Genomic DNA, 55,133 nt, shown 5'->3' with positions numbered 1-55,133 from the left:
GTTCGAGTAGCCGGCGAAATCGAAGTAGATCTGCAGCGTGTAGGAGGCGAGACCCAGCCATGCCTCCGGAAGGTCGAGATCGGGGCCGAAGGAGAAGGCCATGTCGGCGGAGATGCCGACCTCGTTGGCGATGAGGACCTTCTGCGCCAGCCCGATCGCGAAGATGCGTGCCCCGGTGGCCGCGCGCCAGAGGGTCGTGCGTCGCTGCGACATCTGTGCGGCGACGGTCCGGTATCGCACGATCGGGCCCGCGACGAGTTGCGGGAACATGGAAATGTAGAGCGCGACCTTCGCCAGGCTGGGCTCGGCGCGGGCGTCGCGGCGGTAGACGTCGACGAGATAGGACATCGCCTGGAAGGTGAAGAAGGAGACACCGAGCGGAAGCGGAATGCCGATCGGAGCGACGCCGGAGGCAGGAAACAGGGTCCCGAGCGTCAGCATCGCCATGTCGGCATACTTCGCGGCACCCAGCATGACCAGATTGGCAGCGATGCCCAGCGACAGCCATCGCCGCCGAGCAGCGCCTGCAGACCCGGAGATCGCCAGCCCCAGACGCCAGTTCACGACGATGGAAGCCAGGAGCACGAACACGAAGACCGGCTCGCCCCAGGCATAGAACAAGAGGCTCGCGCCGATCAGCACCGCGTTTCGCCACGCGAGCGACCCCGCGGCGAAATAGATGACCAGAAAGACCGGCAGGAAGACGTAGAGGAAGGTGGGCGAACTGAAGACCATCGGGATTCCGCGACCGCTCGCCCTTCCCTATGCGAACCCCGCACCTGACGGAAGATGGTCGTGCCGCTGCGCACCAGGAAAGGCGCCAACCCGGTGATCGACGGATTGGAGGATGTCCTTCAAAGGCTCCCCTCCAGGTCAATCGTCTGCGGTCGCGCCGAGTGTTACCACAGGTAGTTTGAATAGCTTCTCATTATTCTAGATTGTTGTCCGGGGGTATGTATACTGGACCGCGTTGACGCAACGACACTATTGGGGGGACGTTCAATGATCGGGCAGCGAACCGGAACTCTTGCCGCCATACTCGGGTTCGCACTCGTGCTTCTGCCGCCGACGCTGGCTTCGGCGGCCAACCTTTCGGGCCAGGAAGGGGACGTTCGCCGCAAGGTGATGTACATGCGCGACATGACTGGAGGATGCTCCGGTCTCCACAAGAAATACATCGCCGCGTCGGGCCACTCCGCCTTCGCGGCCACAACGATCCATTACTGGGCCGGACCCGGCCACGTCTGCGGGATATCCATCAACGCAGGCAGCCAGAAGGCAGCAGAGCAGAAGGCGATGGCGAGTTGTCAGGCGGCGCTGAAGAAATACAAGGGCGCGGGAGAACAGCAGATCGTGGGGCCGTGCTACGTCCACATGTCGAAGTGACGGCGGCGCCCTCCCCTATTGCGCCCCTAGCCTGACCAGCACTTCGCGCGGGATGCAATATTCGCGGATCACGTCGTCGTGGCGTCGCAATCCGCACAGTTCCCGCTGGATAAAATAGGCGTGCACTGCCTGGGTAGCCGTTCGCAGAACGGCCGCCCGGTCGGCCGGCGAGCCTTCGTGGGCCTGCAGGGCGGCAAGCGACCGTTCCACCTTCTCGCCCGCGCGGCCGAGCGAAGCCGCCTTCTCGCCCATGATCTCGGCGGCAAGAGGGTCGAAGATCGAATCGGACTGCCGCAGTGCGGGGAGTCGGACGGCCATAGCGAGACCTATTCCGCCGCCAGCCGGTCTGCCAGGAAGCCGCCGGACTGGCGCTTCCAGAGCTGCGCGTAGAGCCCGTCGCGGGCGAGGAGCTCGCCATGGCTTCCTTCCTCGACGATTCTCCCACCATCCAGGATCACGAGCCGGTCAAGTGCGGCGATCGTGGACAGCCGGTGGGCGACCGCGATGACGGTGCGGTTCTCCATCATGCGGTAGAGATTGTCCTGGATCGCTGCCTCGATCTCCGAATCCAGGGCCGAGGTCGCCTCGTCGAGGATCAGCACCGGCGCGTTCTTCAGCATCATGCGCGCAATCGCGATGCGCTGGCGCTGACCGCCCGAAAGCTTCACGCCGCGCTCGCCGACATAAGCGCTTAGACCCTTGCGCCCCTTCGGATCCAAGACGTCCTTGATGAAGTCATAGGCCGCCGCCCGCCTCGCCGCCTCAACGATTTCCGCGTCGGCCGCGCCCGGGCGGCCATAGGCGATGTTGTCGCGGATGGAGCGGTGCATGAGCATCGGCTCCTGGCTGACGACGCCGAACTGGTCGCGCAGCGAGGCTTGGGTCAGGCCGCGGATATCCTGCCCGTCGAGCAGGATACGCCCGCCCTCCACGTCGAAGAGCCGCAGGAGCAGGTTGACGATCGTGGTCTTGCCGGCGCCCGACGGCCCGACCAGCGCAACCCTCTCGCCCGACCGGATGTGCAGGTTCAGATTTTCGATGACGCCGCCGCCCTTGCCATAATGGAAGGTGACGTTCTCGAACCGGATGTCGCCCGTTGTGCGCGGCGCCGCGACCGCGCCCGGCACGTCGCGGATGGCCGGTTCGACGGAGATCGTCCCGGTGGCGTCCTGCACCGTGGCATAGGAGCGGATGAGGCCGTTGATGTTGAACATCATCCAGCTCGACATGTTGTTGAGCCTGAACACCAGTCCCAGCGCGGCGGCGATGGCGCCCGTCGATATCTCGCCCCGGGTCCAACTCGTCACCGCGATCGCCGCGATCGATGCCATCATCAGGCCGTTGAGGATGGCGACGCAGGAACGCACGGTGGTGATGTTGCGGGTCAGCCGCGTGACCGCCCGATAGAAGTTTTCCAGCCCTTCGCGCACGAAGGCGTGCTCGCGCCGGCCGCTGTCGAACAGTTTCACCGCGACGATGTTGGTGAAGGAATCGACCAGCCGGCCGCTGAAGATGGAGCGCTGGTCGGCGGTGGCGCGGCCGGCCTTCCGGAGTTCCGGCAGGAGGTAGCGGATGATCAGCGCATAGCCGCCGCACCAGACCGCCAGCACCACGCCCATCAGTGGATTGAGGGCCGCGAGCAGCGTCGTCGCCAGGAACAGGAAGGTCAGGAAGGACCAGACCGACTGAAGCACGGAGACGATGAAATCGCCGACCGCCTCGCCGCCCTGCATGATCTTCTGCGCGATGCGGCCGGCAAAGTCGTTCTGGTAGAACTCGTAAGGTTGCTCGATGACGCGCCGGAAGGCCTGCCATCGCACCAGGGCGAAAAAGCCGGGGACGATGATCTGCTGCTCGACGACCGCCGACCCGATCATCACGGCCGCGCGCACCACCAGCACGAGCACGAGCAGTCCGGCGAGTTCGGGCCAGTGGTCGGCAAAGAGTGTTGCCGGATCAGACTGGTCGAGCAGGTCGATCAGCCAGCCGATTGCCCAGTATAGCCCCGCATCGACCGTGCCCACCAGGCCGCCCATGATGAGGAGAAGGATGAACGGTCCCTTCGCCTGACGGGCGAAATAGAGGATGAACCGCCAGGCGTCCTCGGGGAGCACGTCCCGGTCAGTGTCGTGAAAGGGATCGACGACGCCCTCCACCCGGCTCCAGAGCCGGTCGCGCAGGCGGCGATTTTCCGTGTCGTCGTCGTTGGTGATTGCCATTGTCCGTTGCCAGCCCAACCGGTGGCCGCCCCCCGCAGTCCGGGCAGCCACCCCTTTTCTATTCCGCCGCTTCTGCCGTCTCGAGATCGAGGAAACCCCCCGACTGCCGCTCCCACAACTGGGCGTAAAGCCCGTTGTGCGCGATCAGTTCCTCGTGCGTGCCCTCTTCGATCACCTCGCCCTTGTCCATGACGATGAGCCGGTCCATCGCAGCGATGGTGGACAGCCGGTGCGCGATGGCGATGACCGTCTTGCCCTCCATCAGCCGGTAGAGGTTTTCCTGGATGGCCGCCTCGACCTCGGAATCGAGCGCCGACGTGGCCTCGTCGAGGATGAGGATCGGCGCGTCCTTCAGCATCACGCGCGCTATGGCGATTCTTTGGCGCTGTCCGCCCGAAAGTTTCACCCCGCGCTCGCCGACATGGGCGTCGAAGCCCTTTCGGCCCTTGGGATCGGTGAGCGTCGCGACGAAGTCTAGCGTCTCGGCCTTGCGCGCGGCCTCCAGCATCATCTCCTCGGTCGCGTCCGGCCGGCCATAGAGGATGTTCTCGCGCACCGAGCGGTGCAGCAGCGAGGTGTCCTGCGTAACCATGCCGATGTTAGCCCTGAGGCTGTCCTGCGTAACCTCCGAGATATCCTGTCCATCAATCAGGACGCGGCCGCTCTCGATGTCGTAGAAACGCAGGAGCAGGTTCACCAGCGTGGACTTGCCGGCGCCCGAGCGGCCGACTACGCCGACCTTCTCGCCCGGCCGAATGGTCAGCGAGAGTTCCTCAATGACGCCCTTCTTCTTGCCGTAGTGGAAGCGGACCCCGTCGAAGACGATCTCGCCGCGCTTGACGACAAGTTCCTTCGCCTGGTGCCGGTCTTCCACCAGTCGCGGCAGCGAGATCGAGTTGATGCCGTCCTGCACGGTGCCGATGTTCTCGAACAGCGCCGAAAGCTCCCACATGATCCATTGCGACATGCCCCAGAGGCGAAGCACGAGCGCCAGCGACACCGCCACCGCGCCGATCGACACCGCCTCCTGAAGCCAGAGCCAGATGCCCAGCGTCCCCACAAGGAACAGGCAGAGCGAGTTCAGGAGGTAGAGCATTCCGTAGAGGCCGGTCACCAGCCGCATCTGGCCGTAGACGGTGTCGAGGAAGCCCTTCATGCCCTCCCGCGCATACCCGGCCTCGCGGCGGGCATGCGAGAACAGCTTCACCGTCTGGATGTTGGTGTAGCTGTCCACGACGCGGCCGGTCATGAGGGAACGGGCGTCGGCCTGCCTTTCGGCCACTTCGCCCAGGCGCGGAACGAAATAGCGCATCAGGAGGACGTAGCCGATAAGCCATCCCAGGATGGGCGCGGCAAGCCTCAGGTCGGCCGAACCGACGATGATGAGCACACCGGTGAAGTAGACGATGACGTAATTCATCACGTCGATCAGCTTGATCACGCATTCGCGCACGGCGAGCGCCGTCTGCATCAGCTTCGTGGCGATACGACCGGCGAACTCGTCCTGATAGAAGGTCATCGACTGCTTGAGCAGGTAGCGGTGCACCTGCCAGCGGATGCGCATGGGATAGTTGCCCATGAGCACCTGCTGGTTCAGCAGAGAGTGGAACCAGACCATCAGCGGCAGCGCGACGAGCACGATCAGCGCCATGCCGGCGAGCTTCATCCCTTCCTGTTCGAGGAAGGTTGCGCGATCCCGTTCCGACAGCCAGTCGACGATGTTGCCGACGAACGAGAACATCCAGACTTCGGTAATGGCGATCAGTGCCATGAGGATCGCCGAGGGCGCCAGCCACTGCCACGATCCCTTCGTGTAGTGCAGGCAGAACGCGACCAGCGTCTTCGGCGGCTCCAGCGGTTCCTCCGGGGGAAACGGGTCGAGACGGCTTTCGAACCAGCGGAACATCGTCTTTTCTCTCGTCTTTCTCACTTGTGGCCTATCCGCGGTCCGGTTCGGACCGGACCGGTGGCCGCTGGTCTGGAAGTCGCGCGCGAGTCCTTCGCCACTGCGGCGCCGGGCTTCGTGGGGCCGCCCTTCCCGTTAGCAAGATGGTTTGGATGACCAGCCCCGCCAAGAGCGGCCCTGAAGGCTGCTGACAGCCCGGCGGCAAGAGCTGGCGTCAGATCTTTCGCGAAGGGGGCGTGAGCGACGCTACCCGCCGGAGCGGTGGCAATCGGTTCGGAAGGGGCTTTGTGCCCCAAGGGAGGTTTTTTCGTCATCGCTGGACTCTCTCGCGTTCGGAAGCTGTGTTCCGGCAGGGATTCGGGCGATGAAAAAACCGTCTATGGGAAGGTTCGTCGTTCCGAAGCCGCCGTCAGAGCGGGCGCCTGTCGCGCAGGCAGAAAGAAGATGCAAACAACATGATGTCCATTCCTGCCTCCATGGTTCGGGGTTGACGATGGATGAGCCCATAGACCAATTCGTGCGGCTTGGCTACCGCTGCAATTCTACGGGCGGCGGGCACCCCAAAAGTGTTGCCCTTCCGCAACGGAATGGATCGTGGACGTGAAAGACGGCATCCGTATCGCGCTCTATCAGCCCGACATCGCGGGCAACACCGGCGCGATCCTCCGCCTTGGCGCCTGCCTCGGCATCGCCATCGACGTGATCGGACCGGCCGGCTTCGACATGTCGGACCGGACGTTGAAGCGCGCAGGCATGGACTATCTTGAGATGGCGGCGCTGATCCGCCACGACGACTGGGAAGCCTTCGAGGCGTGGCGAGGCGCGGAAGGGCGGCGGTTGCTGCTGTTTTCGACCAAGGCCGCCTTGCCCTATACGCGCTTCGACTACCGGCCAGGCGACATCCTGCTCTTCGGCCGGGAGTCGGCCGGCGTTTCCGACCACGTGCATGCGGCTGCCGACGAACGCCTTCTCATCCCGATGCCCGGCGGCGGCAGAAGCCTCAATCTGGCGATGTCAGTCGCGATGGCAGCGGGGGAAGCGGTGAGGCAGGTCAATCCGCCGTCGGCAGCCTTCTCATCGTGAACTCGATGACGTCCTCGGGGCGCTCGCACCAGCTTTCGATGGCCGTCCAGTAGGCCTGCTTGGGCCAGCGGTCGAACCATTCGCGCGCCTTTTCGCGCGCGTCGGTGCGCGGCAGGGCGTAGGTCTCGCGGATGAAGCCGTCCCGCGGCAGGCGGGCGCCTTCCCTGCGGTGACGGTCGAGCCGCTTCTTGAGCCCGTCGAGCGGCGGTCTTGGCGGTGTACGCACAGAACCTCTCCTCGCTTCCAGATGGAAATCTATGGCCGGCTCGGCGAAATTGCGAGTCGATTCTGTGGCTTGGCCGATTCGCGCGCCACGGGTTGCGAGGACGGTGCCTCCGGGACTATGTCCGCGCCGACGCGAGATGCTGCAACCGGAGACGCGAATGGAACGCCCCGAGATCCCGGCCGACATGCCGCCGGACCTGGAAGCCAAGAAGGTGGCCGCGAGGGCCTGGTTCGAGGAACTGCGCGACCGCATCTGCGGCCTGTTCGAACGGCTGGAGGACGAGGTCGCAGGCCCACTTTCCGACCGGACGCCGGGACGCTTCGAACGCACGCCCTGGCTGCGCGAGGAGGGCGAGGGCGGCGGCGGGACCATGTCGATGCTGCACGGCCGCGTCTTCGAGAAGGCCGGCGTGCACACTTCGCTGGTCCACGGCGAGTTTTCGCCCGAATTCCGCAAGCAGATGCCCGGCGGTGAGGAGAACCCGACGTTCTGGGCCTCGGGCATCTCGCTGATCGCGCACCCTTGGAACCCGCACGTGCCGGCCGTTCACATGAACACCCGCATGGTGGTGACGGCACGCCAGTGGTTCGGCGGCGGCGCGGATCTGACCCCGGTGCTCGACCGCCGCCGCACGCAGGAGGATCGCGACACGGTGGACTTTCACGCGGCGATGAAGGCGGCCTGCGATCGAAACCCTCGCGTCGCCGACTACGACAAATACAAGCGCTGGTGCGACGACTACTTCTTCCTGCCGCACCGCAACGAGGCGCGCGGCATCGGCGGCATCTTCTACGACTGGCTCCACTCTCCCGCCGAAAAGGGCGGCTGGAATGCCGATTTTGCCTTCACGCAGGACGTGGGCACGAGTTTCGCCGAGATCTATCCCGAACTCGTGCGGCGCAACTTCGACAAGGAATGGACAGAGGCCGAACGCGACGAGCAACTGGTACGGCGCGGCCGCTACGTCGAGTACAACCTGCTATACGACCGGGGCACGACCTTCGGGCTCAAGACGGGCGGCAACGTGAACTCGATCCTGTCCTCCATGCCGCCGATGGTGAAGTGGCCGTAGACGGACCGCGACCGGGTGAAATCGTGATCGGCCCCGGGCAACAAAACCGCCGACCTCATGTTATGGTGGTGCCGCCCATAAGAAACTCGAGAAACCGAGGAGGAAAGTCATGAAACAATATTACTGCGGCACCCTCGTTCCGGGGTGCGACTGGCACACCCGCCACGAGGAAGAGGCCGAGGTCATGCGCCGTGCGGTCGAGCACATGCGCCAGGACCACGGCGAGAACACCATCCGCGAATCCATGATCGATGCCATCCGGTCCCGCATCGAAAAGGTTCGCGACGCCGCCTGAACACCCGCCCCAGACGCTTCACCGGCGGCCGGCGTGATGCCGGCCGTCCTGCGTCGGCGCGACGGATTCGGCTTGTCCTACAGGTAGTTGCCCTTGAGGGTCTCTGCCTGAGCGAGCAGGCCATCCCGATCCGGCGTGAAGCCGGCGTCCACCCAGCCTTCCTCCAGGTCCCGCAGCAGATTCCCCATTTTAGGTCCTGCCGGAACGCCGAGTGCGATCAGGTCAGCTCCCGCGACGGGAAATTTCGGCACGTCCCAGCCGTCGAGGAATTTCTTCAGCCGATACCAGCCTCCGGCCTCGCGCAGTGCGCCGTCGTCCTCGACCGCGCGGGCTCGTGCGGCGGCCAGCGCGAGCGTCAGCCGGTCGGAAAGCCCCTCGCGGCCGGTGCGATAGGCCAGCTTCGCCAACTGGCTTTCCGACATGTCCGGCTTCATGCCGGGCGCCGCCGCCCATGCGACGAGCCGGTCGCGGTCGGCATTGGAAAGCCGCAGCCGCTGCGCCATCGCGGTGACGCGAACGGGGTCGGGGGGAATGATTGCCGCGAGCCGCAGCGCGGGGTCCGGTGGCCATCCGAGATCGCGCTCGGCTGTGACCAGGCCGTGGATGAAGTCGATCCCCCATTTCTCGCTTTCGGGAAGGATCCGCGTCAGGACGCCCGACTGCCGCATCCACAACAGCGCGCGCGAGGGATCGGGCGCCGAAAGCAGCTTCTTCAGTTCCGCCCAGACGCGCTCGGCCGAGAGTCCGTCGATGCCCTCTTTCAGCCTGGCGCATGCCTTCAGCCCCTCGGCATCCGGCCGTCCCGAGCCATAGCGGGCGAAGAAGCGGAAGAAGCGCAGGATGCGCAGGTAGTCCTCGCGGATCCGCGCTTCGGCATCGCCAATGAAGCGGATCGTGCGGCTCTCGAGGTCGGCCAGTCCGCCGACGAGATCGACGACCCTGCCATCGGCGTCCGCATAAAGTGCGTTCATGGTGAAGTCGCGCCGTTCCGCGTCCTGGCGCCAGTCGCGACCGAAGCGGACCCTGGCCTTGCGTCCGAACGTCTCGACGTCGGCGCGCAGTGTCGTGACCTCGTGCGGCACGCCGCCCGCGATCACCGTCACCGTCCCGTGCTCGTAGCCGGTCGGTACCGCCTTGAAGCCGGCGCGCGTCGCGCGAGCGATCGTCTCGTCGGGAAGCGTAGTAGTGGCGATGTCGATGTCGCCGGCCGGTTCGCCGAGCAGCGTATTGCGCACGGCTCCGCCGGCAATGCGCGCTTCCTCGCCACCCTCATTCAGGAGCGCGAGCAGCGTCTGCAGCGCGGGATCGGCGAGCCATTCCGCGCGGCCGGCAATGGATAGCTCGCTCACGCGTAGAGTCTCTCGTAGAGGGTTCGCAGAATGCCCGCCGTCACGCCCCATATGTACCGCTCGCCGTGCGGCATGGTGTAGAAGAAGCGCTCCCGCTCCTGCCACATGCGGCTTTCACGTCGGTGGTTCGCCGGGTCCATCAGGAAGCGAAGCGGTACTTCGAAGGCGTCGTCCACCTCGTCCTCATTGATCGTCAGCAGGAACCCGGGACGCACGGTCGCAAGCACCGGTGCGATGCGATAGCCGCTTCCGGTCAGGTAATCGGGCATGCGGCCGATGACCTCGATGAACGTGGCGTCGAGCCCGATCTCTTCCTCCGCCTCCCTCAGTGCCGCATGCTCCGGCGTCGCGTCCTCGGGATCGATACGACCGCCCGGAAAGGCGATCTGTCCGGAATGGCTGCGCAGCTTTTCAGTGCGCTTGGTGAGGAGCACCGTCGCCTCCTCACCCCGGTCGACCACCGGTACGAGCACCGCCGCGTCGCGCAGGCGGTCCCGCGCGATAAGGTCCTCGAACGACGGGTTAAAGAGATGGTCCCCGAGCTCGAGGGAGTGCGGCGCCTGTTCGCGCAGCGCGCGCTGCCTGAAGTCCGCGGCGGAATAGGCCGTCATTGACGCAGCGTCCATCGTCAGCGGCTCCGTCTTTCCAGTTCCGCCGCCGGCATGATCGGAAAAACCTCGCCCTTCGACCGGATTGCGAACATGGCGCGCCCGTCGATCTCGATTTCCTCGCCGTGGTCGACGAGTTCGTACATCACCGGCCGGGCGACCAGCGCCTCGAGCCGGCCCCGCACCAGAAGGTAGGGCTTCAGTCCGCCCGTCTCCTTCTCGTCGACGAAGCGGATGGGATGCTCCGGCCCCGCCTCGACCACGTCGCCGACATTGGTGCGGAAGGTCATGACCTGTCCCTCGCCTTCTCCGGAGACGTCGACCTCGACGGCGACGAACGGCGCGTCCTCGACCCGGATGCCGACCCGCTCCACCGGCGTGACCAGATAGGTCCTGCCGTCCTCGTCCTTGCGCATCACGGTGGAGAAGAGCTGCACCAGCGGCAGGCGGCCGATCGGCGTGCCCATGTAGAACCACGTCCCGTCGGCCTTGATCTCCATGTCCAGATCGCCGCAGAATTCCGGATTCCAACTCTCGACCGGGGGCAGACCCTTGCCAGCGCGGGAGGCGCGCGAGACCAGCGCCGCCAGGCCAGCGGCGTCACCGGCGCCACCGAGACCGCCGCCCTTGTGAATATCTTCCGTCATGGTCACGAAATAGTCACTCTCGTTGCGCTTGTCAGCCGCAGGGGCCGATTTAAGTTCAGCCTAGAGATACCGCAAAGGTGCGAATCGGAGGAACATGCTTCGGGCAACAGGTTCATAGGCCAGCAGAGGAATTGAGCGGCATGAGCGTGATGACGAATGAGCGGGCGGTCTCGGACAAGGAGATGATCGCCGATGCGGAAGCCGCGCTTGCCGATCTGTCCCGGGTCCGTGCCGGGGTTGGAAAGGTCATTTTCGGCCAGGAAAGCGTCGTCGAGCGTACCATGGTGGCGATCCTCGCCGGCGGACACGCGCTTCTGGTCGGTGTCCCGGGTCTCGCAAAGACCAAGCTGGTAGAGACGCTCGGTACGGTGCTCGGGCTCGATTCCCGCCGCATCCAGTTCACGCCCGACCTGATGCCGTCCGACATCCTGGGCTCCGAGGTGATGGAACAGGACGAGGCCGGCAAGCGCTTCTTCCGGTTCATTCCCGGGCCGATCTTCGCCCAGCTCCTGATGGCCGACGAGATTAACCGTGCGAGCCCGCGCACGCAGTCGGCGCTCCTGCAGTCGATGCAGGAATATCACGTGACGATCGCCGGTGCACGACACGACCTGCCCGCGCCGTTCCACGTTCTGGCCACGCAGAACCCCCTGGAGCAGGAGGGCACTTATCCCCTGCCCGAGGCGCAGCTCGACCGCTTCCTGATGCAGGTCGATATCCTCTATCCCGAAATCGAGGCCGAGCGGCGCATCCTCCTGGAGACGACGGGCGTACAGGACGGCCGGGCCGAGAACGTGCTTACGGCCGAACGCCTGCGGGCCATCCAGACGCTCATACGGCGCATGCCAGTGTCCGAGAGCGTCGTGGAAGCCATCCTGAATCTCGTGCGGTCCGCGCGCCCCGGCAACGGCAATTCCGATACCGACAAGCACGTCTCGTGGGGACCCGGTCCGCGCGCCAGCCAGGCGCTGACGCTCTGCGCCCGCGCACGTGCCCTCTATGACGGCCGCCTCGCGCCTTCGGTGGACGACGTCCACGCGCTCGCCGAGCCCGTGCTCCAGCACCGGATGGCCCTGACATTCGCCGCGCGCGCCGAAGGGATGAACGTTCGCGACGTGATAGCACGGCTGGTGAAAGCGGCCGGCTGATGGCACGCATCGGCGAGGCGGCGGCACCCGTAACGGCGCGTGACGCGCTGGCGCGTGGACGGCTGCGGGCTTCGCTCATTCCCGATCTTCTCGTCGAGGCGCGCCGCATCGCCAACACCGTGATCTCCGGCTGGCACGGCCGCCGCAAGAAGGGCGTCGGCGAGAATTTCTGGCAGTTCCGGCCGTATGTCGAAGGCGAGGCGATCGCGCGCATCGACTGGCGCCGCTCCGCCCGCGACGACCAGCATACCTATGTGCGCGACCGCGAATGGGAAGCGGCCCATACGGTCTGGCTGTGGGCTGACCCCTCCCCCTCCATGCTCTACAAGTCGGCGCAGGCTTCGGTCTCGAAGGAATCGCGCGCGCTCGTCCTTGTCCTGGCTCTCGCCGAACTGCTTTCCCGCAGCGGCGAGCGCATCGCATGGCCGGGCCTGTCGGATCCCTTCACGGCGCGCAACGGCGCTGAACGCCTCGCCGCCATCCTGGCTCAGGCAAACGACGTTCCCTCGCGACCCGAACTCCTCTCGGTGCGCCGTTTCTCCGACGTGGTGATCGCAAGCGACTTCCTCGATCCGGTCGAGGAAACGATGGAATGGCTCGACGTGCTTGCCCGCCACGGCGTGCGAGCACATCTGATCGAAGTGGCCGACCCCGCCGAGGAAACCTTTCCCTATGCCGGGCGCACCGAATTCGTCGATCCGGAGACGAGGCAGAAAGTCACAGCCGGCCGCGCCGAGACGTTCGGCGATGAGTATCGCCGGCTCTACCTCGCCCGCCGCGAGACACTGATTTCCTGGAGCACGCGGCTCGGCTGGAGCTACACTGTCAGCCATACGGACCGCCTTGCATCCGAGCTTCTGGTGCGCGTGCACATGGCGCTTTCGGGCAATGCCGGCCATATTGCGGGAGGGCGCGGATGAGCGTTCTTTCATTCGGCCAGCCGCTGGTGCTCCTCGGGCTTTTCGCGCTGCCGGTCATCTGGTGGCTCCTGCGCCTCACCCCGCCGAAGCCGCAGACCGAGGTCTTTCCGCCTCTGCGCATCCTGCTGCGGGTCATGCGCAAGGAGGAGACGCCGCATCAGAGCCCCTGGTGGCTGACGCTCCTGAGGCTCGCCATGGCGGCGCTTGTCATCTTCGCGCTCGCCGATCCTGTCTTCAATCCGCGCGAGCGGCTGGAAACCGGCGGCGAGGCGGTTGCGATTGTGGTGGACAATGGCTGGGCCTCCGCCTCGGACTGGGATTTGCGCGTCGCGACCGCCGAGCGGCTGATCGCCGATGCCTCCGACGCCGGTGCCCCCGTCGTGCTTGGCTTTACAGCCGAGAAGCCGAACGTCGAGATCGGCCCCTTCGATGCCGAAGAGGCGCGCAACCGCCTGAGGGCGGCTGCTCCGCATCCGGTACCCGTCGACCGCGCGGGCGTCTACGGCCGCGTGGCCGGCGTGCTCCAGACGGTTCCCGGCGCCACGGTGGCCGTCCTGTCCGACGGCCTCGCGACGCCCGGCGACGAGGCGGCCTTCTCGGCGCTGCTTGGCGAGAACGCGGGCAGCATGGTGTGGATCGAACCGGATCAGCTGCGCACGGCGGGCCTGACCGGCGTGGACAACCAGCCCGATTTCTTCGAAGTGACCGCCATCAGGCCGTCAGGCGACCCGACGCCGCGGCAGGTCACCGCCGGCGCATTCGACGACCGCGGCAGGCGCATCGCCGATACCGTGTTCTCCTTCGGGCCGGCCGAGACCTCGGCCACGGCGGAAATCCGCGTCCCCTTCGAACTGCGCAACGATTTCGCCTCCATCCGGATCGACGGGGAGAACCAGGCCGCCGCCGTTCGCGTGCTCGACGAGAGCTCCAAGCGCCGGCGCGTCGGGCTGATCTCCCAGGCGGAGGCAGACCAGGCGCAGCCGCTGCTTTCGCCGCTCTACTACATCCGCCGCGCGCTGCAGCCCTTCGCCGATCTGGTCGAGCCGGAGTCATCCGACCTTGCCGAGGCGATTCCGGCGATCCTGGAGCAGAAGCCGGCAATGATCGTCATGGCCGACGTCGGCACGTTGCCGGACATGGCGCGGGAGCGGCTGATCGAGTGGTTGAACGACGGCGGCACGCTTGTGCGCTTTGCCGGATCGAGGCTGGCGGCGGCCGAGAACGACGAGGAATTGTTGCCGGTGCGGCTGCGGCTCGGCGAGCGGTCCCTCGGCGGTTCGCTCTCCTGGACGGAGCCGCAGCCGGTTGCCGAGTTCCCGCCCAACGGACCCTTCTCTGACCTCTCGCCGCCGCGCGAGGTCGCGGTCATGCGCCAGGTTCTCGCCGAGCCGACCGTCGACCTCTTCGAACACACATGGGCGAGCCTTGCCGACGGGACGCCGCTGGTTACCGGCGCCCGGCGTGGCGAGGGCATGCTGGTTCTGTTCCATGTGACGCCGGAGGCGACGTGGTCGAACCTGCCGATCTCGGGCAGTTTCGTGGAGATGCTGCGCCGGGTCGTGCAGCTTTCCCGCAATCAGGGGGCGATCGAGGGCAGCGACCGGGCCGGAGGTCAGACGCTTCCGCCCTACCGCATGATCGCCGCCGATGGATCGCTGGTCCCGCCGGGTCCGGACGCGCAGCCGCTCCTGCTGGGCGGAGGCGAACGCCCCGTCACCATCGAGAACCCGCCCGGCCTCTATGGTACCGAGGAAGGCGTGATCGCCCGCAACCTTCTCGCCGCCGACGCCGCCTTTACGCCCATCGCGCGGCCGGAGACAAACCTTCCGGTCACCGAGGCGGTTTATGCGGCCGACGGATCCCGCGATCTCAAGGGTCCTCTGGTGGCGATCGCTCTCCTCCTGATGGCGCTGGACACGCTGGCGGTGTTCTGGATGGGCGGGCTGTTCTCGCGCGGCCGCCGCGGGACGGGGCGCGGAGCGCGCTCCGCGACCGCCGGCCTGGTCGCGTTCGCAGCCCTCGGCCTCGCGCTGTCGTCGCCAAGCCAGGGCAACGCGCAGGAGCCGGCAGGAACCCAGGTCAGCGAGGCCGAAGCCATCGATGCGATCTCCACGACGCGGATCGCCTATGTGCTGACGGGGGATTCCTCGACAGACGCGATCAGCCGCGCCGGTCTGACGGGCCTGACGCGCTTCCTGATCGAGAAGACAGCGCTCGAACCCGGCGAGCCGGCCGGCATCGACGTTGCGACCGACGAACTCTCCTTCTATCCGCTGATCTACTGGCCGATCGATCCCGACGCTGCGATGCCGTCGGAAGCCGCGATCGCGCGCCTCGACGCCTACATGAAACAGGGCGGAACGGTCCTGTTCGACACGCGCGACCAGTTTTCGACCGGCCTCGGGCTTTCGGGTCGCGCGAGTGCCTCGACCCAGCGCCTGCGCGACATCCTGTCGAACCTGAACGTGCCGCCGCTGGAGCCCGTGCCGGAAGACCACGTGCTGACCAAGTCCTTCTTCATCCTGCAGAATTTCCCCGGCCGTTACAGTGGCAGCCCGCTCTGGGTGGAAGCCTCCGTGGGCGCGAGCAATTTGGAGGAACGGCCGGTGCGCACCGGTGACGGCGTCAGCCCGATCATGATCACGGCGAACGATTTTGCCGGCGCCTGGGCGATCGACGCCAATGGCGATCCGCTGTTGCCGACCGTTCCCGCCGATCCGATGCAGCGCGTCTATGCCCTGCGAGCGGGCGTCAACATCATGATGTACATGCTGACCGGCAACTACAAATCCGATCAGGTGCACGTGCCGATCCTTCTCGAACGTTTGGGGCAGTAGCAGGCTTTGCGCTCATGAACTGGTCGATCGCCTTCGAACCCCTGCTCTCCTGGACCTGGCTCGGCGTCGTCCTGGTGCCGCTTGCGCTGCTGGCGCTGGCAGGCTTGATTTTGCGCCAGCGCGGGGCCGGCTTCCGCATCGCCGCCTTCGCTGCGCTTGCGCTGGCCCTCCTCAATCCGGTGCTGCTGGACGAGGAGCGCGAGCCGCTGAAGAGCGTCGTGGCGCTCGTCGCCGACCGCAGCCAGAGCCAGGACATCGGCGACCGCAGGGCAGCGACCGACTCGGCGATGGAGGAGCTGCGCGCGAAGCTCGGCCGCTTCCCGCAGTTCGACGTGCGCGTCGTGGAAGCGGGCCAGGCGAGCGACACCGACGACCGCACCGAGACGCGGCTTTTCGGGGCGCTCGATGGCGTCTTCCGCGACGTGCCGCAGTCGCGCATCGCGGGCGCCATCCTCGTCACCGACGGCCAGGTCCACGACGTTCCCGAAAAGATCGAGGGCACGAATGCTCCGATTCACTCGCTGATCACCGGCGAGGACGACGAGCGCGACCGCCGCGTCCGCTTCGAGAACGCGCCGCGTTTCGGCATCGTCGACAAGCCGCTGCAGATGACCTACCGCGTCACTGACACCGCAGGGGGCCAGGATGCCGTCGATGTGCGCGTCAGCGTCAACGGCGAACAGGTGAGCGTCGAGCGCGCCATCATTGGCGAGGAGATGTCGCTCGACATCGTGGTGCCGGCCGCCGGCCGCAACATCGTCGAACTCGCGGTCGATACCGTCGAAGGCGAGATCACCGATACCAACAACCGCGCCATCGCGCTCGTCGACGGGATCAGGGAAAACCTGCGCGTGCTCCTCGTCTCGGGCGAACCGCATGCCGGCGAGCGCACATGGCGCAATCTCCTGAAGTCCGATGCCGCGGTGGACCTCGTCCACTTCACCATCCTGCGACCCCCCGAGAAGCAGGACGGCACGCCGATCAACGACCTGTCGCTGATCGCCTTCCCGACGCGTGAACTCTTCGTCGAGAAAATCAACGATTTCGACCTGATCATCTTCGACCGGTACCAGCACCGCGACGTACTGCCGATCCTCTATTACGACTACATCGCCGAATATGTCGAAAACGGCGGAGCCCTGCTGATCGCGGCCGGGCCGGAATATGCCGGGCTGCAGTCGATCTCGCGCACGCCGCTGATGGCCGCCCTCCCCGCGCTGCCCACCGGCGACGTCATCGAGGAAGGGTTCTATCCGCGCCTCACCGATACCGGCGAACGGCATCCCGTCACCCGCGGCCTGGAAGGTTCGCAGCAGGATCCGCCGCACTGGAGCCGCTGGTTCCGCCTGATCGGCATCAGGCAGCCGGAAGGTCAGGTCGTGATGAAGGGTCCGGGCGACCAGCCCCTGCTCATCCTCAACCGGAAGGGCGAAGGCCGCGTCGGCATGTTCCTCTCGGACCAGGGCTGGCTCTGGGCGCGCGGCTTCGAAGGCGGCGGCCCGCATGTGTCGCTCTATCGCCGCATAGCGCACTGGCTGATGAAGGAGCCGGAACTCGAAGAAGAGCGCCTGACGGCGAGCGGTCGCGGCATGACGCTGGACATCCGCCTCCAGACCATGAGCGACGATCCCGGCACAGCCACCGTTCTGAGCCCGTCCGGCGAGAGAATCGACGCGACGCTGACCTCGGAGAGCCCCGGTATCTTTTCGGCCAGCATGACGGTCGACGAGATCGGTCTCTACCAGGTGGCCAATGGCGACCTGACCACGCTCGCCCATGTCGGCCCGGTCAACGCCCCCGAATTCGCCGAGACCGTGTCGACCGAGGACATCCTGAAGCCCGTCGCCGAAGCCACCGGCGGCAGCGTGCGGCGTCTGGAAGGCTTTGCCGGCGGGATCAGCGTGCCGGGGATCGTCCCGGTGCGGGCGACCGGGCAGGCGTCGGGCCGCGACTGGATCGGCCTGCGCACGACCAACGACAGCGTGCTGAAGTCGGTCGACCGCGTGCCGCTGTTCGGCGGCTTCTTTGGCCTTGCGCTGTTGCTTCTGGCGCTCGGCTCGATGTGGTGGCGCGAGGGGCGGTAGGCGATACGCGTGGTAGCACGCGGACGTCATCGAAACCGCCCGCTCGTTTTACGCTAGGCGGAAGCCGCCAGTTTCAGGTCCGATTCGGCCATCGGCACGAACGCCATGTCCGCATGCGTCATCGCGCCCTCCAGTCCGTCCAGCGCGCCTTCCTCAATCTCGTGGATCAGCAGCCGATTATAGTCGACCGGGCGTGGCATGGTGATTTGGCCGATCGGGATCTGCAGGAATCCGAGCGGACCGTAATATGGCGGGTCGCCGACGAGGATGACGGAGTTCCACCCGGATTTCGCCGCCGCTTCTACTGCAATTCGCACCAACTTGCGCCCGATTCCGAGGTCCTTATAGGTGGGGCGGACCGCGAGCGGTCCGAGAAGCAGGGAACGGCCCGTGCCGATGGCGATGCGGGTCAGCCGGACCGTTCCCACCACAATATCCCCATGCAGGGAGACGAAGGAGAGATCGCGCTCGTGCGGCCCGCCCTCGCGGATCTTGTAGGCCGCGCGCGCGAACCGGCCAGGTCCGAAGGCCTCGGCGTTGATCTGATCGATTTCATGATCATGGGCGGCCGTTTCGGCCACGTAGGAGATGTCGTGCATCGGATTTTTTCCGTCTCGTCGCGATGAATGAAGCCGCAGGGCGCGGCGTTTCTAGCGCTCTCAGGCGCTGGCGCTCATTCGTCGTCGCACGATACGGGTCGGTGTCACGGCTGAAATCTCCTCCGATGTTTTCCGCTAGCATCAAAGACCGATGCCGTCCATCGCCTTTTTTGCGAGCCGGATACGCTCCCAGCGAGAGGTGACGAACTGTTCAGACCGGTTCCCATTTGGCTTTTGGCCGCGGCGGCCTAGATGGAATGCGGGCAAAGGAGCACGATCATGGGATTGCTGGTCGACGGTCAGTGGCAGGACAAGTGGTATGACACCAAGAAGAGCGGCGGCCGCTTCGAGCGATCGGAATCGCGGTTCCGCGACTGGATCACGCGGGACGGACAGCCGGCGGAGGGGCGTACACGCGCCTTCCGCGCCGAGCCCGGGCGCTATCATCTGTACGTCTCGCTCGCCTGTCCCTGGGCGCACCGCACGCTGATCTTCCGCAAGCTCAAGAAGCTCGAGGACGTGATCTCGCTCTCGGTCGTTGATCATTTCATGGGCGAGAACGGCTGGACGTTCAAGGAGCGCGACGGCTCCACGGGCGACACCCTCTATGGGTTCGACTACCTGCACCAGCTCTACACGAAGGCTGATGGTACCTATTCGGGCCGCGTCACGGTTCCGGTGCTGTGGGACAAGCAGGAGGAGACGATCGTCTCCAACGAATCCTCCGAGATCATCCGCATGCTCAACGGCGCCTTCGACGAATGGGGCGACGCCTCCCTCGATTTTTATCCGGAGGGGCTGCGCAAGGACATCGATGCCTGGAACGACAGGGTCTACGGTGCGATCAACAACGGCGTCTACAGATGCGGCTTCGCCACAACGCAGGAAGCCTACGAGGAGGCCTTCGACGAACTCTTCGGCGCTCTGGACGCGGTCGAAGAGCAACTCGGCCGCAGCCGCTACCTGGCCGGCGACGTGGTGACCGAGGCGGACTGGCGGCTGTTCACGACGCTCGTGCGCTTCGATCCGGTCTACTACGGCCACTTCAAGTGCAACCTGCGCCGGATTGCGGACTATCCGAACCTGTCGAACTACACCCGCGACCTCTATCAGGTTCCGGGCGTGGCCGAGACGGTGAACCTCTTCCACATCAAGCATCACTACTACGGCAGCCACGCCACCATCAATCCGACCCGCATCGTACCGCGCGGGCCGCTTATCGACTATGCAGCGCCGCACGACCGCGACAGGTTCGCCAGGGCCGCCTGATCCACTACCAACGATGGGCGGGCGGGCGGCTCTCGAAGTGCTCCGCCAAGCGGTCGCGGGTCGCACGCGTCGTGCCCGCCGGAAGCCGGTCGACCGGAAAAAAGCCGGCCTCGGCGATTTCCCGGTCGGATGCCTTCGGCGAGCTCTGCCGGAAACCGGTGACGAGGAACAGCGCCACGTGATCGCGGCGGCTCACGAGGGAGTTGTGATAGACGGCGACAAGGCTAGGCGGCCCGGTCATCTCGATGTTCCCCTCCTCGGCAAGCTCGTGCGCGAGCGCCTCGAACAGCGTCTCGCCCGTTTCCACGCCGCCGCCCGGCAGGTGCCAGCCCGGAACATAGGTGTGCCGGACGAGGAACACCGAGCGCTCCGCCTCATTGTAGACGATACACCGGACGCCGAGCGTCATCGGCCGCCTCAGGAGAAAATAGGCGTGGAACAGTCTTCCGCGGATCCGCGGCCACACGGCGCGACCGGAGGCCCCCTCGTTCGGGCCTGTCATCGGCCGCGGCCGCAAGGCTGGATCGGCGTCTCAGGCTGCACTAGAAGGTAAGCATGTTCCGTCTTGCGCATCTTTCTGACATCCATCTTGGTCCCCTGCCCGATGTAACCTACAGAGAACTGGCGTCCAAGCGGATCACTGGCTACGTCAACTGGCAGCGCAACAGGCGTCGGCTCCTGCACAACGGCGTCACCGACGCTCTCCTTGCGGACATGGAGACCAGCGGGATCGACCATGTCGCGATCACCGGGGATCTGGTCAATCTTGCCCTAGATGCCGAAATCGACCTCGCGCGCGAGTGGCTGGCGACCGTCGGGAGCCCGGAAACGGTCTCCGTCGTGCCGGGAAATCACGATGCCTACGTTCCCGGCGCACTCGCCAAGGCTTGCAAGGCCTGGCGTCCCTACATGACGGGCGAGAAGACGCATGTCAGCCAGAGCAGCAGCGGATTTCCCTATCTCAGGACCCGGGAAAATGTCGCCCTTATCGGCGTATCGTCCGCGCGTGCGACGGCGCCGTTCATGGCGCTCGGCAGTTACGGAGCCGAACAGGCGGCGCGCGTCGGGCAGTTGCTCGACATTGCCCGCGACCGGGGCTTGTTCCGGATCATCCTGATCCACCACCCGCCCGTGCGTGGCGCGACGACGGCGCACAAGCGGCTCTACGGCATCGGGCTTTTCCAGAAGACCTTGCGGCGCCACGGCGCCGAGATGGTCCTGCACGGACACACGCATTTGCCGACGCTCTACTGGATCGCCGGCAAGGACAACAATGTTCCCGTCATCGGTGTGCCTGCCGCCGGCCAGGGTCCTGCAGGCGAGAAACCGCCGGCGCAGTACAATCTTCTGGAAATCGGCGGAGAAGCCGGGAAGTGGCAGGTGAATCTCACCCGTCGCGGCGTCATCGACGGAGCACCGACCTTCAGGGTAAAGGCGGAAGAGACCGTGGATCTCTTCTCCGAACCTCAGTACGCCGCCACGTAAGCCGCGACCTCGTCCCAGTAGACGGCGGCGAGGATTGCCAGCCCGGCGGCGGCGCCGAACAGCACGATTCCGGCTGCCGACACGAACGACCGCACTTTGTTGACTCGCGGCTCCGCCTTCGAGACGGGCTCCGTCTCGGCCCCTGCTTGCACGGGCGCCGCCGCATACGCGAGCAGCGATTTGCCGTTACGATTCTCGCCATTCGAGTTTGTCGCGGCTGGGGCGATAGAATCGGGCCGTTCCCGTTGCCTCTCGGGCTTTCTGGCGATCACGGCTTCTTCCCGGTCGACGGGCGGGCGCACCGTCACCGTCGTCCCGTCCAGCCAGCGCTGACGCTCCACCATCCTCTCGGCGATGTAGCGCGTCACCTGATCGGCGACGGGTCTGATCTCGCTCGACTCCGCCACGACGACGCGCCCGAGCCGCGTATCGCGCACGAAGCGGTAGGTGCGGCGGTCGCGGCCCATCGCGACATGGCTGACCGCGTCGATCCACAGACGCGGCTGTGTCCCCGACGAGATGGCGAAGTCGAAAAGGATCTCCTCGGCGGGCACCTGATCGAAGATTGGCTCCAGTTCCTGTGCGAGGAGTTCCAGCCGCATGCGGGCCGCTTCGCGCATATCCACGACCACGTCGTCGCGTTCCACGGCAGCGAGCTTCACCTCGCGGATGGCATCCGCGAGCCTGCCATGCCGCTCGCCGGCAACCCTGTCCCTGTCGTTCATGTCGGGTCTCCGCCGGACAATGGATGGTTTATAAAACGTTAACACAGAGTTGCACGCGAACAAAAGGCGAATTTCGGCCGCCGCGCTGGCACTCCGTTTGCATCGCGCGAACGAAACAATATCTTTGCCGGATAGACCTCTTGGCTGGATGGACGGAATGGCCCTTGCGGAACGCGTTGGATCGGCGATCGCGACGCGTAGGGCGCGGCGCCGTGCGAATTTTCCGCAGCTGCTGGACGAGACCTTCCGCGGCCATGAGCGGGAGGGCCGCCGCCTCCAGCTTCGTGGCCGGACGTGGTCGCTCGCCGCCATGCTCGTCGTGCTGGGGATCGTAGCGCCTTATCCGGAGGCTTTCTATTACCAGGCCCTGATCCTGTTCTTCATATCGACCGGGTTCCTTCCCTCTCTGCTGGAGCGCTTGGGCCGGCTGCAACGGTGGCATCTGTATCTCTTCGTCGCGGTGGATTTCGCGCTTCTCACCTTTGCGGTCATCTACCCGAACCCGCTCGCGCCGGAGAACCTGCCGCCGCAGATGACGCTGCATTTCGACACCTCGCTCTACCTTTTCCTGCTGCTGGCTGGCCTCGCCTTCGCCGACAACCCGCGTCTTGTCCTGTGGGGCGGCTTCGTCGGCGCGCTAAGCTGGACAATTGGTGTCGGCTGGCTTGCGGGGCTTCCCGACAGTGTCGTGATATGGCCGGGAAATGGCGATATCGGCCTCAACGACGTCGTCACCCGCATGCGCCTCATGGCCAATCCGACCACCGTCGATCTGAGCGTCCTCTTCCAGACGGTCGTCATCTTCGCCATCGTCGCCATGATCATGGCGGGTGGTGTCGGGCGCTCGCGCCGGCTGGTCTGGCGCTATGCCGTCATCGAGCGCCAGCGGCTCAACCTGGCACGCTACTTCCCGCCGTCCACGGTCGACCAGTTGGCGCGGCAGGACGAGCCGCTCCAGCAGATCAGGGAACTGAAGGCGGCGATCATCTTCGCCGACCTCGTCGGCTTCACGCGATGGGCGGAGCGCCACACGCCGGCGCAGACGATCTCCCTCCTGCGCGAGGTCCACGCGCTTCTCGAAGAGGCAGTCTTCCGACACGGCGGCACGCTCGACAAGTTTATCGGCGATGGCGTCATGGCGACCTTCGGAACGCCGGAGCCGAGGCCGGACGATTCCCTCAATGCCATGGCCTGCGTGAAGGCCATCCTGGAGGATGTCACCGCACTCAACGCGCGCCGCCTCGCACGCGGCGAGGAAGCCGTCCAGATCGCGCTCGGGGTGCACTACGGCCCCGTCGTGGTCGGCAACATCGGAACCGAGCGGCGGCTGGAACTCGGGGTCATCGGCGACACTGTCAACGTCGCGAGCCGGCTCGAGGAACTCACGCGGGTGATCGGGCGTATGGCGGTGGTGAGCGATCAGCTGGTCGCCGACATAAAGGAAAGACGGCCGGACGCCGCGGACGCGATGCTCGAGGACTTCGTGTTCCTTGGGGCCAATCATCTGGAAGGGCGGCGGCAGGACATCGCAGTCTGGGCGAGCAAGCAGACGCTGGTAGCCTCGGAGAGCCGCGCCAGATGGGCGCGTTCGGCATAGTCGGAAGCGACCCCTACGAACGCACCGCCTTGCGTATGGCGCGCACGACCGTTTCCCGCGCTTCTTCAAGGAGCATATGTCCCTTCCCCGGCAAGGTCTCCAGCGACAGGTTCGTGGGCAGCCCCGCCGTCTGCGAATACGGCAGGACCGTGTCCTCCGTACCCCAGACCACCCGCACCGGCATGGCGAGCGATGCCAATGAATCGCGCGGAATCTCCCCCTGCCGGTCTCCCTTGGTGATCAGGGCGGCAATCTCGATCAGCTTCTCGCGCTGACCCGCGACACCGCGGGTGGCGACCAGTCCCGCGACGTACTTCGTCGGCATGGTGAAACCCGGCGCCGACATCTCGTCCATGCAGGCCCGCAGATCGTCCGCGTTGGTGGCCGCCGCATAACGCCTGAGAAGGTCGAAGTTGATTTCCGGGCCGAAACCGCCCGGCGCGAGCAGCGTCAGCGACGCGACCGTCTCCGGCGACCGGAGCGCGGCAAGGACCGCGATGGCGCCGCCCATCGAGTGCCCGACCAGGTGGGCCCGCGCGATGCCGCGGGCACCGAGATCGGCGAGGACCGCCTTGGCGGCGACGTGCGCCGGCCCGGCCCCCGGGTAGCCGAGCGAGCGGCCGTGTCCGGGGAGATCATATGCCAGCACGCGGGCGACCGGCGCGAGCGCGGGCTGGATGTCGTACCAGACGTCGTGATGCCCGCCGAAGCCGTGCAGGAGAACGACCGTTTCCAGGCCTTTCCCCTGTACGCGCGCGTGGATGTCGCCACTCATCCTTCCCCCCGGATCATGCGCGAGGATACCGTCCCGTCACCGCATCGCAAGGATGCGGTTAGCCGCCGAAACGATCGCCTCGAGCGAAGCCGCCACGATGTTGGTGTTGATGCCCGCCCCGAACAGCTTTCCATCCGGATGCTCGACCTCCATGTAGCTGATGGCGGCCGCGTTGGAACCGCGCTGCATGGAATGCTCGGAATAATCGAGCACGGTCATCGGAATGCCGATGTGGCGCGAAAGGGCGTCGACGAAGCCGTCGATCGGCCCCGTGCCGGAGCCGGTGATCGTCACCTCCCGGCCACCGTCGGTGATCGTCGCTTCCACGATGCGACGGCCCTTGGCCGAGGTGTCTGGATAGGTGTGATGATCGAGGAACTTCAGCCGCGCGCCGGGCTGATCGACGTAGCGGTCGATGAAGCGTTCGTGGATGCGCTTCGACGACAGTTCCTTGCCTTCGGCGTCGGTGACCGCCTGGATGTCCTTGGAGAACTCGATCTGCAGGTTGCGCGGCAGGTTGAGCCCGTAGTCCGCCTGCATGATGTAGGCGATGCCGCCCTTGCCCGACTGCGAGTTAATGCGGATGATCGCCTCGTAGGTGCGGCCGACGTCCTGCGGGTCGATCGGCAGGTAGGGAACCTCCCAGAGCTCCTTGTTGGCCTTCGCCTTTGCCTTCATGCCCTTGTTGATGGCGTCCTGGTGCGAGCCAGAGAAGGCGGTGTAGACCAGTTCGCCTACATAGGGATGGCGTTCCGGGATCTTCATCTGGTTCGAATACTCGTACACCTCCTTCATACGGGTGATGTCCGAACAGTCGAGTTCCGGGTCGACGCCCTGGGTGTACATGTTCAACGCCAGCGTCACGATGTCGACGTTGCCGGTGCGCTCTCCATTGCCGAACAGCGTGCCCTCGACCCGGTCGGCGCCGGCCATCAGCCCCAGTTCGGTCGCGGCGATCCCGGTGCCGCGGTCATTGTGCGGATGCAGCGAGACGATCAGGCTGTCGCGGTTGTCGAGGTTGCGGCACATCCACTCGATCTGGTCGGCATAGATGTTGGGCGTCGACATCTCGACGGTGGCCGGCAGGTTGAAGATCAGCTTGTTGCGGGGAGTCGGCTTCACGATCTCGGCGACCGCGTTGCAGATCTCCAGCGCGACTTCGAGCTCGGTCCCGGTGAAGCTTTCAGGCGAATACTCGAAGCGGTAGCCGCCGCCCGACTTGGCCGCCATGTCGGTGATCATCTTGGCTGCGTCGGTAGCGATCCGTTTGATCCCGGCGACGTCCTTCTCGAACACCACGCGCCGCTGCAACTCGCTCGTGGAGTTGTAGAAATGGACGATGGGCGTCTTCGAGCCCTCGAGCGCCTCAAAGGTGCGGGTGATCAGTTCGGGGCGGCACTGCACCAACACCTGCAGATCGACCTCGTCGAGAACGTTGCCTTCCTCGATGCACCAGCGGGCGAAGTCGAAGTCGGTCTGCGAGGCCGAGGGGAAGCCGATCTCGATCTCACGAAAACCCATGTCGAGCAGCAGGGCGAACATGCGCGCCTTGCGGTCGTGCCCCATCGGGTCGACTAGTGCCTGGTTGCCGTCGCGCAGGTCGACCGAGCACCAGATCGGCGCCTTCTCGATGCGCTTCGACGGCCATGTGCGGTCGGCGAGGTTCACCTGCGGATAGGCATGGTATTTGCGCGGCGCGTCGGGCATGCCGCCATGGGGCGGCTCGTGGGTCGGAATCGCCTTCCCGGCGGTCGCAAAGGTCTCGGGCTTGTTCATCGTCGTCTCTCCCGCGCTGCCGGATTCGCAAAACGGCGCGCTCATCTAACGGATTGGCTGAATGGGCACTTCGGGAGCATGGCGCATCGGCGTCACATCGATCGCCGGGCGCTCCCTTTCAGCGGACCCGGCGATCGCCGATAAGGCCGAGAAGAAGGAGAGCCGAGGAAAGCGCGCGCAGCGTCTCGCCGGCGAAGTGCCGGTAATCGGATCGGGCTGCGATGTCGCGCGGACTGGACATGCGCGGCGGTATACCGGAGCCGGAGGAGAGAGGCAAGCCGGGATGATGGACGAACAACGCCGAGACTTGATCTCAGCAGAGGCCGGACTTCCGCGCCGTATCAACGGATACCATTGGGGTGGTGAATTGACCTGGACCATGTGATGGTCCATCTATGGTAGAGTAATCAATTGGGACGATCATGAAGATAACGATCACCGAGGCAAAGGCACACCTGACGGAACTGGTCCGGCGAGCCGAGGCTGGCGAGGAGGTGATCCTCACCCGCCGCGGACAGGCCGCAGTGCGTCTCGTGGCCGCCACGCCGGCATCATCTGCGCGGACCCGCCGGGTGCTCATGGAAAGCGTGAGGAAGTCTGGCGGAAGCAAGGCCATGCCGGGACCGGACGCCGCGAGGAGCCAGGATTTTCTCTACGACGACGACGGGTTGCCGGTTTGATCGCGGTCGACACATCCGCGCTGATGGCGATCGTGCTGGATGAACCATCGGCGGAAGCGTGCATGGCCGCACTCGAGACGGACGATGCGCTCCTTATCTCCGCTGGTACCGTCGCGGAAGCGTTGAGCGTTGCGGAAAGGCGCGGCGTCGGTGAGGAGATGATCGAACTCATCGGCGGCATGGGTTTCGAAGTTGCCGGCGTCACCCTGGCGGACGCGCACCGGGTTGCCGGGGCGTACCGGCGCTGGGGAAAGGGAGTACATCCCGCCTCACTAAACTTCGGCGATTGCTTCGCCTACGCGCTGGCGCATCAGCAGGACTGTCCCTTGCTCTATGTCGGTCGGGACTTCGCTGCTACGGATGTCCAGTCGGCGCTCTGATCGCCGTTTCCTGATCCACCGGGCCACTTGCACTCCGCAACATACTCGGTAGTATGTCGGTTGCAAGGGAGGAGTATCCATGACGTTTGCGCGGGTGAACGGCGTCGTTCTGCATTTCGAGGATCGCGGCGAAAAGGCCATGCCGACGCTGGTCTTTGCCAACTCTCTGGGCACCGATTTCCGCATCTGGGATGCAGTGCTCAGCCTGCTGGGCAATCGCTTCCGCTTCATCCGCTACGACAAGCGTGGCCACGGCCTCTCCGAGGCGACGCCGGCGCCCTATACGTTGGACGATCATGTCTCCGATCTGGAATCGCTGCTGGAGCATCTCGGCGTAACCTCATGTGCCGTCGTCGGATTGTCCGTCGGCGGGATGATCAGCCAGGGCCTCGCGGCCAGGCGGCCGGACCTCGTCAAGGCGATGATCCTGATGGACACCGCCCACAGGATCGGCACCGCGGAGATGTGGAACCAGCGCATCGAAGGCGTCGTCAGGAACGGGATCGCATCGCTTGCCGACGGAATCATGCTTCGCTGGTTCACCCCCGCCTATCGCACACCGGAAAACCCCGACTTCGTCGGCTATACCGCCATGCTGACGCGCACCACCGTCGACGGCTATGCCGGCACCTGTGCGGCGCTGCGCGACGCGGACCTCACGGAAAGCACCAAGGCGCTGAAATTGCCCGTGCTGGCGATGGTCGGCGACCAGGACGGCTCGACGCCGCCCGAACTGGTGCGTTCGACTGCCGACCTCATCCGGGGTGCCGAATTCCGCATCATCCCCGACGCCGGCCACCTGCCCTGCATCGAGCAGCCGCAGGCGGTCGTCAACCTTATGTCGAACTTCCTGAAGCAAGTGCGTTTTTCCTGAGAAGCCCGCCCGAGGGGTTCACTCGTTCCACCTGGAGAGCAGCATCATGACCGATTACGTGACCGTGAGTCGCGATGGAGACATCGCCATCGTCACGCTCGACAACCCGCCGGTGAACTCGCTGAGCCATCACCTGAGGAAGCCGCTGAACGAAGCGCTGCTGAAGCTGCGCGACGACGCTTCCGTGAGGGGCGTAGTGCTGGCCTGCGCCGGACGGACCTTCGTCGCGGGCGCCGATATCACGGAGTTCGGCACGCCGAAGGCCACCGCGTCGCCGAACCTCCGCGAACTGATCGTGACGCTGGAAAGCTTCGCCAAGCCCACGATGGCGGCGATCCACGGGACCGCCTTCGGCGGCGGCCTTGAACTCGCCATGGGCTGTCATTTCCGCGTCGCCGACCCGAACGCGAAATTCGGGCTGCCGGAGGTGAAGCTCGGCATCCTGCCCGGCGCCGGCGGCACCGTGCGCCTGCCGCGCCTGATAGGGCCGGAGAAGGCGCTGAAAGTCATCGTATCCGGCAATCCGATCGGCGCGAAGGAAGCGCTCGCCGAAGGTCTCGTCGAGGCGATCTATGAGAGCGACCTCGTTGCCAACGCGGTGAAATTCGTCCGCGAGAAGGCATCTTCCGACGCGCCGCTGATTGCGGTGCGCGACCGTGAGGACAGAATCGCGTCCGCAAGGGCCGATCTTCCCGGCTTCGAGGCCAAGGCCGCCGAACTCCTGAAGAAGTCGCGCGGCCTCGACGCGCCGAAGCGCTGTGTCGACGCGGTGCGCAATTCGGTGACCATGCCGTTCGACGAGGCGCTGACCACGGAGCGAAAGTACTTCGTCGAACTGGTCGAGGGCGATCAGTCGAGGGCGCAGCGGCACCTGTTCTTCGCCCAGCGCGAGGCGGCGAAAGTCGCGGGCGTCGGACCGGACGTGAAGCCGCGCCAGGTGAAACGGGCAGGCATCATCGGCGCCGGCACCATGGGCGGCGGCATTGCCATGTCCTTCCTCAACGGCGGCATTCCAGTCACCATCCTGGAAATGACCCAGGAAGCCCTCGACCGCGGCACGGCCAACATGGCGAAGAACTACGACATTTCGGTCAGGCGCGGCTCGCTGACCGAGGAGGCGAAGGCGAAGCGCATGGGCCTCCTGAAAGGCACCACGGACTATGCCGATCTCGGCGACTGCGACCTGATCGTCGAGGCCGTCTTCGAGGAGATGGCGGTCAAGAAGGAGGTTTTCGGCAACCTGGACAGGGTGGCGAAAGCCGGCGCCATCCTCGCCTCCAACACTTCCTATCTCGACGTGAACGAGATCGCCGCCTCGACAAGCCGTCCGTCCGATGTGCTCGGTCTGCATTTCTTCTCGCCGGCCAACGTGATGAAACTGCTCGAGATCGTGCGCGGGGAGAAGACCGCGCCGGACGTGCTTGCCACCGCGCTTGACGTCGCCAAGCGCATCGCCAAGGTGCCGGTGGTCGTCGGTGTCTGCCACGGCTTCGTCGGCAACCGCATGCTCGCCGCGCGCTCGGCCGAACTGGAAGACCTGCTGCTCGAAGGCGCGACGCCGCAGCAGGTCGATAAGGTCTTCACCGACTTCGGCTGGCCGATGGGTCCCTTCGCCATGGGCGACCTCGCCGGCCTCGATATCGGCTGGCGCAACCGAAAGTCCCTCGGCAAGACCGCCGCGATCGGCGACGCGCTGTGCGAACAAGGCCGCTTCGGGCAGAAGACCGGCAAGGGCTACTACATCTACGAAGCCGGTTCCCGCACACCAAAACCCGATCCTGAAGTCGAGGCACTGATCGAGGAAAAGGCGCGCGAAAAAGGCGTCAACCGGCGCGAGATCTCGGCGGACGAGATTGCCGAGCGCACCATGTATCCGATGGTCAACGAGGGCGCGAAGATCCTGGAAGAGGGCATCGCGGCGCGCTCGTCCGACGTCGACATCGTCTGGATCAACGGCTACGGCTTCCCCGTCGGCAAGGGCGGCCCGATGTTCTGGGCCGAACTCGAAGGGCTGGGCAGGATCGTCGACCGGCTCGAGTACTGGCACGGTAGGACTGGAAAGGACGTATTCGCCCCCGCACCGCTCCTGAAGCGGGCCGCATCGGAAGGCACTGGCTTCACCGCCCTCCCGAAAGGCAAGGCCGCCTAGCCATGGACCTCGCCGCCGCTCCCTGGCGCGCCGTCTATCCTCCCGGGCTCTCCCCCGCGGTGGAGCTGAAGGGATTCCCCGTCCACGCGATCGTGGACGAGGCGGCGGCGACATGGCCGGACAAGGAGGCTGTGGTCTTCCGCGACCGGCGGATGAGTTTCAGCAATCTGAAGACGGAGGTCGACCGGACGGCTGCGGCGTTCATCTCGTCGGGTATCGGCAGGGGCGATCGCGTCGCACTGCTCCTTCCGAACACGATCTACCACCTGCTGGCCTTCTTCGGCGCGCTTAAGGCCGGTGCGACCGTCGTGCATCTCTCGCCGCTCGATGCACCGCGCACCATTTTGCACAAGCTGTCCGACAGCGGCGCGCGCGTGGTCGTCACGACCAACATGGGCGAACTGGCGACGGGCGCCGCGAAACTCGTTGCGGCGGGTCTGATCGACCGGCTGATCGTGGGCGAGGACGAGGCCTTCGGTCCCTCCCCACTGACAGGTCCGATGCCGGAAGCCAGCAATATCAGCACCTTCCGCCAATTCCTGGAATCCGGCTCGCAAGGATCCGAATCGGTTTCCGAAGCCCTTGATTCATTTCCCGAAGTCGGCCTCGACGACCTCGCCCTGCTGCAATACACCGGCGGCACCACCGGCATGCCCAAGGGCGCGATGCTGACCCACCGCAATATCTCGACCTCGATCCAAAGCTATGATTTGTGGTCGGACGGCTTCGGCAGCATGCGCCGGGGCCGCGAGCGGGTGCTGCTCTTCCTGCCGCTCTTCCACATCTACGGCCTGTCGACGGTCATGCTGCGCTGCGTCCTGAACGGTCATACGATCCTGCTCCACACGCGCTTCGACCCGCACACGGCACTGGCCGAGATCGAGGCCGGCGCCACCATCTTCCCAGGCGTGCCGACCATGTGGATCGCCATCGCGGCAACACCCGGCTTCGAGAAGCGCGACTATTCCTCCCTGCACAATTGCGGTTCGGGCGGCGCGCCGCTGCCGGTCGAGATTGCGCGCCGGCTGAAGGCGGCGACTGGACACGACCTGCTCGGCGGTTGGGGCATGACGGAGACCTCGCCCGCCGGCACCAACATCCCGCCCACGCGCCCCGACAAGGTCGGCACGATCGGTGTCCCACTGCCCGGCATCTGGATGGACGTGGTGGCGCTGGACGATCCTGCCCGCGTGCTGCCGCAGGGCGAAACGGGCGAACTGCGCATCTTCGGGCCGAACGTGACGTCCGGCTACCTGAACCGCGACGAGGAAAACCGCGCTTCGTTCTCGAACGGAGGGTTCCTGACCGGCGACATCGGCTTCATGGACGAGGAAGGCTTCTTCACCATCGTCGACCGGAAGAAGGACATGATCATCTCCGGCGGCTTCAACGTCTATCCGCAGTTGATCGAACAGATGATCTACGAGCATCCGGACGTCGAGGAGGTGCTGGTGATCGGGATACCCGACGCCTATCGCGGCGAGGCTGCGAAGGCCTTCGTGAAACTCAGGGCGGGCGCGGCGCAACTGACGCTGGACCGGTTGCGGGCGTTCCTCAAGGACCGTCTCGGTCGGCATGAAATGCCGGCGGCGCTGGAGATCCGCGACGCGCTGCCGCGCACGCCGGTCGGAAAACTGTCGAAACTCGAACTCAAGCAGGAAGAGGAGGCGCGGCGCACGACTGCCCGCGCGTCCTGATCGAACAGGGAGAACACAATGGCTGAGGCCGTCATCGTATCCACCGCCCGCACGCCGATCGGCAAAGCCTATCGCGGCGCGTTCAACGACACCGATGGACATGCGCTCGGCGCGCATGCCATCCGCAACGCGCTCACCCGCTCTGGGCTCGACGCCGGCGAGATCGAGGACGTGATCATGGGCTGCGCCATGCAGGAAGGCACCACGGGCCTCAACGTGGCGCGGCGGGCGCTGCTGTCGGCCGGCTTTCCGGTGACAGTGGCCGGCACCACCATCGACCGCCAGTGCTCGTCCGGACTGCAGTCGATGGCGCTGCTGGCCAACGCGATCCGCAACGACGGCGTCAAGGCCGGCATCGCCGGCGGACTGGAATCGATCAGCCTCGTCCAGAACGACCACCGCAACACGTTCCATCTCTTCGACAAGGCGCTGAGCGGCCCCGCGGCCGATGTCTACATGCCGATGATCGATACGGCCGAGAACGTTGCGAACCGCTACGGCATTTCGCGCGAGGCACAGGACGCCTACGGGCTCCAGTCGCAGAAGCGCGTCGCCGCCGCCCGCGAGGCCGGACGCTTCGACGCCGAAATCGCGCCGATTTCGGTACGCATGGCCGTCGTCGACAGGGAGACCAAGGAAGTCAGCTACAAGGACGTGACGCTCGCCCACGACGAGGGGCCGCGTCCGGATACGACCGCGGAGGGCCTGGCCGGCCTGAAGCCGGTGCGCGAGGGCGGCTTCATCACCGCCGGCAATGCCAGCCAGCTTTCCGACGGAGCGTCCGCCAGCGTCATGATGGATGCGAAGGAGGCGGAGAAGCGCGGACTGGAGCCGCTTGGCATATTCCGCGGCTTCAACGTCGCAGGCTGCGAGCCCGACGAGATGGGCATCGGCCCGGTCTTCGCCGTGCCGCGCCTGCTCGAGCGTCATGGACTGAAGGTCGACGACATCGGGCTGTGGGAATTGAACGAGGCCTTCGCGGTGCAGGTCATCTACTGTCGCGACAGGCTCGGCATCGATCCAGAGAAGCTGAACGTCAACGGCGGCGCCATCGCGGTCGGCCATCCCTACGGCATGTCGGGTTCGCGCCTCGCCGGCCATGCGCTGATCGAGGGCAAGCGTCGCGGCGTGAAGTATGCCGTGGTGACGATGTGCATCGGCGGCGGCATGGGCGCGGCGGGGCTTTTGGAGATCAACTGAGACAAGGGCATTCGACCTTCTTCCCGCGAACGGGAAGAAGGAGAGGAGGAAAGACATGGACCTTCGCTTCACCGACGAGGAACGCGCCTTTCGCGAGGAGGTGCGCGCATTCTTCCGCGACAACGTGCCGGAGGAGACCCGCACCAAGATGGACGACGGCGAGCATCTGGAGAAGGATGACTTCGTGCGCTGGACCCGCATCCTGAACGCGCATGGATGGGGCGTGCCGCACTGGCCGGTTGAATATGGCGGCACCGGCTGGGATCCGATGCGGCAGTACATCTATCTGGAGGAGTTGCAGAAGTATCCGGCGCCGCAGCCCCTGCCATTCGGCGTCAACATGGTCGGCCCGGTCATCTACACCTTCGGATCGGAGGAGCAGAAGAAGCGCTTCCTGCCGCGCATCGCCAACCTGGACGACTGGTGGTGCCAGGGCTTTTCCGAGCCGGGCGCCGGCTCCGACCTCGCCTCGCTGAAGACGCGCGCAGTGCGCGAAGGCGATCACTACGTCGTCAACGGCCAGAAGACCTGGACGACGCTGGCGCAGTACGCCGACTGGATCTTCTGCCTGGTTCGCACCGACACCAAGGCGAAGAAGCAGGAGGGGATCTCCTTCCTGCTGATCGACATTAAGACGCCCGGCATCGAGGTGCGCCCGATCGTCACCATCGACGGCGGCCGCGAGATCAACGAGGTCTTCCTCACCGACGTGAAGGTGCCGGTCGAAAACCTCGTCGGGCAGGAGAACAAGGGCTGGGATTACGCAAAATTCCTGCTCGGCAACGAGCGCACGAACATCGCGCGCATCGGCATGTCGAAGCAGCGCATCGCCCGCATCCGGGAACTGGCGGGCAAGGAGATGTCGAGCGGGCGCCCCCTGATCGAGGACGAGCGGTTCCGCGAGAAACTCGCCGCGATCGAGATCGACCTCAAGGCACTCGAATTGACGCAGTTGCGCGTCGTGGCGGCCGATGCCAAGCGCGGCAACACCGGCAGGCCCGACCCCGCCTCCTCGATCCTGAAGATCAAGGGTTCGGAGATCCAGCAGGCGACCACTCATCTCCTGATGGAGGTCATGGGCCCCTATGCGGTACCATATATCCCCGAACACGACGACCGCTGGAACGAGCCTTCAGAGGTGCCTGACTACGCGCCGAGCGCCGCGCCGAACTACTTCAACTTCCGCAAGGTCTCGATCTATGGCGGCTCGAACGAGATCCAGAAGAACATTATCGCCAAGGCGGTGCTGGGGCTTTGAGCCCGGCAGCCTGAAAATCGACGAGTGACGGGGGCACATCCATGGACTTTGACCTCACCGAAGAACAATCGATCCTCAAGGATTCGCTCGACCGGCTGCTCGCCGACACCTACGCCTTCGAGGAGCGCAAGCGCCACATGGCGTCGGCGGAAGGCTGGAGCGCGGAGGCCTGGAATCGCTACGCCGAAATGGGCCTGATGGCGCTGCCCTTCGCGGAGGAGGACGGCGGCATCGGCGGCGGCCCGGTCGAGACCATGATCGTGATGGAAGCGCTCGGCAAAGCGCTGGCGCTGGAGCCGTATTTCGCGACCGTGATCCTCGGCGGCGGCTTCCTGCGCCTGGGCGGGTCAGCAGAACAGAGATCGGAACTCGTTTCGGGGGTCGCGGACGGATCAGTGAAACTCGCCTTCGCTCATACCGAGCGCAATTCGCGCTTCGACCTGGTCCGTGTCGAGACGACAGCACGGAAGGACGGCGACGGGTGGGTGCTTTCGGGATCGAAGAGTGTCGTGCTCCACGGCGACTGCGCCGACCGTATCTTCGTTACCGCCCGGACCGGCGGAGAGGCGGACGACGAAACCGGCATCGGCATCTTCCTGGTCGATGCGAATGCGGAAGGGGTCTCGCGTCGCGGCTATGCCACGCAGGACGGGCTGCGCGCGGCCGAACTGACGCTGGAGAATGTCCGCGTTCCGGCCGAGGCGGTCTATGGCGATCCGTCGGACGCGCTGCCGCTGGTGCGCCGCGTGGTGGACCAGGCGATCGCCGCGCTGTCGGCCGAAGCCGTGGGCGTCATGTCGGCCATGCACGCGCTGACCGTCGACTACATGAAGGTGCGAAAGCAGTTCGGCGTTCCGATCGGTGCCTTCCAGGTGCTCCAGCACAAGGCCGTCGACATGTATGTCGCAATCGAGCAGGCACGTTCCATCACGCTCTACGCGACGATGATGGCGGATTCCGACGACGCGGCGGAGCGCGCCAAGGCGATGCACGCGGCCAAGGCCGAGATCGGTCGGGGCGGACGCCTCGTTGGCGAGAACGCCATTCAGATCCACGGCGGCGTCGGCATGACGATGGAGTATGCCGTCGGCCACTACTTCAAGCGCATGACCATGATCGACGTCGCCTTCGGCAACACCGACCACCACATGCGCGCGCTTGCGCGGGCCGGCGGGTTGTTTAGCGCAGCTGCTTGAAACACGCGGAATCGCTCCTGACGCTGTGCTGTCAGGAGGACGGCGTTACTGTCGCCAAAGGCTGTCCGGAGGCAGACTTGGCGATCACCGAAACAACGGCGGGCGATTGGCGGACGGGTACGTTCCTGGTGATCGCGTCCGCTGCGTTCTTCGGTCTCACCGGCGTGCTCACCAAGTCCATCTCCGCCGACGCGTGGACGATCGCGTGCTGGCGCGGTCTCGTCGGCGCCTTCGTGATCTCCGGCTACGTCGCCTGGAGGTCGGGCGGGACGGGTCTGCGGCAAGCATTCTCCCTGAAACCGCCCGTGCTGCTGCTCGCGGCAGTGGGCGCCGTTGCCAGCCTCGCCTTCATCGCGGCCTTCAAGAATACCTACGTCGCGAACGTGACGATCATCTATGCGACCGCTCCCTTCGCGGCTGCATTTCTCGGGTATGTCGTGACCCGGGAAGGTGTCCGCCGGCGCACGATGCTCGCCGCCTGCGTCTGCCTGTGCGGCGTATCGATCATCGTCGCGGGCAGCCTCGGCTCGATCAACCTCGTCGGTGACGGCCTGGCGCTGGCGATGACCTGGCTTTCGGCGCTCTACATGGTGCTGATACGGCGATTCCGGGACGCTCCCGTCGTCTGGGCGGGCGCACTGTCGGGCTTTATGGTCTTCGCCTGCGCGTGGGCGTTCACCGATCCGACCGCCGTTGGAATAACCGATGGACTGCTCGTCCTCGCGTTCGGCTTCACCTTCGCCTCGGCCCTGATCCTGTGGACGGAGGGCACCCGGTTCATCTCCGCTGCCGATTCGGGTCTCATCGGATCGGCGGAAATCCCGTTCGCCATCTTCTTTGCCATGCTGCTGATCGGTGAGATCCCGCCCGCCGCAACCGTTTCCGGAGGCATTCTGGTGCTTGCAGGGGTCATGTATGGCTCGCGTCGGCGAGAGCGGGGCTGAAAGGATCCGCAGGTCGCGCCTGCATCACGCATCGGCTTCCGCGGGCACCCTTTCTCGGCTTCGCAGGATGGCCGGCTCGCAATAGAGCCCGTACAGCGTCTGCAGCACCTCGGCGACCTCCTGCGAGGCGACGCGGTAATGGATCTCGCGGCCCTGCCTGCGGGTCGTGACGAGCTTCGACAGGCGCAGCTTGGCGAGCTGCTGCGAGAGCGCCGACTGGGACATGCCGACGGCATCAGCCAGCGGCTGCACCGCCATCTCGCCATTGAGCAGATTGCACAGGATCATCAACCGGTTCTTGTTGGCGAGCGCCGACAGCAGCTCCGCTGCCTGTTCGGCAGAGGCATCGAGCTTTTCGAGATCCATCTGCATTCGAACATCCCTTGAACATGTGAATACCTTGTCATATGTAGCGAACCATACGCGTTTCGCAACCTTCCGGATGAAGGAATCGCAATGACCGAATTCACCCCCTGGCTCTCGCTTTCGGGAGGTCTGCTCATAGGCCTCTCCGCCGTGCTCCTGATGGCGCTGCATGGCCGGATTGCCGGCATGACGGCAATCCTGGCCGGGGTCATCCCTCCCTTTCCCTCTGACTGGGCCTGGCGCGCGGCCTTCCTGGCCGGCGCAATCGTCGCTCCGCTGGCCTGGCTAGCCGCCGGCAACGAGATCGCGTTCGCGGTTCCGCTTTCCACGCCGACCCTTGTCATCGGCGGACTGATCGTCGGCATCGGCGTGACGTACGGATCGGGCTGCACGAGCGGCCACGGGGTGTGCGGCATGGCGCGCCTGTCGCGGCGCTCGATCGTCGCGACGCTCGTCTTCATGGCGTTCTCGATCGCCACCGTCTACGTCATGCGCCACGTCGTGGGGGCCTGAGATGAAGAAGGTCCTTTCCGCCTTCCTGATCGGCGGCATCTTCGGGCTCGGCATCGCGATCTCGGGCATGGCGAACCCCGCCAAGGTGCTGAACTTCTTCGATGTCGCCGGCACATGGGATCCCAGCCTGCTCTTCGTCATGGGCGGGGCGCTGCTCGTCACCGCGATCGGCTATCGGATCGTGTTTGGAGCACGCAGGCAACCGGTCTTCGAATCACAGTATGCGCTTCCGGGAACCACCGGCATCGACGCTCAGCTCGTCGGCGGCTCCGCGATCTTCGGTATTGGCTGGGGTATCTCCGGCTTCTGCCCCGGCGGCGCCATTCCCGCCCTTGGCCTTGGTCACCCCGAGACCCCGATCTTCATAGCTTCGATGATCGTTGGGATCATGATCGCACGCGCATTGAAAGCGCGAGCGGCGCGTCCGGCCGCGGCCTGAACGGAACAAAGCGAAGGAGATACACAATGACCTCTTCCCTCCCCTTCACCCCGGATACCTCGGTCAAGCCGGACGTACGCGGCTTCTTCGATCCTGCGACGAACACGGTGTCCTACATCGTCAAGGATCCGGCCTCCGACGCCTGCGCGGTGATCGATTCCGTCATGGACATCGACTATGCCGCCGGCCGCATCACCTACGACCATGCCGACGAGATCATCGGGCACATCCAAAGCAATGGCTGGAAGCTCGAATGGATCATCGAGACGCATGTCCATGCCGACCACCTGTCGGCCGCGCCCTACATCCAGCAGAAGCTCGGCGGTAGGCTCGGCATCGGCGAGAACATCACCATCGTGCAGGACACCTTCGGCAAGATCTTCAACGAAGGCACCGAGTTCCAGCGCGACGGCTCGCAGTTCGACCGCCTGTTCAAGGACGGCGACAGCTACACCATCGGCACCATGACCGCCTACGCCATGCATACGCCCGGCCACACGCCTGCCTGCATGACGCATGTCATCGGCGATGCGGCCTTCGTAGGCGACACGCTGTTCATGCCCGACGGCGGCTCGGCGCGCGCCGACTTCCCCGGCGGCGACGCTCACGTGCTTTACCGCTCGATCAGGCGGGTGCTGTCGCTGCCGCCGGAGACCCGGCTCTTCATCTGCCACGATTACGGGCCGAACGGCCGTGACATCAAGTGGGAGACGACGGTCGCCGACGAACGCGCCCACAACATCCATGTCCGCGACGGGGTCTCGGAGGAGGAGTTCGTCAAGATGCGCGAGGAACGCGACAAGACGCTCGCGATGCCGAAGCTCATCATCCCGTCGCTCCAGGTCAACATGCGCGCCGGGCGCTTGCCACCCAGGGACGAAGACGGCAAGACGTTCCTGAAGGTACCCGTCAACGGACTTTGAGCAACGACGCCGGAGGCTTACCACCGGCGCCTGGAACACCACTCACGAGGACAGCGCAATGGAATTCCGCAAGATCAACGACGACATCGCCGTATCACCCCAGATCGGCGCCGAAGACGTCCGGGCGATCGCCGATGCCGGCTTCAGGAGCATCGTGTGCAACCGCCCCGATACCGAAGATGGCGCGGTCCCGCATGACCGGGTCGAAGCCGCGGCGAAGGCCGCAGGCCTGGAGTTCCGTTTCATTCCTGTGGTCAGCGGTGCGATCAACGAACAGAACGTGCGGGATATGGCGGCGGCGCTGAAGAGTCTTCGGGCGCCGGTGCTCGCCTATTGCCGCACGGGCGGGCGCTGCATGAACCTCTACGGTCTCGTGCAGCAGACCAGCGCCTGACGGCAGCCGCCGCAAGGCGAAACCGAGAATCACGACGTGCCGACGTGCGCCCTTGAGGGCGCACGAACGCACATGGCTGTTCAGTAAAGGGGATGCACGATGGCCCGGGCGGGGCAACGGAACCGGAGCACGCTGAAGCGCTACCTGCCGATCCTGGAGTGGGGCAGCGCCTACGATCGCGATACGCTGGCGAACGACCTGCTGGCGGCCCTCATCGTGACGATCATGCTCATCCCGCAGTCGCTGGCATACGCCCTGCTCGCCGGCCTGCCTCCCGAGATAGGGCTCTATGCGTCGATCCTCCCTCTGGTCGCCTATGCGGTTTTCGGCACCAGCCGCGCGCTGGCCGTCGGCCCCGTCGCGGTGGTCTCGCTGATGACGGCGGCGGCCGTCGGCGGCATCGCGGAGCAGGGAACGGCCGGCTACGTCGTTGCCGCCATCACGCTGGCATTCCTGTCCGGCTTGTTCCTGCTGCTGATGGGCGTCTTCCGTCTCGGATTCCTGGCCAATCTGCTCTCGCATCCGATCGTGGCAGGCTTCATCACCGCGTCCGGCCTGATCATTGCCGCAAGCCAGCTGAAGCACATCCTGGGAACCGGCGCGGGAGGACACAGCCTTCTGGAACTCGGCATCTCGCTCGTCGAGACGATCGGTGAGACGAATCCGATCACGCTGGCCATCGGCCTCGCCTCCCTCGCCTTCCTCTTCTGGGTCCGGAAGGGCCTGAAGCCGCTGCTGCTGCGGTCGGGCCTTGGGCCGCGCGTTGCCGACGTCCTGACCAAGTCTGGACCGGTCGCAGCGGTGGCGGTCACCACGCTCTCCGCATGGGCCTTCGACCTCGGTGAAAAGGGCGTGAAGCTGGTGGGCGGAGTGCCGCAGGGGCTGCCGCCGCTGACGATGCCTTCCTTCGCGCCGGACCTGATCTGGAGCCTGGCCGGACCCGCGGCGCTGATCTCGTTGATCGGCTTCGTCGAGTCGGTGTCGGTCGCGCAGACCCTCGCCGCGCGAAAGCGCCAGCGCATCGATCCGGATCAGGAACTGATCGGGCTCGGCGCCTCGAACGTCGCCGCGGCCTTCACCGGCGGTTATCCCGTCACCGGCGGTTTCGCGCGATCGGTCGTCAACTTCGACGCCGGCGCCGAGACGCCTGCGGCCGGCGCCTTCACCGCCGTCGGACTCGCGCTGGCCACGCTGCTCCTGACGCCGCTGCTCGCCTACCTGCCGCAGGCTACGCTAGCCGCCACCATCATCGTCGCGGTGCTGTCGCTGATCGATCTCTCGATCCTGCGCAAGACATGGATCTACTCGAAGGCCGACTTCATCGCCGTCGCCGCCACGATCCTGTCGACGCTGGCGCTCGGCGTGGAGATCGGCGTGGTGACCGGCGTCGTCCTGTCCATCCTGATCCACCTCTACCGAACTTCGAAGCCGCACATGGCGGTCATCGGCCGCGTGCCTGGCACGGAGCACTACCGGAACGTGCTTCGCCACGAGGTCGCGACGGTGCCGGGCGTGATTTCGCTGCGCGTCGACGAAAGCCTCTATTTCGCCAATGCGCGCTATCTGGAGGACTATCTCTACGACCTCGTCGCATCACGCGCGGAAGTCCGCGACGTCGTGCTCGCCTGCCCGGCGGTGAACCTGATCGACATGAGCGCACTGGAGTCGCTCGAGGCGATCAACCATCGCCTGAAGGACATGGGGGTCAGGCTTCACCTGTCGGAAGTGAAGGGTCCGGTGATGGACGCGCTGAAGCGGACGGATTTCCTGTCCCATCTCTCCGGAAAGGTCTTCCTCTCGCACCACATGGCGATGTGCGAACTCGCCGGCGGCCCGGAGCGTTCAGAGGCCATTGCGGCTCAGTAGAGCCATCGCAGCAGGAAAAGCGAGATCGGCGGGAAGATCACCAGGATCGTAGTGCGCACGAGATCGGTGATGACGAACGGCGTCACCCCGCGATAGGTCGCGGAGATCGGCGTATCCTTCGCCATCGAGTTGATGACGAACAGGTTCATGCCCACCGGCGGCGTGATCAGGCCGACTTCCACCACGATCAGGACGATGATGCCGAACCAGATCGCGAACTCCTCGGGATTGAGGCCGTAGTCGAGTGCACTGACGATCGGGAAGAAGATCGGGATGGTCAGCAGGATCATGGACAGCGAGTCCATCACGCAGCCGAGCAGCAGGTAGAGGATGAGGATCACGGTGAGCACGATCCACGGGTTGAAGCCCGATTCGACGATCATCGCGGCGATTTCCTGCGGCACCTGCGACAGCGCCAGGAACCCGTTGTAGATCGAGGCGCCGAAGACGATGAAGAAGATCATCGCCGTCGCGACCGCCGTTGCCAGCACCGAATCGATGAACGTGCGCCACGTGAGACCGCCGTTCACCAGAGCGATGATACCGGTGCCGGCCGCGCCGATGGCCGCACCCTCGGTCGGCGTGAACCAGCCGAAATAGATGCCTCCCACGACGAGGAAGAAGACCACGAGCACCGGCCATACGTCGAAGAGCGCCTTGAAGCGCTCGCTGTACGGTGCGCGCGGGCTGCTGCCGGCCGAAGCGGGATAGAGGCGGACATAGATGGAGATCGCGATCATGTAGCCGATCGCCGCGAGGATGCCCGGGACGAACGCCGAGAGAAAGAGCTTGGCGATGTTCTGTTCGGCGAGGATGGCGTAGATCACCAGCACGACGGACGGCGGAATGAGGATGCCGAGCGTGCCGCCTGCGGCAAGCGTGCCGGTCGCCAGCGAGCCTGAGTAGCCGTAGCGCCTCAATTCCGGCAGCGCGACCTGCGCCATCGTCGCCGCCGTCGCGAGCGACGAGCCGCAGATGGCACCGAATCCCGCGCATGCGCCGATCGCCGCCATTGCGACGCCACCCTTGCGGTGCCCGAGCCAGGTATTGGCGGCGCGGAAGAGCGATTGCGACATGCCCCCCAGACCGGCGAACTGGCCCATGAGCAGGAACAGCGGGATGATGGAGAGCGAGTGGCTGGAGAAGGTCGAGTAGGTCTCCGCCTTCAGCTTGGCCAGGATCGGGTTCCATGTGCCGAGCACCAGCCATGTTCCCACCATCCCGCACAGGAGCATGGCCAGGCCGATCGGAAGCCGCAGGAAGATCAGGATCAGCAGGATCGGGAAGGAGGCGATGCCGATGTCGAGACTGGTCAATGCATGCCCCCACTAGTCGGCGCGAAGAAGGACCGGCCGGTGCGAACTTCCTGGATGCGCATCCATGTCATGTACAGGGACACGATCACGACTGCGACGGCGCCGACCATCGCCGCGGCGAAGCCCCACCAGACCGGATACTGCAGGATGAACGTGGTCTCGCCGTAGCGGATCTTGTCCGTCATGCCTGCCCAGAGCCGCCAGGCGATGACGATGAAGACGATCGTCATCAGCATCTCGGAGATCAGGTCGATCCAGCGATTGGCGCCCTCGGGCAGGTAACTGGTGAAGAGGTCTACCGTCGCGTGGCCGCGGTTCAGTTGGCACCACGGAAGGAAGGCGAACACTGCGAAGCCCGTGCCGGCTTCGACCAGTTCGAAGTCGCCGGGGATCGGGCCCAGCCCGGCCCAGATCATCGAGCGGCCGGCGATGCTGACGGCGGTCATCACGGTGATCAGCACGAGCACGACGCCACCGAGGATTGCCATGAGACGCGCCAGGGCGCTGACGAACCCGTGCAAGCTCATTCCAGACCTCCCCACCCTTCTTCTTGGCCGCGCACGCTAGCTTCTGACCGTTCGCCGGACAAGCACATTCGCGGCATTTTTGCTATGTATGATAACAATTTTACGCGTGAACCGATCCTGGATGGCACAAGAAAGTTTGTCATGCAACGACAGGCGCTGGCAATGGACCGTGGACCGGATTCATCACCGATCCGCGCCCATCGCGGTGCCCCGACATGACTTGGGGCAGGCATCGCTGCCTGCCCCGGCCCTCGGGATGCGGATCGAATCGCCTTACTTGGCGGTGTACTTGTCGATGAGAGCGCGCGCTTCGTCGATCAGCGCCTGGCCGTCGATGCCTTTGGCTTCCATCTCCTTGACCCAGTTCGCATAGACCGGCTGGGCGGCTTCCCGCCAGCGGGCGACCTCAGCCTCCTCCAGCGTGATGATGTTGTTGCCGTGATCGACGGCGATCTGGCGAGCCGGGCCGTCGGCGCTCGCCTGGGTGCTCCCCGCGAATGCGGAAAACTCCTGCCCGGAATTGTCGTCGATCACCTTCTTGAGGTCATCCGGAAGGCCCTCGTAGCGGTCCTTGTTCATCGCCAGCACGAACGCGGTCGTATACAGCGCATGGTCGCCGCCAAACTCGGTGTGATTGTTGACGAGTTCCGGTACCTTCAGCGCGGTCGTGACTTCCCACGGGATCACGGCGCCGTCGATGACGCCCTTGGAGAGCGCTTCCGTCACGGCGGGCACCGGCAGGCCCACGGCCGTCGCCCCGAGCTCGCCGAGAAGGCCCGTGATGATGCGGGTCGGCGCGCGCAGCTTCAGGCCATTCATGTCCTCGAGCTTGGCCACCGGGGTCTTGGAATGGATCATTCCCGGGCCATGGACCCAGGTTCCGACGATGTGGACGTCCTTGAAATCGGCGTCCTTCATCTCCTTCTCGAAGAGATCCCAATAGGCGCGCGACGTAGCGTCGGCATTGGTCATCATGAAGGGCAGTTCGAACACTTCGGCGCGAGGGAAGCGGCCCGGCGTGTAGCCGACCACGGTCCACACGACGTCGACCGTACCGTCGATCGCCTGGTCCATCAGCTGCGGCGGCGTGCCACCGAGCTGCATCGAGGGATAGCGCTCGACCTTGATCCGGCCGTTGGAATCGGCCTCGACGTCGTCGGCCCACTTGTCCAGCACCAGCTTCGGCACGTTCGCCTGCGCCGGCAGGAACTGGTGCAGTCTCAGCGTCACCTCCTGCGCGACGCCGGCTGCGGTGCTGGAAAGCCACGACGCGGCGGCGACTGCGCCGGCAAGCGCCAGCGACTTGATGGATAGGGTCTTCATTCTTTTCCTCCCATTGGATCAGCGATCTCGACCGTGGCGAGTATCGGCGAAAACCGGCAAGCGGTCGAGGCGTATCCTGATCCAAAAACGCGTAACAATAAAGCGCCAAGGAAGCTTTTTCTCGTAACATGTGTCTGCGAATGGGCGAGACCATGTGGGGGCCGGGCTAGACCGGGAGCCCGCCGTTTTCCTTCAGCGTCTCCAGAACGATGGCCGTCTTCACGTGCTGTACCGATTCATGCGGCAGAAGCACGCCGTTGACGAATTCGGACAGGGACTTCAAGTCCGGAGTGACGACCTTCACGACGTAGTCCATCTCCCCCGTCAAGGCGTGCGCCTCCTGCACCTCGGGCAGGCGCGACAGGAGGTCGGCGAAGCGGCGGGCGTTGTCGCGGTTGTGCGTGGCAAGCGTGACCGAGATGATGTTGACCAGCGGAAAACCCATCTTCTCCCGGTCCAGAACCGCCCGGTAACCGCGGATGTAACCCTCTTCCTCGAGCCTCAGGCGGCGCCTTGAGCATTGCGAGGGCGAAAGGTTCACGCGCTCGCTCAAGTCGTTGTTGGTCAGCCGCGCATCCGCCTGCAACAGAGACAGTATCTTGCGATCGAACTGGTCCATCTAGTCACCCTCGCGCATCTATGCGCCTCTTCGTGCGTGTTTCGTGCATCAAGAAGACATGAGCCCGGCCGCTTTGCAAGCCTCTTGCATCCGAAACGGCGTAGGATGCGTTGACATCCAATGCCGCCGCCGCGGCCACGTTCCAGGAGGCTTATGATGGGTCCTTTCCCGCACGACGCACCCCCCGCGAAAATCACGGACGAGAACCCCGCCGGCACGGACGGATTCGAGTTCGTCGAGTTCGCCCACCCGGAACCCGCGAAGCTTTCGGAACTGTTCCAGCGCATGGGCTACACACCGGTGGCGAAGCATCGCACGAAGGACATCACGGTCTGGCGCCAGGGCGACATCAACTACGTGGTGAACGCCGAGCCCGGCTCCCACGCCATGCGGTTCGTGGAAGAGCACGGCCCCTGTGCACCGTCCATGGCATGGCGCGCCGTCGATGCGAAACATGCCTTCGAGCACGCGGTTTCGAAAGGCGCGCAGCCATATGAAAACGACGATAAGGCGCTCGACGTGCCGGCGATCGTCGGCATCGGCGGCTCGCTGCTCTACTTCGTCGACAAGTACGGCGACAAGGGTTCCGCCTACGACGCGGAGTTCGAATGGCTCGGCGCGCGCGATCTCAGGCCGGAAGGTGTCGGCTTCTATTTCCTCGACCACCTGACCCATAACGTCTATCGCGGCAACATGGACAAGTGGTGGGCCTTCTACCGCGAACTCTTCGGCTTCAGGCAGATCCATTATTTCGACATCGACGGCCGCATCACGGGGCTTGTCAGCCGCGCCATCACCTCGCCTTGCGGCAAGATCCGCATCCCGCTCAACGAATCCAAGGACGACACGAGCCAGATCGAAGAATACCTCAGGAAATACAAGGGCGAAGGAATCCAGCACATCGCGGTTGGCACCGACGGCATCTACGACGCCACCGACCGTTTGGCGGCGAACGGCCTTAAGTTCATGCCCGGCCCGCCCGAGACATACTACGAGATGTCCAAAGAGCGCGTGCAGGGCCACGACGAGCCGATCGAGAAGATGAAGAAGCACGGCATCCTGATCGACGGCGAAGGGGTGGTGAACGGAGGCATGACGAAGATCCTGCTCCAAATCTTCTCCAAGACGGTCATCGGCCCGATCTTCTTCGAGTTCATCCAGCGCAAGGGCGACGAGGGCTTCGGCGAGGGCAATTTCCGAGCGCTGTTCGAGTCCATCGAGGAAGACCAGATCCGTCGCGGCGTGATCAGCAGGGAAGCCGCGGAGTAGTCGTTTTCAAGAACGTCTCGCTAGGTGAAGCCGGCGCCTGGACGCAGGCTTCAGCCTTTGCGAGACATTACTCCGCCAGACCCGCCGCCTTCCGCAGCGCTTCATTCATTCGGCTCTGCCAGCCGCGGCCGCCGGCCCGGAAGCTTTCGACGACTTCGGAGTCGAGTCTCAGCGTCACCTGCTTCTTCGGGTTCTCGGATGGCGGGCGGCCGCGCGAGCGGCGCTCTTCATCCAGAGCCCTGAAGAACTCCGGTGGCAGAACGTCGCGCGCGGGGACGGCGCGTGCGAGTTCTTCATCCGTCAATTCCGGGCTGTCGACTGAATCCCAGTCCGCCCGCGTATACCCACGTCCCTCGACAAACTCCTTGAGGAGCTTTCTTCTAGGCATTCAGGCGCCTCCTTTCCCCGGCACTGGCCTTTCGGAAGCTGATGATGGAAATCGCCTCTCTTCCGAGTTCGGCGTAGATGACCACCGCAACCGTGTCGGACTAACGGCCGACCGCCTTCATACGTCTTCTACCCGCCGGACTCCGCGGCGAAACTTCGACTACCGCATTGGCCCAATCGAAGAACGCGACATTTGCGAAATCGAACCCGTGCTTGTCGATGTTCGCTCGCCGCTTCAAGTCATCCCAGACGATCCGCATTTTGCGTACCTACAAAAAATAAGGCAGTAGCATGAAATTGGCAAGCTCTAACGATCTTCACGATGCTCTGAGATTCCCAGCCGCCCCATCTCTTCCCGCCTAAGGGGCACATCGAAATCCAGGAAGAACTCGTCCAACTGGGGCGGCTCGACCGATGTTCCGGCGAGCATCGCATGCACCTGGCCCCGGTGATGGATGTCGTGGATGAAGAGATGCGCGAGCAAGTCGCAGATGCGCTCAGGAAAACGACCGGCCTCACCGCGGTCGGTGACGACGCGGCGCTCCATGTCGTCATCCGTCAGGCCGTCGCAGAACGTAATCAAATCTTCGTCCCAGCGGCGCTGGGCAGCTTCGAGCTCGGCGGCAACCCCGTAGGGGTTGAACTGCTGGAACGCCGCAGGACCGACACCGCCCTGCTTCAGCGCATCGAGATAGTAGAGATCCACAGCCAAAACGTGGTTCAGCGTCTCGGCGATCGACGGGAAGAAGCTCGTGCGTGGCGCCTCGAACTCGCCCGGTTGCAGCGAGAGCACGGCGCGGTAGAGCCGGTCGTTTGACCAGCGGTTGTTGCGCGCCATCCGGCGCATGTGCCCGGCGAGCATCACCCGCTCAGCCCCCCGGGGTCAGGGCAAGGATGGCGGCAAGCAGCAGGAACCCGAGAACGTTCAGCCCGAGCATCAGGATCATGCGCCGGCGCAGGGCCTGCGTTTCGGCGTCCTGCGCAACCTTCCTGTTCGTTGCGGTGAACGGGATGGCGGCATAGCGCGGCAGGCCAGTGCGGTTGCGGAGTTGCGGCGAGCGTTCCTCGATCCGATAGCTCAGCCGGATAGCCTGGATGAAGACAGCGATCATCGCCACGGCCCACATGCCGGAAGCAATGAAGAACCATGTACCGGACGCCATTTGCATCTCCCGTGCCCGTCGCCCGGCGAGCTTAGCGCGCGCCGAGATCATGACAAGCGGAATGCCGCCGCCTCAGTGCTCGTACTTCTTCACCGTCTGCTCGATCGCGCCGAAGATCGAGTGCCCGGCGCCGTCTTTCATCTCGATGCGGACCGTATCTCCGAAGCGCATGAACGGGGTCACCGGCTTGCCCGTGTCGATCGTCTCGATGGTGCGGATCTCGGCAATGCAGGAATAGCCGGCGCCACCCTGCTCGACCGGCTTGCCGGGGCCTCCGTCGAGCTTGTTCGATACCGTGCCGGAACCGATGATTGCTCCGGCCGAAAGCGGGCGCGTCTTGGCCGCATGGGCGATGAGGGTCGGGAAGTCGAACGTCATGTCGACGCCTGTATTCGCGCGGCCGAAGGGCTTTCCGTTGAGATCGACCATCAGCGGCAGATGCAGCTTGCCGCCGTCCCAGGCCTCGCCGAGTTCGTCGGGCGTGACGGCGACGGGCGAGAATGCCGAAGACGGCTTGGACTGGAAGAAGCCGAAGCCCTTGGCGAGTTCGGCCGGTATCAGGCCCCGCAGGGAAACGTCGTTGACCAGCACCACCAGCCGGATCGCCGCGCGTGCCTCCTCGATACCCGCGCCCATCGACACGTCGTCGACGATCACGGCGACCTCGCCCTCCATGTCGATCCCCCAGGCCTCGTCGGCCATGAGGATCGGATCGCGCGGCGCCAGGAAGGAATCGGAGCCGCCCTGGTACATCAGGGGATCGGTCCAGAAGGTCTCGGGCATTTCGGCGTTGCGCGCCTTGCGGACGAGCTCGACATGGTTGACGTAAGCCGAGCCGTCCGCCCACTGGTAGGCGCGCGGCAGCGGCGACAAGACGTCATGCTCGTGAAAGCGCTCGAACGGAACGGCGCCGTGCTCCAGGCTCTCGGCCAGCGCCTCCAGATGCGGTGAGACCCGCTTCCAGTCATCGAGCGCCGCCTGCAGCGTGGGAGCGAGGAAGGATGCATCCGTGCACCGGGTCAGATCGCGCGACGCGACCACAAGCCTCCCGTCGCGCTTTCCGTTCCTGATCGTCGCTAGTTTCAAGGTTGCGCTCCTATATCCCAATCGTCCGTTTGACCGGACCCGCGTTTCGTTGCATCCGTAACCGTCGAAACTGCAACTATCAAACGGGACGGTGATGATCGCGGAGAAGGAGCACGGCGCAAACAGTGCGGCAACCCTGGAACTGGAGAATTTTCTTCCCTACCGGCTGAACCGGCTGGCCGACGCCGTCAGCCGCGAGTTCCAGAAGATCTACAAGGGCCGCTACGGCCTCACCCGGCCCGAATGGCGGCTCCTGGCCACGCTGGGGCAATACGGCACGATGACGGCGACCGAGGTCGGCCGCCATTCCGCCATGCACAAGACGAAGGTGAGCCGCGCCGTCTCCGCGCTCGAGACACGCAACTGGCTCGCGCGCGAGACCGACCGGATCGACCGGCGCATCGAGCGGCTCAGCCTGACCAAGACCGGGGAGCGGACGTACCGGGAAATGGTGCCGCTGGCGCGAGCGTTCGAGACAGGTCTGCTTTCCGGGCTCAATCCATCCGACAGGCAGGCTTTGCTTGCCGGACTCGATGCGCTCGAGCGCGGCCTTGCGGACTGAACCGGATGCACCGGCATCGGTGCCGCTTCCGCACCTCACCAGTCCAGCACCACCTTCCCCGAATTGCCGCTCTTCATCGCCTCGAAACCCTCGATATAGTCGTCGACGCCGAGACGGTGGGTGATCAGGCCCGAAACGTCGAGCGGACCCTGGACGAGAGCGATCATCTTGTACCAGGTCTCGAACATCTCGCGGCCGTAGATGCCCTTGAGCGTCAGCATCTTGAAGATGACCTTGTTCCAGTCGATCTCGAAGCCGGTCGGCGCGATGCCGAGGATGGCGATCTTGCCGCCATTGTTCATCGTGTCGATCATGTCGCGGAAGGCCGCGGCCGAACCCGACATTTCGAGCCCGACGTCGAAGCCCTCGCGCATGCCTTCTTCCATCATCACGTCGGAGAGTTTCTCCTTCGAGGCATCCACCACGTGATGGATGCCGAGTTTTCGCGCGAGCGCCAGTCGGGTCGGGTTGATGTCGGTGATGACGACCTTGCGCGCCCCGACTGCCTGCGCCACCAGCGCGCCCATGATGCCGATCGGCCCGGCGCCCGTGACCAGCACGTCCTCGCCGACGAGATCGAAGGACAGCGCGGTATGGACGGCGTTGCCGAGCGGGTCGAAGATCGCCGCGACCTCGTCGGGAATGTCGTCGGGGATGGGGACGACGTTGTGCTGCGGCAGCGCGAGATACTCGCCGAACGCGCCTGGCCGGTTGACGCCGACGCCGAGCGTATTGCGGCACAGATGCCCCCTGCCCGCCCGGCAATTTCGGCAATGCCCGCACACGATGTGCCCCTCGCCCGAGACGCGCTGCCCGACCCTGTATTCGGTGACCGCCGAACCGAAATCCGCCACGGTGCCGACGAATTCGTGGCCGGTGACCATCGGCACCGGAACGGTCTTTCGCGCCCACTGGTCCCAGTTGTAGATATGGACGTCGGTGCCGCAGATCGCGGTCTTCTTCACCTTGATCAGCACGTCGTTCGGCCCGATCTCGGGGATCGGCACGTTCTCCATCCAGATGCCGGGTTCGGATCGGGCTTTGACGAGGGCGCGCATCATGTTGGACACGGGGAAGCTCCAGGGATGGGGGTCGCTTCGAATCAATTCGGATCCGAAAAAACATCGAGGCTGAACATCATCGTCGCACCTTGAAGACGATCGACTGCACAGAGCGAATGCAAGAGAAAGCACTGGCGTCGGTCATCGTCCTCATCGTTCCAGAGGTTCATAATAGAGACTTCTACAGCCTCCTTATCCGTTTCATCTATTCTTTCACCGCAAAACCAACACTGCACGCCTAAGGTCAAGACACCACCCCTAGTTCTTTCCCCACCTCGCCGAACGCCTCCACCGCTCGGTCGATATCGTCGGCACTATGCGCCGCCGACATCTGCGTCCTGATCCGCGCCTGGCCCTTCGGCACGACGGGAAACGAGAACCCGACGACGTAGATGCCGCGCTCCAGCATCTTCTCCGCCATCGCGCCGGCAAGGGCCGCGTCGCCGATCATCACCGGGATGATCGGGTGGTCGGCCCCGGCAAGGCGGAAGCCGAGTTTCGTCATCGACGAACGGAACCGCTCGGCGTTGGCCGTCAGCTTCGCCCGCAAGGCCTCTCCGTGCTCGACGATGTCGAACACCTTGAGTGAGGCCGCCGCGATTGCCGGCATCAGCGTGTTGGAGAAGAGATAGGGCCGCGAGCGCTGGCGCAGCCACTCGACCACCTCGCGCCGGCCTGCCGTATAGCCGCCGGACGCTCCGCCCAACGCCTTGCCGAGCGTGCCGGTGATGATATCGACACGTCCCTCGACGCCGCAATGCTCGGCAGAGCCGCGCCCGTGTCTGCCCACGAAACCGACGGCGTGGCTGTCGTCGACCATGACCATCGCACCGTATTTTTCCGCGAGGTCGCAGACGCCGGAGAGGTTGGCGATGATCCCGTCCATGGAAAAGACGCCGTCGGTCGCGATCATCTTGAAGCGGCAGCCCTCTGCCTTCTTCAGTTCCTCTTCAAGCGCCGCCATGTCGTTGTTCGCGTAGCGGAACCGCTTGGCCTTGGAGAGCCGCACGCCGTCGATGATCGAGGCATGGTTGAGCGCGTCGGAGATGATCGCATCCTCTTCCGAAAGCAGCGTCTCGAACAGCCCGCCATTGGCGTCGAAGCAGGAGGAATAGAGGATGGAATCCTCGAAACCGAGGAAGGAGGCGATCCTGGCCTCGAGCTGCTTGTGCTCCTCCTGCGTTCCGCAGATGAAGCGCACCGACGCCATGCCGTAGCCGTAACGGTCGAGGGCCGCCTTGGCGGCCTCGCGCAATTCTTCGGAGTCGGCCAGCCCGAGATAGTTGTTGGCGCAGAAATTCAGCACTCTGCCCCCGCCCGCCACATCGATCTCGGCGGACTGCATGGAGGTGATGACGCGCTCGGACTTGTAGAGCCCGGCCCGGCGCAATTCGGAGAGCTCGCCCTCCAGATGGGTGAGGAATGCCTTCGTCATCGCGTACCTCCTGCGTCCTTGTGGCGCATTCGGCGAGCGCAGACAATGGACGAAGCGTGGCACGCGCGGCGCGCCGTCCTTGGCCGACACACGATGGCGACGACGTTGGGAAAGCAAATATTAGGATTGCCCAAATAGCGTGCAACGACAGTCACAGAGGAGACATGTCGCGGTGATCGCAGGATCGACCGACAAGGAGGAACAGGACGCCATTCTGTCGATGCGGATGGATGCCATGCTCCATTCGTCGCCGGCATCGTTTCTGAGCATCGTCGGCGGGGTGTTCGCGGTCTATGCCTATTGGTCGCCGTCGACAGCGCCCGTGCTGCTGTTATGGCTGACCTGCATCGTGGCGATCTCGGTAACGAACCTGGGCGCGACCGTCCTCTATGCGCGTCGCTATCCCTCCACCTGGACCGCTGAAACCTGGGCGCGGTTTGAAAACGTCATGCACCTCCTGTCCGGCCTCAGCTGGGGCCTGGGTGGTGGCTGGATGCTGAGCTTCGCGGACGAGCACCAGGCCGTGCTGACGCTCGCGATCGGCCTGGCGGCGGTCACCGTCTCCATACCGTCCGTCGTGCATCTGCCCGCCTACAACCTTTTCCACCTGCCGATCTTCTGGTCCTACGCGGTCGGACTGGTCTTCAGCTCGCTGCAGTTCAACTGGCTGATCGCCAGCGGCTTTTTCCTCCTTGGTCCCTTCGGAATCATGATCGGGCGGGTGCTCGGCGATCAGATTTCCACCGCGCTGCGGCTCTCCCTGGAGAACAAGCGGCTGGCCCAGCGTCTGGAAGAACGCAGCGCCGAACTGGAAGCCGCGAACCGCGAACTCGAGATCGAAAGCCACACCGACCCGCTGACAGGCGTTGCCAACCGGCGCCGGCTGATGAATTTCGCGCGTGCGGTGCGCGGACGCTGCGCGGTCCTGATCGTCGACATCGACCACTTCAAATCCTACAATGACAGCCTCGGACACGTCGCCGGAGACGCCTGTCTTGTGGCCGTGGCCGAAACCTTGGAGCGCAGCGTCCGGCCTGACAAGGATCTCGTTGCGCGCCTGGGCGGCGAGGAGTTCGCCGTGGTTCTGGTCGACGTCAGCGCGGCGGCTGCCGCGGAGCAGGCCGAAGCGATACGCGCCAACGTCCAGGCACTTCAGGCGTCTGGCGCAGAGCGCGTCAGGCGGCAGGTCACCGTCAGCATCGGCCTGTCGACGCGGGACGCAAACCAGCAGAAGCCCCTGTCCGTTCTCATGGAGGAGGCGGATGCCGCCGTCTATCGCGCCAAGGCGACCGGACGAAACCGGGTCTGTCTCCACGATTCCTCGCGGCCGCGGAACGTGGCCTGAAAGTGCCATCCGGATCGGCGTCGCGGCGGTCTCCAGGACAGTCGACCGACGCTTGACGCCCTCGCTCACCGCTGCCCCGTGGACCCCGCCGTCCCGTTCGTGATCATGACCATCCGCGGCGCCACGAGGGACGAATTCGTCCGTCGGTGAAACTTCCGTGCCGGTGCCTCCGTATCTGCGAGCGCAAACCAAAACGGAGGTTATCCATGTATCGCATTCTTTCCACGGCCGCCGCGCTCGCGATCGCCGTCACCGCCGCCCATGCAATGTCGAACCCGGCAGTCATGGTCTCGGACCAGGACGTTTCCTCCGGCACGGTCAGCGCCGACAAGATCACCGCGGAAAACAATGGCTGGCTGGTGGTTCACCGCACCGATGCCGAGATGAAGCCGGGGCCGGTCGTCGGTTACGCTCCGCTCAAGGCCGGCGACAACATGGACGTCACGGCAATCCTCCAGGAGGAGGTGAAGTCCGGCGAGATGCTGATGTTGATGGTGCACGGCGAAACCGGCGGCATGAAGTCCGGCGTTTTCGAGTACACGCTCGGCGCCAAGGAAGACGGGCCTATCCGCGTCGACGACAAGCTCGTCATGACGGTCATCACCGCACGGTAACACGCGTGGCGCCGGTCGCGGCCGGATACGTCATGTGATATACGGCGTCGTCAAGAACGCCGGCGCCGGAAACGTCTCCCCAATGGCGTTTCCGGCCACTTTCACGGCCGCTTCGCTTCCAGCGCCGCGGTCGTCTTTTGGGCGGCGTGTCAGAAGAACGCCTGGATGCCCGTCTGTGCCCGTCCGAGGATCAGCGCGTGCACGTCGTGCGCACCTTCGTAGGTGTTGACCGTCTCCAGGTTCTGCGCGTGGCGCATCACGTGGTAGCCGATCTGGATGCCGTTGCCGCCGTGCATGTCGCGGGCCTGCCGCGCGATGTCGAGCGCCTTGCCGCAGTTGTTGCGCTTGACGATGGAGATCATCTCCGGGGCCATCTTGCCCTCGTCCATCAGGCGCCCGACGCGCAGCGAGCCCTGCAGGCCGAGCGCGATGTCGGTCTGCATGTCGGCGAGCTTCTTCTGGTAGAGCTGCGTGGCTGCGAGCGGCCTGCCGAACTGCTTGCGGTCGAGCCCGTACTGCCTTGCGCGGAACCAGCAGTCCTCCGCCGCGCCCAGCGCGCCCCAGGAGATGCCGTAGCGGGCGCGGTTGAGGCAGCCGAAAGGTCCCTTCAGGCCGGCGACATTGGGCAGCAACGCGTCCTCGCCGACCTCCACGTTCTCCATCACCACCTCGCCGGTGATGGACGCGCGCAGCGATAGCTTGCCTCCGATCTTCGGCGCCGACAGCCCTTTCATTCCCTTCTCGAGCACGAAGCCGCGGATCTGGTTGTCGTGCGCCGCCGATTTTGCCCACACGACGAATACGTCTGCGATCGGCGCGTTGGAGATCCACATCTTCGAGCCGGAAATGCGATAGCCGCCACTGGTCTTTTCCGCCCGCGTCTTCATCCCGCCGGGGTCGGAACCGGCATCCGGCTCGGTCAGCCCGAAGCAGCCGATAAACTCGCCGCTGGCGAGCTTCGGCAGGTATTTCCTGCGCTGTTCCTCGGAGCCGTAGGCGTGGATCGGATACATGACCAGCGACGACTGGACGCTCATCATCGAGCGGTAGCCGCTGTCGACGCGTTCCACCTCGCGCGCGACCAGCCCGTAGGTGACGTAGCTCGCGCCGAGCCCGCCATATTCCTCTGGGATCGTCGTCCCGAGCAGGCCCGCCTCGCCCATCTCGCGGAAGATCGCCGGATCCGTGGTTTCGTTCATGTAGGCGTCCTCGACGCGCGGTGCGAGCTTGTCCGCGGCAAAGGCCGCTGCCGCATCGCGGATCATGCGCTCGTCTTCCGACAGCTGGTCCTCCAGGAGGAAGGGGTCGTTCCACACGAAACTTGCGGCCGTGGTCTTCGCGGGGCTCTGGATGTTCATGATGGTTTCCGCCGTTTTGTTCTTGTGCTGCGCCTTTCTAATGCCTTTCGCCACCGGATGGAAACCGGCAAAGATGGGTTCCGCAAGCCGCCAGACGGGCAAGCCGCTAATCCTTTTCTAACCACCCGGGAGATTTCCGGCCGATACAACCGATGGCATACCTGCCAGTTAACCCTCGGACTC

General features: G+C 65.0%; 54 protein-coding genes and 1 pseudogene (1 of these 55 cut by a window edge). 29 read left to right on the top strand and 26 right to left on the bottom strand.

All coding sequences use genetic code 11. From position 1 onward, the window contains the following. Positions 1-735 carry the 5' portion of an MBOAT family O-acyltransferase gene (locus tag ABGN05_RS03270; RefSeq protein ID WP_367952551.1) on the bottom strand. 690 nt of this gene lie to the left of the window's left edge, so the window shows 735 of its 1,425 coding nt (coding positions 1-735); the start codon lies at positions 733-735; its stop codon lies beyond the left edge, outside the window. Positions 736-1,002: 267 nt separating this feature from the next. Here ABGN05_RS03270 and ABGN05_RS03265 point away from each other — a divergent pair, with 267 nt between their 5' ends. Further along, complete coding sequence (locus tag ABGN05_RS03265; RefSeq protein WP_367952550.1) at positions 1,003-1,386, top strand: hypothetical protein; 384 nt, start codon at positions 1,003-1,005, stop codon at positions 1,384-1,386. 15 nt (positions 1,387-1,401) lie between these two features. On the opposite strand, the gene ABGN05_RS03260 is transcribed toward ABGN05_RS03265, so the two are convergent. Genes ABGN05_RS03260 through ABGN05_RS03250 form a run of 3 tightly spaced genes read right to left on the bottom strand, consistent with a single transcriptional unit; the run spans position 1,402 to position 5,511 of the window. Continuing rightward, complete coding sequence (locus ABGN05_RS03260) at positions 1,402-1,704, bottom strand: DUF6665 family protein (protein ID WP_367952549.1); 303 nt, start codon at positions 1,702-1,704, stop codon at positions 1,402-1,404. A gap of 8 nt (positions 1,705-1,712) precedes the next feature. Beyond that, on the bottom strand, positions 1,713-3,605 hold the full coding sequence (locus ABGN05_RS03255) for an ABC transporter ATP-binding protein (RefSeq protein WP_367952548.1): 1,893 nt from the start codon (positions 3,603-3,605) through the stop codon (positions 1,713-1,715). 58 nt (positions 3,606-3,663) lie between these two features. Next, entirely contained in the window at positions 3,664-5,511 is a 1,848-nt protein-coding gene (locus tag ABGN05_RS03250) for an ABC transporter ATP-binding protein (RefSeq protein WP_367953137.1), read from the bottom strand. Between the two features lie 600 nt (positions 5,512-6,111). On the opposite strand from ABGN05_RS03250, the gene ABGN05_RS03245 reads away from it, so the two are divergent. Then, a complete protein-coding gene (locus tag ABGN05_RS03245) occupies positions 6,112-6,594 on the top strand; it encodes a tRNA (cytidine(34)-2'-O)-methyltransferase (RefSeq protein WP_367953136.1) in 483 nt (160 codons plus the stop codon). On the opposite strand, the gene ABGN05_RS03240 is transcribed toward ABGN05_RS03245, so the two are convergent. Next, positions 6,563-6,820: a hypothetical protein gene (locus ABGN05_RS03240; RefSeq protein ID WP_367952547.1), complete on the bottom strand. Its 258-nt coding sequence runs from the start codon at positions 6,818-6,820 to the stop codon at positions 6,563-6,565. The two genes, ABGN05_RS03245 and ABGN05_RS03240, sit on opposite strands and share 32 nt — an antisense overlap. Before the next feature lie 157 nt (positions 6,821-6,977). On the opposite strand from ABGN05_RS03240, the gene hemF reads away from it, so the two are divergent. Together hemF and ABGN05_RS03230 are read left to right on the top strand one after the other, a co-directional pair. Continuing rightward, entirely contained in the window at positions 6,978-7,892 is a 915-nt protein-coding gene (gene hemF / locus ABGN05_RS03235) for an oxygen-dependent coproporphyrinogen oxidase (RefSeq protein WP_367952546.1), read from the top strand. Between the two features lie 109 nt (positions 7,893-8,001). Continuing rightward, the gene (locus ABGN05_RS03230) at positions 8,002-8,187 is read left to right on the top strand and encodes a DUF1059 domain-containing protein (RefSeq protein WP_367952545.1); all 186 of its coding nucleotides are present in this window, start codon (positions 8,002-8,004) and stop codon (positions 8,185-8,187) included. A gap of 77 nt (positions 8,188-8,264) precedes the next feature. Here ABGN05_RS03230 and ABGN05_RS03225 read toward each other — a convergent pair whose 3' ends face one another. From ABGN05_RS03225 to ABGN05_RS03215, 3 genes are read right to left on the bottom strand one after another with little or no spacing between them, the layout of a single operon-like run. After that, the gene (locus ABGN05_RS03225; RefSeq protein ID WP_367952544.1) at positions 8,265-9,536 is read right to left on the bottom strand and encodes a CCA tRNA nucleotidyltransferase; all 1,272 of its coding nucleotides are present in this window, start codon (positions 9,534-9,536) and stop codon (positions 8,265-8,267) included. Beyond that, positions 9,533-10,162: a CoA pyrophosphatase gene (locus ABGN05_RS03220; RefSeq protein WP_367952543.1), complete on the bottom strand. Its 630-nt coding sequence runs from the start codon at positions 10,160-10,162 to the stop codon at positions 9,533-9,535. The genes ABGN05_RS03225 and ABGN05_RS03220 overlap by 4 nt, the downstream gene beginning before the upstream one ends. A gap of 2 nt (positions 10,163-10,164) precedes the next feature. Then, positions 10,165-10,791, bottom strand: coding sequence for a DUF1285 domain-containing protein (locus ABGN05_RS03215; RefSeq protein ID WP_367953135.1), 627 nt, complete (start codon positions 10,789-10,791; stop codon positions 10,165-10,167). A gap of 140 nt (positions 10,792-10,931) precedes the next feature. Here ABGN05_RS03215 and ABGN05_RS03210 point away from each other — a divergent pair, with 140 nt between their 5' ends. From ABGN05_RS03210 to ABGN05_RS03195, 4 genes are read left to right on the top strand one after another with little or no spacing between them, the layout of a single operon-like run. Next, positions 10,932-11,939: an AAA family ATPase gene (locus ABGN05_RS03210; protein WP_367952542.1), complete on the top strand. Its 1,008-nt coding sequence runs from the start codon at positions 10,932-10,934 to the stop codon at positions 11,937-11,939. Beyond that, entirely contained in the window at positions 11,939-12,859 is a 921-nt protein-coding gene (locus tag ABGN05_RS03205; protein ID WP_367952541.1) for a DUF58 domain-containing protein, read from the top strand. The genes ABGN05_RS03210 and ABGN05_RS03205 overlap by 1 nt, the downstream gene beginning before the upstream one ends. Further along, positions 12,856-15,696, top strand: a complete 2,841-nt coding sequence (locus ABGN05_RS03200) for a DUF4159 domain-containing protein (RefSeq protein WP_367952540.1) — start codon at positions 12,856-12,858, stop codon at positions 15,694-15,696. Before ABGN05_RS03205 ends, ABGN05_RS03200 begins: the two co-directional genes overlap by 4 nt. Positions 15,697-15,710: 14 nt before the next feature. Next, positions 15,711-17,780, top strand: coding sequence for a glutamine amidotransferase (locus ABGN05_RS03195; protein WP_367952539.1), 2,070 nt, complete (start codon positions 15,711-15,713; stop codon positions 17,778-17,780). Between the two features lie 53 nt (positions 17,781-17,833). Here ABGN05_RS03195 and ABGN05_RS03190 read toward each other — a convergent pair whose 3' ends face one another. Continuing rightward, positions 17,834-18,379: a GNAT family N-acetyltransferase gene (locus ABGN05_RS03190; RefSeq protein WP_367952538.1), complete on the bottom strand. Its 546-nt coding sequence runs from the start codon at positions 18,377-18,379 to the stop codon at positions 17,834-17,836. A 279-nt stretch (positions 18,380-18,658) separates the two neighbouring features. Here ABGN05_RS03190 and ABGN05_RS03185 point away from each other — a divergent pair, with 279 nt between their 5' ends. Then, entirely contained in the window at positions 18,659-19,648 is a 990-nt protein-coding gene (locus ABGN05_RS03185; protein WP_367952537.1) for a glutathione S-transferase family protein, read from the top strand. Positions 19,649-19,652: 4 nt separating this feature from the next. On the opposite strand, the gene ABGN05_RS03180 is transcribed toward ABGN05_RS03185, so the two are convergent. Beyond that, a complete protein-coding gene (locus ABGN05_RS03180; protein WP_373695881.1) occupies positions 19,653-20,057 on the bottom strand; it encodes an NUDIX domain-containing protein in 405 nt (134 codons plus the stop codon). Positions 20,058-20,203: 146 nt separating this feature from the next. Here ABGN05_RS03180 and ABGN05_RS03175 point away from each other — a divergent pair, with 146 nt between their 5' ends. Next, positions 20,204-21,133 (top strand): metallophosphoesterase family protein, encoded by a 930-nt coding sequence (locus tag ABGN05_RS03175; protein WP_367952535.1) that lies wholly within the window; start codon positions 20,204-20,206, stop codon positions 21,131-21,133. On the opposite strand, the gene ABGN05_RS03170 is transcribed toward ABGN05_RS03175, so the two are convergent. Beyond that, entirely contained in the window at positions 21,115-21,858 is a 744-nt protein-coding gene (locus ABGN05_RS03170; protein WP_367952534.1) for a hypothetical protein, read from the bottom strand. The two genes, ABGN05_RS03175 and ABGN05_RS03170, sit on opposite strands and share 19 nt — an antisense overlap. A 157-nt stretch (positions 21,859-22,015) precedes the next feature. Between ABGN05_RS03170 and ABGN05_RS03165 the strand changes: the two genes are divergently transcribed. Next, positions 22,016-23,455, top strand: coding sequence for an adenylate/guanylate cyclase domain-containing protein (locus ABGN05_RS03165; RefSeq protein WP_367952533.1), 1,440 nt, complete (start codon positions 22,016-22,018; stop codon positions 23,453-23,455). Between the two features lie 13 nt (positions 23,456-23,468). Here the strand turns inward: ABGN05_RS03165 and ABGN05_RS03160 are convergent, their stop codons facing one another. Further along, positions 23,469-24,230: an alpha/beta fold hydrolase gene (locus ABGN05_RS03160; RefSeq protein ID WP_367952532.1), complete on the bottom strand. Its 762-nt coding sequence runs from the start codon at positions 24,228-24,230 to the stop codon at positions 23,469-23,471. A 36-nt stretch (positions 24,231-24,266) separates the two neighbouring features. Then, positions 24,267-25,937 carry a 2-isopropylmalate synthase gene (gene leuA / locus ABGN05_RS03155; RefSeq protein ID WP_367953134.1) on the bottom strand — a complete coding sequence of 557 codons (1,671 nt, stop codon included), beginning with the start codon at positions 25,935-25,937 and terminating at the stop codon, positions 24,267-24,269. 491 nt (positions 25,938-26,428) lie between these two features. On the opposite strand from leuA, the gene ABGN05_RS03150 reads away from it, so the two are divergent. From ABGN05_RS03150 to ABGN05_RS03110, 9 genes are all read left to right on the top strand, one after another. Next, the gene (locus ABGN05_RS03150) at positions 26,429-26,686 is read left to right on the top strand and encodes a type II toxin-antitoxin system Phd/YefM family antitoxin (RefSeq protein ID WP_367952531.1); all 258 of its coding nucleotides are present in this window, start codon (positions 26,429-26,431) and stop codon (positions 26,684-26,686) included. Beyond that, positions 26,683-27,066 (top strand): type II toxin-antitoxin system VapC family toxin, encoded by a 384-nt coding sequence (locus ABGN05_RS03145; RefSeq protein WP_367952530.1) that lies wholly within the window; start codon positions 26,683-26,685, stop codon positions 27,064-27,066. The genes ABGN05_RS03150 and ABGN05_RS03145 overlap by 4 nt, the downstream gene beginning before the upstream one ends. 79 nt (positions 27,067-27,145) lie before the next feature. Then, on the top strand, positions 27,146-27,940 hold the full coding sequence (pcaD, locus tag ABGN05_RS03140; RefSeq protein WP_367952529.1) for a 3-oxoadipate enol-lactonase: 795 nt from the start codon (positions 27,146-27,148) through the stop codon (positions 27,938-27,940). Positions 27,941-27,986: 46 nt separating this feature from the next. Further along, complete coding sequence (locus ABGN05_RS03135; protein WP_367952528.1) at positions 27,987-30,089, top strand: 3-hydroxyacyl-CoA dehydrogenase NAD-binding domain-containing protein; 2,103 nt, start codon at positions 27,987-27,989, stop codon at positions 30,087-30,089. 2 nt (positions 30,090-30,091) lie between these two features. Continuing rightward, the gene (locus ABGN05_RS03130) at positions 30,092-31,786 is read left to right on the top strand and encodes an AMP-binding protein (protein ID WP_367952527.1); all 1,695 of its coding nucleotides are present in this window, start codon (positions 30,092-30,094) and stop codon (positions 31,784-31,786) included. Positions 31,787-31,804: 18 nt separating this feature from the next. After that, entirely contained in the window at positions 31,805-32,986 is a 1,182-nt protein-coding gene (locus ABGN05_RS03125) for an acetyl-CoA C-acyltransferase (protein ID WP_367952526.1), read from the top strand. A gap of 55 nt (positions 32,987-33,041) precedes the next feature. Further along, the gene (gene pimC, locus ABGN05_RS03120) at positions 33,042-34,244 is read left to right on the top strand and encodes a pimeloyl-CoA dehydrogenase large subunit (RefSeq protein WP_367952525.1); all 1,203 of its coding nucleotides are present in this window, start codon (positions 33,042-33,044) and stop codon (positions 34,242-34,244) included. Positions 34,245-34,285: 41 nt separating this feature from the next. Then, a complete protein-coding gene (locus ABGN05_RS03115; RefSeq protein ID WP_367952524.1) occupies positions 34,286-35,440 on the top strand; it encodes an acyl-CoA dehydrogenase family protein in 1,155 nt (384 codons plus the stop codon). Positions 35,441-35,517: 77 nt separating this feature from the next. Beyond that, positions 35,518-36,384, top strand: coding sequence for a DMT family transporter (locus ABGN05_RS03110; protein WP_367952523.1), 867 nt, complete (start codon positions 35,518-35,520; stop codon positions 36,382-36,384). 24 nt (positions 36,385-36,408) lie between these two features. Here ABGN05_RS03110 and ABGN05_RS03105 read toward each other — a convergent pair whose 3' ends face one another. Next, the gene (locus ABGN05_RS03105) at positions 36,409-36,756 is read right to left on the bottom strand and encodes an ArsR/SmtB family transcription factor (protein ID WP_367952522.1); all 348 of its coding nucleotides are present in this window, start codon (positions 36,754-36,756) and stop codon (positions 36,409-36,411) included. A gap of 84 nt (positions 36,757-36,840) precedes the next feature. Between ABGN05_RS03105 and ABGN05_RS03100 the strand changes: the two genes are divergently transcribed. The 5 genes from ABGN05_RS03100 (at position 36,841) to ABGN05_RS03080 (ending at position 40,885) form a co-directional block, all read left to right on the top strand. After that, on the top strand, positions 36,841-37,263 hold the full coding sequence (locus ABGN05_RS03100; protein WP_367952521.1) for a YeeE/YedE family protein: 423 nt from the start codon (positions 36,841-36,843) through the stop codon (positions 37,261-37,263). A 1-nt stretch (position 37,264) separates the two neighbouring features. After that, positions 37,265-37,702 (top strand): DUF6691 family protein, encoded by a 438-nt coding sequence (locus ABGN05_RS03095; protein WP_367952520.1) that lies wholly within the window; start codon positions 37,265-37,267, stop codon positions 37,700-37,702. Positions 37,703-37,728: 26 nt separating this feature from the next. Beyond that, on the top strand, positions 37,729-38,625 hold the full coding sequence (locus tag ABGN05_RS03090) for an MBL fold metallo-hydrolase (RefSeq protein ID WP_367952519.1): 897 nt from the start codon (positions 37,729-37,731) through the stop codon (positions 38,623-38,625). Positions 38,626-38,683: 58 nt separating this feature from the next. Next, positions 38,684-39,019: a protein tyrosine phosphatase family protein gene (locus ABGN05_RS03085; RefSeq protein ID WP_367952518.1), complete on the top strand. Its 336-nt coding sequence runs from the start codon at positions 38,684-38,686 to the stop codon at positions 39,017-39,019. Between the two features lie 99 nt (positions 39,020-39,118). Then, positions 39,119-40,885: a SulP family inorganic anion transporter gene (locus ABGN05_RS03080; RefSeq protein WP_367952517.1), complete on the top strand. Its 1,767-nt coding sequence runs from the start codon at positions 39,119-39,121 to the stop codon at positions 40,883-40,885. Here ABGN05_RS03080 and ABGN05_RS03075 read toward each other — a convergent pair. From ABGN05_RS03075 to ABGN05_RS03060, 4 genes are all read right to left on the bottom strand, one after another. Continuing rightward, the gene (locus tag ABGN05_RS03075; protein ID WP_367952516.1) at positions 40,879-42,201 is read right to left on the bottom strand and encodes a TRAP transporter large permease; all 1,323 of its coding nucleotides are present in this window, start codon (positions 42,199-42,201) and stop codon (positions 40,879-40,881) included. The two genes, ABGN05_RS03080 and ABGN05_RS03075, sit on opposite strands and share 7 nt — an antisense overlap. Further along, positions 42,198-42,728 (bottom strand): TRAP transporter small permease, encoded by a 531-nt coding sequence (locus ABGN05_RS03070; protein ID WP_367952515.1) that lies wholly within the window; start codon positions 42,726-42,728, stop codon positions 42,198-42,200. The genes ABGN05_RS03075 and ABGN05_RS03070 overlap by 4 nt, the downstream gene beginning before the upstream one ends. Before the next feature lie 273 nt (positions 42,729-43,001). Next, a complete protein-coding gene (locus tag ABGN05_RS03065) occupies positions 43,002-44,051 on the bottom strand; it encodes a TRAP transporter substrate-binding protein (RefSeq protein ID WP_367952514.1) in 1,050 nt (349 codons plus the stop codon). A 166-nt stretch (positions 44,052-44,217) separates the two neighbouring features. Further along, positions 44,218-44,670: an Lrp/AsnC family transcriptional regulator gene (locus ABGN05_RS03060; RefSeq protein WP_367952513.1), complete on the bottom strand. Its 453-nt coding sequence runs from the start codon at positions 44,668-44,670 to the stop codon at positions 44,218-44,220. Between the two features lie 156 nt (positions 44,671-44,826). Between ABGN05_RS03060 and hppD the strand changes: the two genes are divergently transcribed. Further along, complete coding sequence (gene hppD, locus ABGN05_RS03055; protein ID WP_367953133.1) at positions 44,827-45,939, top strand: 4-hydroxyphenylpyruvate dioxygenase; 1,113 nt, start codon at positions 44,827-44,829, stop codon at positions 45,937-45,939. Between the two features lie 67 nt (positions 45,940-46,006). On the opposite strand, the gene ABGN05_RS03050 is transcribed toward hppD, so the two are convergent. The 5 genes and pseudogenes from ABGN05_RS03050 to ABGN05_RS03030 all read right to left on the bottom strand — a co-directional run bounded on the left by ABGN05_RS03050 (position 46,007) and on the right by ABGN05_RS03030 (position 48,575). Next, a complete protein-coding gene (locus ABGN05_RS03050) occupies positions 46,007-46,327 on the bottom strand; it encodes a BrnA antitoxin family protein (RefSeq protein ID WP_367952512.1) in 321 nt (106 codons plus the stop codon). Then, positions 46,320-46,586: pseudogene (locus tag ABGN05_RS03045) on the bottom strand (BrnT family toxin). The gene ABGN05_RS03050 and the pseudogene ABGN05_RS03045 overlap by 8 nt, the downstream one beginning before the upstream one ends. A 47-nt stretch (positions 46,587-46,633) precedes the next feature. Beyond that, entirely contained in the window at positions 46,634-47,188 is a 555-nt protein-coding gene (locus ABGN05_RS03040; protein WP_373695880.1) for a DinB family protein, read from the bottom strand. A gap of 7 nt (positions 47,189-47,195) precedes the next feature. Further along, entirely contained in the window at positions 47,196-47,489 is a 294-nt protein-coding gene (locus ABGN05_RS03035; protein ID WP_367952510.1) for a hypothetical protein, read from the bottom strand. Positions 47,490-47,561: 72 nt separating this feature from the next. Continuing rightward, a complete protein-coding gene (locus ABGN05_RS03030; protein WP_367952509.1) occupies positions 47,562-48,575 on the bottom strand; it encodes a fumarylacetoacetate hydrolase family protein in 1,014 nt (337 codons plus the stop codon). 94 nt (positions 48,576-48,669) lie between these two features. On the opposite strand from ABGN05_RS03030, the gene ABGN05_RS03025 reads away from it, so the two are divergent. Beyond that, a complete protein-coding gene (locus ABGN05_RS03025) occupies positions 48,670-49,137 on the top strand; it encodes a MarR family winged helix-turn-helix transcriptional regulator (protein ID WP_367952508.1) in 468 nt (155 codons plus the stop codon). Positions 49,138-49,172: 35 nt separating this feature from the next. Here the strand turns inward: ABGN05_RS03025 and tdh are convergent, their stop codons facing one another. Both tdh and ABGN05_RS03015 read right to left on the bottom strand, forming a co-directional pair. Beyond that, positions 49,173-50,207 carry an L-threonine 3-dehydrogenase gene (gene tdh, locus ABGN05_RS03020; RefSeq protein WP_367952507.1) on the bottom strand — a complete coding sequence of 345 codons (1,035 nt, stop codon included), beginning with the start codon at positions 50,205-50,207 and terminating at the stop codon, positions 49,173-49,175. A gap of 235 nt (positions 50,208-50,442) precedes the next feature. Beyond that, entirely contained in the window at positions 50,443-51,633 is a 1,191-nt protein-coding gene (locus ABGN05_RS03015; protein ID WP_367952506.1) for a glycine C-acetyltransferase, read from the bottom strand. A 172-nt stretch (positions 51,634-51,805) separates the two neighbouring features. On the opposite strand from ABGN05_RS03015, the gene ABGN05_RS03010 reads away from it, so the two are divergent. Further along, positions 51,806-52,978 carry a GGDEF domain-containing protein gene (locus tag ABGN05_RS03010; protein WP_367952505.1) on the top strand — a complete coding sequence of 391 codons (1,173 nt, stop codon included), beginning with the start codon at positions 51,806-51,808 and terminating at the stop codon, positions 52,976-52,978. A 206-nt stretch (positions 52,979-53,184) separates the two neighbouring features. After that, positions 53,185-53,592 carry a DUF7282 domain-containing protein gene (locus ABGN05_RS03005; protein WP_367952504.1) on the top strand — a complete coding sequence of 136 codons (408 nt, stop codon included), beginning with the start codon at positions 53,185-53,187 and terminating at the stop codon, positions 53,590-53,592. A 149-nt stretch (positions 53,593-53,741) separates the two neighbouring features. Here ABGN05_RS03005 and ABGN05_RS03000 read toward each other — a convergent pair whose 3' ends face one another. Next, entirely contained in the window at positions 53,742-54,950 is a 1,209-nt protein-coding gene (locus ABGN05_RS03000) for an acyl-CoA dehydrogenase (RefSeq protein WP_367952503.1), read from the bottom strand. Positions 54,951-55,133: the final 183 nt, after the last annotated feature.

The organism is Aquibium pacificum, from assembly GCF_040839445.1.
Taxonomy (GTDB): Bacteria; Pseudomonadota; Alphaproteobacteria; order Rhizobiales; family Rhizobiaceae; genus Aquibium; species Aquibium pacificus.
The sequence above is the reverse complement of the archived record's forward strand: the minus strand, read 5'-3'. Positions and strand labels throughout refer to the sequence as shown.

What these genes read in the sequence shown, in the direction of transcription:
- ABGN05_RS03265 (WP_367952550.1), top strand. Translation starts at nt 1,003, where the DNA reads ATGATCGGGCAGCGAACCGGAACTCTTGCCGCCATACTCGGGTTCGCA.
- ABGN05_RS03260 (WP_367952549.1), bottom strand. Translation starts at nt 1,704, where the DNA reads ATGGCCGTCCGACTCCCCGCACTGCGGCAGTCCGATTCGATCTTCGAC.
- ABGN05_RS03255 (WP_367952548.1), bottom strand. Translation starts at nt 3,605, where the DNA reads ATGGCAATCACCAACGACGACGACACGGAAAATCGCCGCCTGCGCGAC.
- ABGN05_RS03250 (WP_367953137.1), bottom strand. Translation starts at nt 5,511, where the DNA reads ATGTTCCGCTGGTTCGAAAGCCGTCTCGACCCGTTTCCCCCGGAGGAA.
- hemF (WP_367952546.1), top strand. Translation starts at nt 6,978, where the DNA reads ATGGAACGCCCCGAGATCCCGGCCGACATGCCGCCGGACCTGGAAGCC.
- ABGN05_RS03230 (WP_367952545.1), top strand. Translation starts at nt 8,002, where the DNA reads ATGAAACAATATTACTGCGGCACCCTCGTTCCGGGGTGCGACTGGCAC.
- ABGN05_RS03220 (WP_367952543.1), bottom strand. Translation starts at nt 10,162, where the DNA reads ATGGACGCTGCGTCAATGACGGCCTATTCCGCCGCGGACTTCAGGCAG.
- ABGN05_RS03215 (WP_367953135.1), bottom strand. Translation starts at nt 10,791, where the DNA reads ATGACGGAAGATATTCACAAGGGCGGCGGTCTCGGTGGCGCCGGTGAC.
- ABGN05_RS03210 (WP_367952542.1), top strand. Translation starts at nt 10,932, where the DNA reads ATGAGCGTGATGACGAATGAGCGGGCGGTCTCGGACAAGGAGATGATC.
- ABGN05_RS03205 (WP_367952541.1), top strand. Translation starts at nt 11,939, where the DNA reads ATGGCACGCATCGGCGAGGCGGCGGCACCCGTAACGGCGCGTGACGCG.
- ABGN05_RS03200 (WP_367952540.1), top strand. Translation starts at nt 12,856, where the DNA reads ATGAGCGTTCTTTCATTCGGCCAGCCGCTGGTGCTCCTCGGGCTTTTC.
- ABGN05_RS03195 (WP_367952539.1), top strand. Translation starts at nt 15,711, where the DNA reads ATGAACTGGTCGATCGCCTTCGAACCCCTGCTCTCCTGGACCTGGCTC.
- ABGN05_RS03190 (WP_367952538.1), bottom strand. Translation starts at nt 18,379, where the DNA reads ATGCACGACATCTCCTACGTGGCCGAAACGGCCGCCCATGATCATGAA.
- ABGN05_RS03185 (WP_367952537.1), top strand. Translation starts at nt 18,659, where the DNA reads ATGGGATTGCTGGTCGACGGTCAGTGGCAGGACAAGTGGTATGACACC.
- ABGN05_RS03180 (WP_373695881.1), bottom strand. Translation starts at nt 20,057, where the DNA reads ATGACGCTCGGCGTCCGGTGTATCGTCTACAATGAGGCGGAGCGCTCG.
- ABGN05_RS03175 (WP_367952535.1), top strand. Translation starts at nt 20,204, where the DNA reads ATGTTCCGTCTTGCGCATCTTTCTGACATCCATCTTGGTCCCCTGCCC.
- ABGN05_RS03170 (WP_367952534.1), bottom strand. Translation starts at nt 21,858, where the DNA reads ATGAACGACAGGGACAGGGTTGCCGGCGAGCGGCATGGCAGGCTCGCG.
- ABGN05_RS03165 (WP_367952533.1), top strand. Translation starts at nt 22,016, where the DNA reads ATGGCCCTTGCGGAACGCGTTGGATCGGCGATCGCGACGCGTAGGGCG.
- ABGN05_RS03160 (WP_367952532.1), bottom strand. Translation starts at nt 24,230, where the DNA reads ATGAGTGGCGACATCCACGCGCGCGTACAGGGGAAAGGCCTGGAAACG.
- leuA (WP_367953134.1), bottom strand. Translation starts at nt 25,937, where the DNA reads ATGCCCGACGCGCCGCGCAAATACCATGCCTATCCGCAGGTGAACCTC.
- ABGN05_RS03150 (WP_367952531.1), top strand. Translation starts at nt 26,429, where the DNA reads ATGAAGATAACGATCACCGAGGCAAAGGCACACCTGACGGAACTGGTC.
- pcaD (WP_367952529.1), top strand. Translation starts at nt 27,146, where the DNA reads ATGACGTTTGCGCGGGTGAACGGCGTCGTTCTGCATTTCGAGGATCGC.
- ABGN05_RS03135 (WP_367952528.1), top strand. Translation starts at nt 27,987, where the DNA reads ATGACCGATTACGTGACCGTGAGTCGCGATGGAGACATCGCCATCGTC.
- ABGN05_RS03130 (WP_367952527.1), top strand. Translation starts at nt 30,092, where the DNA reads ATGGACCTCGCCGCCGCTCCCTGGCGCGCCGTCTATCCTCCCGGGCTC.
- ABGN05_RS03125 (WP_367952526.1), top strand. Translation starts at nt 31,805, where the DNA reads ATGGCTGAGGCCGTCATCGTATCCACCGCCCGCACGCCGATCGGCAAA.
- pimC (WP_367952525.1), top strand. Translation starts at nt 33,042, where the DNA reads ATGGACCTTCGCTTCACCGACGAGGAACGCGCCTTTCGCGAGGAGGTG.
- ABGN05_RS03115 (WP_367952524.1), top strand. Translation starts at nt 34,286, where the DNA reads ATGGACTTTGACCTCACCGAAGAACAATCGATCCTCAAGGATTCGCTC.
- ABGN05_RS03105 (WP_367952522.1), bottom strand. Translation starts at nt 36,756, where the DNA reads ATGCAGATGGATCTCGAAAAGCTCGATGCCTCTGCCGAACAGGCAGCG.
- ABGN05_RS03100 (WP_367952521.1), top strand. Translation starts at nt 36,841, where the DNA reads ATGACCGAATTCACCCCCTGGCTCTCGCTTTCGGGAGGTCTGCTCATA.
- ABGN05_RS03095 (WP_367952520.1), top strand. Translation starts at nt 37,265, where the DNA reads ATGAAGAAGGTCCTTTCCGCCTTCCTGATCGGCGGCATCTTCGGGCTC.
- ABGN05_RS03090 (WP_367952519.1), top strand. Translation starts at nt 37,729, where the DNA reads ATGACCTCTTCCCTCCCCTTCACCCCGGATACCTCGGTCAAGCCGGAC.
- ABGN05_RS03085 (WP_367952518.1), top strand. Translation starts at nt 38,684, where the DNA reads ATGGAATTCCGCAAGATCAACGACGACATCGCCGTATCACCCCAGATC.
- ABGN05_RS03080 (WP_367952517.1), top strand. Translation starts at nt 39,119, where the DNA reads ATGGCCCGGGCGGGGCAACGGAACCGGAGCACGCTGAAGCGCTACCTG.
- ABGN05_RS03070 (WP_367952515.1), bottom strand. Translation starts at nt 42,728, where the DNA reads ATGAGCTTGCACGGGTTCGTCAGCGCCCTGGCGCGTCTCATGGCAATC.
- ABGN05_RS03065 (WP_367952514.1), bottom strand. Translation starts at nt 44,051, where the DNA reads ATGAAGACCCTATCCATCAAGTCGCTGGCGCTTGCCGGCGCAGTCGCC.
- ABGN05_RS03060 (WP_367952513.1), bottom strand. Translation starts at nt 44,670, where the DNA reads ATGGACCAGTTCGATCGCAAGATACTGTCTCTGTTGCAGGCGGATGCG.
- hppD (WP_367953133.1), top strand. Translation starts at nt 44,827, where the DNA reads ATGGGTCCTTTCCCGCACGACGCACCCCCCGCGAAAATCACGGACGAG.
- ABGN05_RS03050 (WP_367952512.1), bottom strand. Translation starts at nt 46,327, where the DNA reads ATGCCTAGAAGAAAGCTCCTCAAGGAGTTTGTCGAGGGACGTGGGTAT.
- ABGN05_RS03040 (WP_373695880.1), bottom strand. Translation starts at nt 47,188, where the DNA reads ATGCTCGCCGGGCACATGCGCCGGATGGCGCGCAACAACCGCTGGTCA.
- ABGN05_RS03035 (WP_367952510.1), bottom strand. Translation starts at nt 47,489, where the DNA reads ATGGCGTCCGGTACATGGTTCTTCATTGCTTCCGGCATGTGGGCCGTG.
- ABGN05_RS03025 (WP_367952508.1), top strand. Translation starts at nt 48,670, where the DNA reads ATGATCGCGGAGAAGGAGCACGGCGCAAACAGTGCGGCAACCCTGGAA.
- ABGN05_RS03015 (WP_367952506.1), bottom strand. Translation starts at nt 51,633, where the DNA reads ATGACGAAGGCATTCCTCACCCATCTGGAGGGCGAGCTCTCCGAATTG.
- ABGN05_RS03005 (WP_367952504.1), top strand. Translation starts at nt 53,185, where the DNA reads ATGTATCGCATTCTTTCCACGGCCGCCGCGCTCGCGATCGCCGTCACC.
- ABGN05_RS03000 (WP_367952503.1), bottom strand. Translation starts at nt 54,950, where the DNA reads ATGAACATCCAGAGCCCCGCGAAGACCACGGCCGCAAGTTTCGTGTGG.